The sequence below is a fragment of the Pseudomonas sp. MWU347 genome, assembly GCF_017947305.1.
In the GTDB taxonomy this organism is placed as follows: Bacteria; Pseudomonadota; Gammaproteobacteria; order Pseudomonadales; family Pseudomonadaceae; genus Aquipseudomonas; species Aquipseudomonas putida_A.
Genome location: NZ_JAFGZB010000012.1, coordinates 112,832 through 170,303 on the forward strand (window position 1 = coordinate 112,832; position 57,472 = coordinate 170,303).

Here is a 57,472-nt window from a genome sequence, read left to right on the forward strand (position 1 = left end):
TTCTGAAGATGGGAGCGCAGCCCGCGGGCAATGATTCCCTTCAATTTTCACAGACGCGTGGTTCAGTCACTGAGGGCAGCCATTTCAGGGCGTGCTCTAACAGGATCGCCACGGCAATCGCCCCTGCGGCGATCACGAAGAGCATTGCGTGCTGACCGCCCGTGGCATTGAACAGCGCCGAATAGGCAAATCCGGCCAGCGCCTGAAACGTGGCAAACGATACGGTGGCGCGGCTCCAGGCGATTTGCTGGCGATGGTGATCCGGCACCAGTTCATGCACGCGGGCCAAGGCCAGCGGGACGATGCCGGGCGGGAATGAACCGATGATCACTGCCAGCACGGCCAACGCCATGAAAGAGTGGGAAACCGCCAGCAGTCCCAGCGCAATCGCCTGCACCACCAATACCAGCCGGATGCCCATCCGCGCGCCAAGCCGGTCCGCGAGAAAGCCGTAACTTACCGGGCCGACAATTGCGCCCAGGCCATACATCACCCAAACCAGTGCACCAATCTGCGCCCCGGCACCGAGCCCGCGAGCCACGTAATCCACCAGAAACACCATGGCCGGCACCAGACCTGCGGCCATGAATGCGTATTGGCCGAACAGCAAATAGACGGCGGAGGGCGTTGGCTCAACCGTCGCGCCTGCGTGAGTGGCGGTCGGGTGCGGTAGATCAGCAGGCCAGCCAAACCAGCTGATCGCGGTCAGCAACAACGACAATCCGCCCAGTCCTAACCAGGTGGCGGGCAGGCCCATATTCAACAAGGGCGGGACAAGGGTTCCGGAGGCGGCGATGCCCAGGCCGATACCGAGAAAAATCGCACCGCTGGCCAGCCCTTTGCGGGATGCCGGCACGTGGGGCAGAACAGTCGCCGCCACCAGCACCATAATTGCGCCGCCGGTAATCCCCGACAACAACCGCCAGCCAAAGAACCAGCTCACCGACAATGGAAATGCACAGGCAAAAAACGCTGCGGTGACCAGCAGCATCATCAGTCGCAGGGCGTTTTTATTGCCCAGTTGCCGCGCTATCAGCCGGCCGAGCAGGGCGCCGATCAGATAGCCGACCAGATTGGCTGCGCCGAGGTAGACCACGTCGTTGGCAGAAAACCACTGCGCCTGAATCAGCGAGGGAATAAGCGGTGTGTAGGCAAAACGCGCCAGACCAATGCCGACCAGGCTGGCGCAGAGTCCCGAGAAAATCGGTAACGCTGAGGTGGATGTACGCATGACAGCATTCCTGAGGAAGGTCTATTGCGCTCAGGATATCGGCTATCTTTGCTGCGGTAATGCAGCGATTTGGCTTTATAGTGATGCAAATTCGCATCGGTTGGGGGCAGCATGAACTGGGATGATGCGCGGGTATTTCTCGCAGTATGCAGAGAGTCGACCTTACGCGGCGCAGCGCGGGTTTTGGGGGTGGATCAGGCGACTGTCGGGCGACGGATCACGGCGCTGGAAAAGTCCCTGAGCGCGACCTTGTTCCTGCGCACCTCCGACGGCTACGCACTGACCGCAGTCGGCGAAGCCGCGCTCAAAAGCGTGGAAAAAATGGAGCAGTCGGCGCTGGAACTTGAGCGGCAGATTCAGGGCCTGGATGATCGTCTGACCGGCAACGTACGCGTCAGCACCACCGACTCGCTGGCCATCGACTTTCTGATTCCGGCCATTAGTCGCCTGCACGCGCTGCACCCGGACGTGCGTGTGCAACTGGACGCCTCCACGCAGATCCTCAGCCTGGCCAAGCGCGAGGCCGACATCGCTGTGCGCAATACCCGGCCTGACAATCCCGATCTGATCGCGCGGCGGATTGCGCGCTGGCCCGTGGGATTGTTCGCATCACAGGCGTATATCGACGCCCATGGCATCCCGCCTCAGGGTACCGCGTTCGAAGGCCATGATCTGGTGGTCTACCAACCGTATTTGCAGACGCACAAGGACATGACGCTGGTTTGCGAACCGCTGCATCGCGGGCGGATTGTCGCCAGTCTGAGCTCCAGTCTGCTGGTACGCCGCTCGATTGCGGCTGGCCTGGGCGTAGGAGAAATTCCGGTATACATGGGCGAGCGCGATGGCCTGATCAGGCTTTGGCCGGAGCGCAATCGCCCGCAACCGTATGAGGTCTGGCTGGTGACCCACGCGGACTTGCGCCACACCGCACGGGTCAGGGCGGTGATTGAGCAGATTGTCGAGGCGTTTGCACTGGAGAATGAGTGACGGCTCAAAGCGCTTTGGAGAAGCTACATCGTCTGATGAAACGCCCTACATCCACAGCAGAATCTGCCGGCTTGTGGGCTTGGAGCGCCAGTCCTAAGGTTGATGCAACTCGCAGCGCCAGGAAATCGGTGCGCCAGAGAAGGTATCGCTAACCCAGGGAAGGGGATCGGATTGAAAGCCAGGGAATTCGAGCAATATCAAAGCTTCGACACATTGAGCAAAGGTCGTAACACACAAGCCATGAACGCTATCAGCCGTGAAGAATTCAACGCCAGGATCGAGACCATCGAGGCAAGGATGGATGCTCGGGTAGAGCGAGTGCATGCAGATATCCGAGAGTTCCTTTGCTCCCAGGCAGAGCGAGACAAGGCGAATGAGCGCATTCAGGTCGAACGGGATAAACGCTACGACTCGATGATTCAAGGCATTGCCATCGAGTCCAGAGAGGCGCTCAAAAAAGCGGGTACCGTCAATGCCAACGTCTGGATGGCAACGGCTGTGCATCTGTTTGGTGTGGTCAGCATCGTCGTGGGTGGCTATTTCGCCAGTCAGGCCAACCTGTATGCAGCGATACAAACAACCTTGGCGGCGGTTCAGGCGGGCAAAGATGTCGGTGCTGCCAAGCCTGCCGAGTTGCCATCATCGGTGTTGCCAAAATAAAAAAACGGCCTTCAATCGAAGGCCGTTTTTGTTGGCTTTGAAAACCCTGCCTCATGGCATTTGCGGCAGCTCTTGCGGACGCAGGTCAAACACCAGCACTTCGGCATCCACGCCATTGCTCAGGGTCAGTGCCTGTTCTTCACGAACCCGCACGCCGTCACCTTCCTGCAGCAACTGGCCATTGAGTTCAACACTGCCGCGAGCCACATGTACGTAGGCGTAACGGTTGGCCGACAGTTTCAGGGTGGCGCTTTCCTTGCCGTCGAACAACCCGGCGTAAACCCGAGCATCCTGGCGTACTGTCAGCGAACCATCGCTGCCGTCCGGCGAGATGATCAGTTGCAGGCGACCACGTTTTTTTTGCGCACTGAAGTGCTCCTGTTGATAGCGCGGTTTGGCGCCGCTGATCTCCGGCACAATCCAGATCTGCAAAAAGTGCACGGGCTTGGTGGCCGAATGGTTGAACTCGCTGTGCGCCACGCCGCTGCCGGCGCTCATCAGTTGTACGTCGCCAGGGCGGATCACCGAGCCGGTGCCCAACGTGTCTTTATGTTCCAGCGCACCTTCGAGCACGTAGGAAAAGATCTCCATGTCGCGATGCGGGTGCTGGCCGAAACCTTTGCCGGCGGCAACGCGGTCATCGTTGATCACCAGCAGGTCGGAAAAACCCTGTTCACGCGGGTCGCGGTAGCTGGCAAAGGAAAAGGTGTGGAACGACTTCAACCAGCCATGATTGGCGAGGCCACGATCGGAGGCTTTGCGAAGAGTCAGCATGATGAAATCTCCTGGGGGGACGTGAATTCGTCCGAGTGAGGAGAAGGTTACTGTTTACTCTTCGGGGTAATAAGTAGATGGAAATTGAAATACTGTCCCTTTCTGGTTGACAGTTGTGTGCGCTCGATCACGCATTTTTTTCCGACGACTGTGCCGCAGTTGGCCATAATGCTCAGCCAGTCTTGTCCGTCCATTTTTCATTATCAGTGATGTGTACCCCATGAAAACCGTGGCCATGGTGTTGTTCCCCGACTTTCTGCTGCTCGACATGGCCGGGCCGCTGGAAGTGTTCTCGGTGGCCAATCGCTATTTGAAACCGGAGTCGCACTATCAGCTGACGACCCTTGGCACCGAGCGCGGGCCATTGCGTGCGTCCAACGGTGTGCTGGTACACACCGACCGGCATATCGAACAAGCCCTTGAGCGCTACGATTTGCTGCTGGTGCCAGGAGGGCCGGGGGCTTACAACGAAAAACACCCGGCGTTGCTGGCCTGGCTGAAAGCGGCGGTGCCCTGTGCCGAGCGATATGGTTCGATCTGCACCGGTGCCTTCGTGCTCGGCCATGCCGGGTTGCTCGACGGCTATCGGGTGACCACTCATTGGAACTACACCGAACGCCTGATCAAGGCATTTCCAAAGGCGAGCGTCGCCACCGACCAGATTTTCATTGAGGATCGCAATCTGATCACCTCTGGCGGGGTCACGGCCGGCATCGACCTGGCGCTGGCGCTGGTGGCGCAGGATCACGGCAAGAAGTTGGCCCAGGACGTCGCCAAAGTGCTGCTGGTGGTGATGAAACGTCAAGGCGGACAGGCGCAGTTCAGCCCCTTGATGGCGGCGGTGGCGCCTCAGGAAACACCGATCACCCGAGTACAGAATTACGTCCTGGACCATCTCGACGAAGTGTTCAGTGTCGAGCGCATGGCAGGATTGGCCAACATGAGTGCACGGCACTTCGCGCGGACGTTTGTCCGCGACATCAATATGACGCCGATGGAGTTCCTGCAAAGTGCGCGTATCGACTGCGCACGAAATCTTTTGGAAACCACTGACCTGCCTTTGAAAACCGTGGCCTACAAGAGTGGTTTTGGCAGTGTTCGGCACATGCGTCTGTTGTTCGCGGAAAAACTTGGCCTTACCCCTGTGCAATACCGCGAACAGTTCAGCTAGAGCGGTTCTGTCCGTTGTGCGCACCCGGATGTCCGTGCTGCGCCCTGTGTGAAGGTTGTGCCGTCATCGCAGGCTGCCAAGATAGTTGGCATGAACAGCCTCAACGATTTGCACTCGGCGTCAGTCCTGTATTTCGGCCCTTACGCCTTTCATTTGCGCCAACGGCTGATCCTCGACGGGGATCGGCAACTGCGCATGGGCGGGCGTGCGCTGGATATTCTGCAGGTGCTGGTCGAGCGTGCAGGCCGAGTGGTCAGAAAGGAAGAGTTGATTGCACGGGTCTGGCCCACTTCGGTGGTCGAAGAGATCAATCTTCGCGTCCACATTGCTGCCCTGCGACGGGCGCTCGGTGACGGTGAGAACGGCCAGCGCTACATCGTCAATGTGCCGCAATGTGGCTACAGCTTCGTTGCTCCGGTGCACGGCGACAATTTCGAGCACGTGGCCCTGGAACACCTGCAAGCGCCACAACACAACTTGCCTGTGCGGCTGACGCCGGTGACCGGTCGCGATTCAGTGGTGGGCTCGATGGTGCGGCAATTGCCACTGTGCCGATTGATGACCGTGACGGGGCCTGCGGGTGTCGGCAAAACCACGGTGGCGTTGCGTGCTGCAGAGTTGCTGTTACAGCATTTTCGCGACGGGGTCTGGCTGGTGGACCTGGCGGTAGTCAACGACGCCACGCCACTGCTCGATTATCTGTTGCACACCCTCGAAACCGATCTCGTCACGCTGGCAGCGCGTCACAGCTTGCTGGTGCTGGATAACTGCGAGCATCTGCGTGAAGCCTGCAAGGCTCTGGTTGAACGTTTACTGGAGGCCGCGCCACGGTTGTCGATTCTTGCGACCAGTCGCGAAGCATTGCAGGCCAGTCAGGAGACCGTGCAGATATTGCCGCCACTGGCCATTCCCAAGTCCTCAGCGTTGGGCAGTGTCGAAGAGACCATGAGCTATTCGGCCGTGCAATTGTTTGTCAGTCGTGCCCGAGCCCGGCAGCAGGGTTTTACCCTGCGTGAACAGGATCTCAATGCTGTGCGCGACATCTGTCGGCGGCTCGATGGGCTGCCACTGGCGATTGAACTGGCGGCGGCGCACATTGATGCGCTGGCGTTGGTCGGCTTGCAGTCTCAACTCGACAATTGTTTACAGCTGCTCAGCCATGGTCGGCGTACTGCCGTGCCACGCCATCAAACCCTGAAAGCCGCGCTGGACTGGAGCTATCAGCACCTGAGTGAGCAGGAACAGCGGGTGCTGCAACGCCTGTCGGTCTTCAAAACGGCGTTTGCCATTGATGTGGCGATGGGCGTCATCAGTTGCACGCTATTACCCCCGTCGACGTTGGCCCTGATGATTGATCGGTTGGCGCAGAAGTCTTTGCTGGCGGTGGAGCGGGGCAGTGCCGGGTTGCGCTATCGCATGCTCAACACCACTCGTCGATACGCCCGCGAGCAACTGGAGCGCAGCGGTGAATCCAACGAGTACGAGCGTCGGCATGCGCGCTTCGTCAGCCGCAGTCGTTGGGTGTCAGGCTCGCAGTTGGCGGCCCAACTCGTCGAGTAACCAGCGCACCTTGCGCAGGTCCGGGGTGGCGTAGCCCTCGGTGAAGCGTTGATAGATCGGGTTCAATAACTCCAGTGCTTCGCGGTAGCGGTTCTGCCGTTGCCACAACTGCGCCAGCGAAGTAGCACTGCGCAGTTCCCAGGCCAGGGCGCCCTGGGTTTGCGCGATCGACAGTGCCTGGAGCAAGACCTTTTCGGCTTGCCGGGTGCTGCTGTCGGGGCAAGCCGATTGTTCAAGCAACATGCGATCGGCCCGAGCCCGCAGAATCTCCGCCGTGCTCCAGCCTGCCGCTCCGCTGTGTGCCCGCTCAAGCAACGCATCATCAACAAAGCGGCTGTCCAGGGTCACCATGATTTCCCTGATCAGGCCGCTGTCATCGGTCGCTATCGGCACGGCGGCATCGGCGTCGAGGACCTGCGCGTATTGCCGTGCCCAGCGATAGAACAGCAATACGGAATGCTTCTGCGCCTGCTCCAGCAACAGCTGCAGCAAAGCACGGGCGTTTTGCGGGTCACCGTTGTAATGAGCAATCAGGCAACTGGCCAGCGCCAGGGTGTAGCAGATCGAGGTGCCGTGGTTGATTTGCACGGCGATGTCCAGTGCCTGCCTGGCCGTACGCCAGGCCTGTTCAGGGAAACCTTGCAGCCACAACACCCGGGCCAGCACCGTCAGCGAGGCGACGCTCTGGTCGTACTGCACGCCGAAGCCATGGGTGAAGCGGTTGGGGTTGCCGTTTTGCGCCATGCGCTGAATCACTTGCTCGGCATGCAGGCGTGCCTGCTGCTGGTCGCCGGCGTAATGCAGCGCCAACACCCGCAGGCGATGTGTGCTCAGCGACAGCTGCGGGTCGCCGTGCAGGCCGAGTCGATCGAACTGCTCGCTCTGTTCCAGCGCCGACCGATAGTGGCCACAGCTGAGGTTGACCGCCATGTGCCCGGACACCGCACGCAGTTGGCCAGCCACGTCGTCGTACGCTTGCGCCAGCGCATGGGCATCGACGAATGCGGCGATGGTTTCCGGGGTACCACCCCAGGTGTGGTAGCAGGCGCTGCCGAGCGCCAGTTTCAGCGCGATCTTCACCCGAGGGCAAGGTTCGGCAGCGTTTTCCAGCAGGGCCAGCGCCTGACGCACGTAACCGCCGTATTCCTTGAGCAGCGACAACTCTTGCCACAGGGGCGCCGAGGTCGCGGCCAGATAAATCCCCACATCATTGGGGCCTGCGCCGTTCAGACTCCAGTCGAGCGCCGCGCGCAGGTCTTCCAGACCGCGTGCGTAGCGTTCGATCCACAGGGCGGTTGAGGTCGTTTCCCAATCGGTCTGCGCCTGATACATCAGCGCCAGACAACGTTCAGCGTGGCGTTCGCGGGTTTCGGCGAGTTCGGCGCCTTGCTCGAGTTTTTCCAGGGCATACCTGCGCGTGGTGTCGAGCAACCGATAGAACACTTCCTCGTCACCGACTTCGACGTTGAGCAACGATTTGGCGACCAGTTGGGTGATCGAACCGAACACCTCGCCGGGCTGGATCTGCTGTCCACCGATCACCGCAGCGGCGGACTCCAGCGTGAAGCCACCCCGAAACACGCCGAGCCGGCGCAGGCAGGTCTGTTCGCAATCGGTGAGCAGGTTGAAGCTCCAGTCCAGCGTGGCACGCAGCGTCTGGTGGCGCTCCACGCTGCTCTGATTGCCGGCAGCCGATACCGGCAGACGCCCTTGCAGCTGGCTGAGCAAACCCTGCAGGCCGAGTTCTCCAACCTGCGCCGCCGCCAGCTCCAGCGCCAGCGGAATGCCGTCCAGACGCCGACAGATTTCAAGCGCATCGGGCAACTCGGCGTCGCTCAATTCGAAGCCCTCGTGCGCGGCCAGGGCGCGTTCGGCAAACAGTTGCAGTGCCGAAAAACTCAACGCCTGCGCACGATCAAGCACGGCAATCGGCGGCGGGTAATCGAGGGATTCGAGACGTTGCACATACTCGCCTTCGGCACGCAGGCTCTCGCGGCTGGTGGCCAGAATGTGAACCTGCGGCGCACCGCGCAAAATGCTCTCGCTGAGCAGTGCCATGGCGTCGATCAGGTGTTCGCAATTGTCGATCACCAGCAGCATCTGGCGCTCGCGCAGCGCATTGACGAGGTGGGTCAGCGGATCGTTGTCATGCGGCACCACATCCAGCAGGGCCGCCAGGTGCGAGCAGATCATTCGTGCGTCGTTGATCGGCGACAGATCCAGCAGCCGGATACCGTCCCGATAGTGGCCGATCATCTGCTCGGCAACGCGCAGGGCCACGGTGGTTTTGCCGATGCCGCCGGGGCCGACCAGTGTGATGCAGCGCTGGCGCGGCAACTGCCTGATCAGGCTGTCGACCAGCGGCTGGCGGCCGATCATTCGCGTGCGGCGCAGTGGCAGGTTATGCCGGGTGCCGGTCTCTGCGCAGGTGTGCTGTTCGATCGATTGCAGCCTGATCGGTGCGACAAAGCTGTAGCCGCGCTGCGCCACCGTGACGATGTATCGCTGCCCGCCCTGACCGTCGCCCAGGGCTTTGCGCAACGCCGCCATGTGCACCCGCAGATTGATGTCTTCGACGACGCTGTCCGGCCACACGCCGGCAATCAGTTGCTGCTTGCTCACGACATCGCCGGCATGCGCCAGCAGGATCAGCAGAATATCCATGGCACGTCGGCCCAGGCGTAACGGCTGCTCGCCTTCAAGCAGCAGCCGTTTGCCGGGCTGAATCCGATAGGGGCCGAAACCGAGGGCCTGATTCGGGGGAAGACTCAACAGCTCACTCCTGCGAAATTTTTATAATCCTGCCCACGGCGTGTGAAGCCTCCGTGAAGGGCAGCGCGGATCAGCGTCAGCGGCACGCAAGCCTTCTAATCCGCAGTTTTGCGGACATATTCCGCAGGTTCTGGCGTCAGTGCAACGTGCAGATTGCCGGCAATGCTCGAAAGTGATGCAGCGATCGGCATTTTTGCTCGCTGCAATGTTCAGACCAGCGCTTTGTCTCGCGGACAATTAACAACGATTAACTCGTCTGTGTTCGCTTCAACCCCAAAAATCCGCTGAATCAAGCCTGGCCTCAGGCCAGGACCTGATGGCTGCAATGGAGTGCACCTGAGCGGAGGGCGGCGCAATGAGCAACGTGGTGGTGGTCTATCACAGCGGCTATGGCCACACTCGCGTCATGGCAGAAGCCGTGGCGCAGGGCGTCGAACGGCACTTGGGCAGTACCTGTCGGTTGGTGGCGGTAGAAGAGGTCGAGTTCTATTGGGATGAGTTGCACCGCGCCGACGCGATCATTTTCGGTGCGCCGACTTACATGGGCAGCGCGTCGGCGGGTTTCAAGCATTTCATGGAGGCCAGCGCGGCGTTCTATCTGGCAAAACCATGGCGTAACAAGGTTGCCGCCGGGTTCACCAATTCCGGAAGCCTGTGCGGCGACAAGCTCAATACATTGCTGCAAATGGCGGTGTTCGCCGCGCAGCATTCGATGATCTGGGTGGGGCTCGACCTGCTCCCGGCGCGCTCGGCGGCGGGCTGCTTCGATGGACAGTTGAATCGTCTGGGCAGCGCGCTCGGGGCCATGTCCCAATCCAATGTCGAACAGCCCCCCGAGCAGGCGCCGCCGCTCGAAGACCGGCGTACGGCGGCACACCTGGGCGAGCGGGTGGCGCAAGTAGCGCAGCGCTTGAGGCAGCAATGAAGCGCAGGGAAATGAGCTTGGCGCGCGACAGCGTCTAGACCGCCAGGCGTATGCCGACAGGCGCGGCCGCTGATTGCGGTCTTTCGGGCTTCATGCCCGGCACCTCACGACACCGCCAGGCGAACGGGCTGATCCCTTCGCTGCGGGTGAAGATATGGCAGAAATGTGCCTGATCACAGAAGCCACACTCCAGGCTGATCTGCGTCAGGCTCAAGTGGGTGAGCCGGATCAACTGCTTGGCGCGAGCGATGCGCTGGGTGCGGATCCAGTCCTGTGGCGAGAGTCCGGTACTGCATTTGAACGCCCGGGAAAAATGACTGCGTGACAACGAACAGGCCTCTGCCAGTTCGGTGACTTCCAGGCTTTCACCCAGGCGATCGAGGATCAACTGTTTGGCCCGCCGTTCGCGTTGCGGACTGAGGCCGCCGATGCGCGGTGTGCAAGATTCGCTGGAGGGGGCGAGGGCGACTGTTTGTTGTAAGTGAGCCATGGCCAATGTCCGTGTCGGGGGGCAACGCACGCTCGGCACGTTTCCCTCTGGTCAAAAAAACAATGTTTCGCAGAGGGTTTCATTGTTGGACGGGGCCGGAAGACTGACGAGTTAAACGTTGTTAATTGCGCCGCAAAACGTTGAACTCAGCACATCGCTGCAAGTCGCTGCCCTCGACAAACACTTCCAATGGATACCGGTGGAATACGGCCCATACAAACGCGCGGCCAACGTACCGTTGATCGAGTAAAGTACGGCGCTATCGCACCTGACTGAACACGACTTCTCAAGCAAGGAACACGAGCCCATGAACCGTAACGATCTGCGTCGCGTCGACATGAACCTGTTGGTGATTTTCGAAGCGCTGATGTTCGAAAAGAACCTGACCCGCGTCGCTGAAAAACTGTTCATGGGCCAACCGGCGGTCAGTGCGGCGCTGGGTCGTTTGCGCGACCTGTTCGATGATCCGTTGCTGCTGCGCAACGGTCGCAGCATGGAGCCGACCGCCCGCGCGCTGGCGATTCTGCAGGAGCTGCAACCGGCGATGGATGTGATCTCCGGCGCGGTCAGCCGGGCCAAGGAGTTCGACCCGGCGAGCAGTTGCGACGTGTTCCGCATCGGCCTGTCGGACGACGCCGAGTTCGGTCTGTTTCCGCCGCTGCTGCGACAGCTTCAGCAGGAAGCACCGGGGATTGTCGTGGTGGTGCGCCGTGCCAATTATCTGTTGATGCCGGCGCTGCTGGCGTCCGGGGAAATCTCGGTCGGGGTCAGTTACACCACCGATCTGCCGGCCAACGCCAAGCGCAAGAAACTGCGCGACATTCCCTGCAAAGTGCTACGCGGCGATGATCGTCCGGGGCCGCTGACGCTGGACGAATACTGCGAGCGCCCGCACGCGATGGTGTCGTTCTCCGGTGACCTGAGCGGCAACATCGACCTGGACCTGGCCAAAGTTGGCCGGCGTCGGCGCGTGGTGCTCGGCGTGCCGCAGTTCAGCGGTTTGCGTGCGTTGCTCGCCGGCACTGAAATGATTGCTACCGTGCCGGACTATGCCGCGTGCGCGCTGGTCGAAGGCTGCGCCTTGCGCGCCGAAGATCCACCGTTCCCGATCGACGCCGCACAGCTCTCGATGGCCTGGAGCGGGGTGCACGACAACGACCCGGCCGAGCGCTGGCTGCGTTCGCGGATCAGCCAGTTCATGGCGGCGCCGCTGGATATCCCGCATTCCTGACGCGCCAAATTTCCCTGTGGGAGCGGGCTTGCTCGCGAAAGCGGTGTGTCATTCAACAATGATGCTGGCTGACCGGACGCCACTGTCGGATCGCCGCCCGCACCAGGCTCGCTCGCACAGGAATCCGACTCGCCTGAAAGAGAGCACATCCATTCAATTTTCCCTCGCCCGCACCGAGCATGATTCAACCCGATAAGGATTAAAGGGTAGGGTCATGAGCGCATCACAACACGATGAACAGGCACAGGATGTCGGTCTGCTGTTTCTGCGGGTCAGCGGCGGGCTGTTCCTGCTGTGGGTCCACGGTTTGCCCAAGCTGCTGGACTTCAACGCGCAATTGCAGCAGATCGAAGACCCGTTCCACCTCGGTGCGCACCTCACACTCTGCCTGGCGATTTTCGCTGAAGTCCTCTGCCCGCTACTGATCGTCGCCGGGGTGCTGGCGCGATTGGCCTGCTTGCCTATTCTTTTTGTTCTGCTGGTGGCGCTGCTGGTCGTGCATCCGCAATGGAGTGTGGCCGAGGGGCAATTCGGCTGGTTGCTGTTGATCCTGTTCGCCACTGTGTTTATCGCCGGGCCGGGACGCCTGGCGCTCAATGTTCGTCTGCCCGGAGTGCTGCGTTATGCCTGAAGCCCTGAGTCCAAAAGCACCGGGGGTCGGTGAAACGGTGACCCTGATCGTCAAGCACCGGGTCAAGGCCGGTTTTGAACAGCCTTATGAGGCGTGGTTGCGCAATATCGTCAGGGTCGCCGGGCAGCGCGACGGTCACCTCGGGGTCGACGTGGTGCGCGGCAAACTGGCCGGCCTGGACACCTACACTTGCGTCTTGCGCTTCTGCTCCACCGAGGCCATGCAGCTGTGGCTGGAGTCGCCGCAGCGTCAGGCGCTGGTGGATGAGGCGGCGCCGATGCTCGCCGATGGCGACCAGACCGAAGTCGCACCGGTCAACGAATTCTGGTTCGCGCCGCTGGCCGATGCCGCGAAGCCGCCGCCGCGCTGGAAGCAAGCGGTGATCACCCTGCTGGTGATTCTGCCGCACACGCTGCTGGTGCCGCTGATCTGGGGGCCGCTGCTCAAGCTGCATCCGCTGCTTTCCAACTACGTGGTCGCCACGTTCCTGATCACCCTGACCATCGTCCTGTCGGTGGTGTACGTGTTCATGCCCCGCGTGACCCGGTTGTTCGCGCCGTGGCTGGAAGCCGGTCAGGCCCATGCTCACGTCGAGCCGGCGAAACAGCCGTCACGCTGACACCCATTCATCTACTCGAAAGGAACTGCGATGAACGCCGATCTGATTCTGTTCAATGGCCAATTTCATACCGTAGACCGCAGCAAGCCGCTGGCCAGTGCCGTGGCGATCAAGGACGGCCGCTTTGTCGTCGTTGGCAACGACACCCAGGCCATGGCCCTGCGTGGTGCGGCCACGCAAGTGATCGACATGCACGGACGCTGCGTGATCCCCGGCCTCAACGACTCGCACCTGCACCTGATCCGTGGCGGCCTCAACTACAACCTCGAACTGCGTTGGGAAGGCGTACCGTCGCTGGCCGATGCGTTGCGCATGCTCAAGGAGCAGGCCGACCGTACGCCGACTCCGCAGTGGGTGCGTGTGGTCGGTGGCTGGAACGAATTCCAGTTCGCCGAAAAACGCATGCCGACTCTTGAAGAGCTCAATCAGGCCGCGCCAGACACCCCGGTGTTCGTCCTGCACCTGTACGACCGCGCGCTGCTCAACCGCGCCGCACTGCGCGTCGCCGGTTACACCCGCGACACACCGAACCCACCGGGCGGCGAGATCGTCCGTGATGCCAACGGCAATCCGACCGGGATGCTGGTGGCAAAACCCAACGCGATGATTCTGTACTCGACGCTGGCCAAGGGGCCGAAGCTGCCGCTGGACTATCAGGTCAACTCGACCCGGCAGTTCATGCGCGAACTCAATCGCCTCGGCCTGACCAGCGCGATCGATGCCGGCGGTGGTTTCCAGAACTATCCAGATGACTATCAGGTGATCGAGCAACTGGCCAAGGATGATCAGTTGACCGTGCGCATCGCCTACAACCTGTTCACCCAGAAGCCCAAAGAAGAGCTGACTGATTTCCAGAACTGGACCGGCAGCGTCAAGTTGCATCAGGGCGACGATTACCTGCGGCACAACGGCGCTGGCGAGATGCTGGTGTTCTCCGCCGCCGACTTCGAAGACTTCCTCGAACCGCGTCCGGACCTGCCGCAGACCATGGAACAGGAGCTGGAACCGGTGGTGCGCCATCTGGTCGAGCAGCGCTGGCCGTTCCGTTTGCACGCCACGTACAACGAATCGATCAGCCGCATGCTCGACGTGTTCGAGAAGGTCAATCGTGACATTCCGTTCAACGGTCTGCCGTGGTTCTTCGACCACGCGGAAACCATCACCCCGCAGAACATCGAGCGGGTGAGGGCGCTGGGCGGCGGCATCGCGATTCAGGATCGCATGGCGTTCCAGGGTGAATACTTCGTCGACCGTTACGGCGCGAAAGCCGCCGAAGCCACGCCGCCGATCAAACGCATGCTTGCCGAAGGCATACCGGTCGGCGCCGGCACCGATGCCACCCGGGTATCCAGCTACAACCCGTGGACATCTCTGTACTGGATGGTCAGCGGTCGCACCGTCGGCGGTCTGGCCTTGTACGAAGAAGGTCTGCCGCGCACTACCGCACTGGAACTGTTCACCCACGGCAGCGCCTGGTTCTCGTCGGAGCAGGGCAAGAAGGGCCAGATCAAGGTCGGGCAACTGGCGGATCTGGCGGCGCTGAGCGCGGACTTCTTCCACGTCGAAGAAGAAGCGATCAAGTGGATCGAGTCGGTGCTGACCGTGGTCGGCGGCAAGATCGTTTACGCCGCCGGCGATTTCGAAGACCTCGGCCCACGCTCGATCCCCGTGCTGCCGGACTGGTCGCCGGTGGTCAAGGTGCCGGGCCACTGGCGCCCGAACTCGCCTTTGCAGGCGCAAGTGCACCAGTGCGTCGGTGCTTGCGCAGTGCACGCGCACAGCCATGAAAAAGCCCGACTGTCGAACGCACCGGTCAGCGACTTCGCCGGTTTCTGGGGCGCGTTCGGCTGTTCCTGTTTCGCTTTCTGATCACTACAAAAAAGCGCCGGCCAACCGGTCGGCGCGTCACGCAACAACCATCCACCGAGGAGTTTCCCATGAGCGTTCCCTACAAGCGTCTGAACAAAGATGATGCGGTCGTGCTGCTGGTCGACCACCAGACCGGTCTGATCTCGCTGGTACAGGATTTCACCCCTAACGAGTTCAAGAACAACGTGCTGGCGCTGGGCGACATCGCCAAGTTCTTCAAGCTGCCGACCATCCTCACCACCAGTTTCGATGCCGGCCCGAACGGCCCGATCGTGCCTGAGCTGCGCGAGCAATTCCCCGATGCACCGTTCATTCAGCGCCCTGGCCAGATCAATGCCTGGGACAACGAAGATTTCGTCAAGGCGATCAAGGCCACCGGCCGCAAGCAACTGATCATCGCCGGTGTGGTGACGGACGTCTGCGTAGCATTCCCGACCCTGTCGGCCATTGCTGAAGGTTACGAAGTGTTCGTGGTCACCGATTCTTCCGGCACCTTCAACACCACCGTGCAACAAGCCGCGTGGGCGCGCATGTCGGCCGCCGGTGCACACCTGCTGAACTGGTTCTCGGTGGCGTGCGAGCTGCAAGGTGACTGGCGCAACGACATGGAAGGCCTGGCGCATCTGCTGTCCGAACGCCTGCCGAACTATCGCAACCTGATCAACAGCTACACCAAGTTCACGGCCAAGTGATGCCTGAAGCCCCTCACCCTAGCCCTCTCCCAGAGGGAGAGGGGACTGACCGAGGGGTTTGTTCGCGATACGCCGACCTGCAATACCGAGCCGATCTGCGAAATTGAAGTACACGGAGATCGGCTCCCTTTCCCCCTCGCCCCCTTGGGGGAGAGGGTTGGGGTGAGGGGGCTCTTGATCTTGCTCTCGCATCAGCGCTTTTGCAGCCAACCCAACAAACCACCCTTGCGCACTGCCACCGGTTTGGCCATCAACGCCAGCCGGCTGTTCTGCTGTCGCACCGCCTGCAATTTGTTCAGCGCCTGGCCGACTTCGCTGCGCTGCTCCATGCATTGGCGGGTCAGCGCTTTGTCGAGGCGATAGATGATGCTCGACGTCAGCGCGGTGAACGTGGCTTGCGACGGGGTATCGGCGAGGATGCTCTGTTCGCCCATGACCTCACTCGGCCCCATGCGTCCGGCCTCGGTCTGGCCGTTGCCGTCGGGCACGGTTGCACTGACCACACCAGTGGCGATGACAAACAGACTGTCGGGCACTTCATCCAGCCCCAGCACCACCTGACCGGCCGCGTATTGCTGCGCGACCATCGATTCGGCGAGGCGATCACGTTCTTCATGGCTCAGCGAGCGGAAAACTTTCACTTCATCGAGCAACGCCCGGGCGCGGGTCGAGGGCTCGATCACGCCATCGGGATGCCGGGAAATTCCTGCGGCTTCGAGATGTCGATGGGCGAGGTCGAACAGTTGATTGCGCACTTCGCCTTTCTTGCTCAGCTCACTGATGAAGCCGCTGGCGACGTACTCCGACATCTCCTCGCCGGCCTCTTTCAACACGGCTTTGGGCGGCGGATTGAGCAGCAGACTGCTGCTGCCCTGCAGCGTGCGGTCGAGGGCGTCGAGCACCCGCCGCGGGCGAATGTGATTCGGCACCTTGATGCTGATCGACACCCCGTGCAGGTTGGTCGGGCGACTGAGATTGACGATCTTCGCCTTGGCCGCCACCGAGTTCGGCACCACCGCCAGGGTGCCGCTGCTGGTCAACAGATGCGTGGCGCGCCAGTCGATGTCGAGCACCTTGCCCTCGACACCGTCGATCACCACGAAATCGTCGACCTGATACGGCTTGGTGGTGTTGAGCACGATTCCCGAGAACACGTCGCTCAAGGTGCTTTGCAACGCCAGACCAACGACGATTGCCACTACGCCGGAGGTCGCCAGCAAGCCCTTGACTGGCAGTTCCAGCACATAGCCGGCGGCCGCGACGATCGCCGCCAGAAACACCAGCGCACCGATCACGTCCTGCAACAGCCGACCGCTGTGGCCGATGCGCCGCATCAGTGCCAGACCGATCACCTCGGTGAGCACCCGCGCGGCGTACAGCCACCAGACAATCCCCAACGCCGTTGCGCCCAATTGCATCACCCGGTCATCGGCGAACAGCGGCGCCTGCAACGGGCTGATCTCGGCGTTGATGATCAATGCGCTGAACGCCAGAAACAGCGCCAGGCGAATGCCGACTCTCGGTGCCCGATGCTGGAACGGAGCGAGGTGCCAGAGCAACGCGTCGAGGAGCAGCAGGGCGGCGCTCCAGGACAGTGGGTGAGTGAGAAGGATGGACATGGCGATCTCCGGAACTGCATGAACGTTGGTGTAGAAGAGGCTTTTGTGGTGAGGGGATTCATCCCCGATGGACTGCGCAGCAGTCCCCTGCCTTTCTGGTTAGCGGCGGGGTCGCTTCGCAACCCATCGGGGATGAATCCCCTCACCACAAGGGTTCCTGCAGACAAAAAACTCGCCACACCGTCAGGTGTGGCGAGTGAGGGGGGCTCAGTTCAGATGTGTTTTCAGCTCAGCCGCGGCCTGCCGCACGGCCGCTTTCACTTCGGGAATCTGACTCAGCGGATTGAGCAGGCCAAAGTCATGAATCATCCCGTTGTAACGCACCGACGTCACCGGCACACCGGCCGCATCCAGATGCCGCGCATAGCCTTCGCCTTCATCACGCAACACGTCGAACTCGGCGGTCTGCACCAGCGCGGCGGGCAGGCCCTTGAGCTGTTCGCTGCTGGCGTTCAGTGGCGAGGCGTGGATCTGTGCGCGCTCGGCCGGGTTGGTGGTGTAGTTGTCCCAGAACCATTGCATCATGCCCTTGGTGAGGAAGTGGCCCTCGGCGAATTGCTGGTACGAGCCGTCGTCGAACTGTGCGTTGGTCACCGGCCACATCAGCAGCTGGAAGCGCAGGGCCGGGCTCTGCTTTTCTTTGGCCATCAGCGCCACGACCGCCGCCATGTTGCCGCCGACGCTGTTGCCGGCCACCGCCAGACGCTTGCCGTCGACGCCAATGTCCTTGCCATGCTCAGCCACCCATTTGGTCGCCGCATAGGCCTGATTGATCGCTGTCGGGTACTGCGCTTCCGGCGACGGCGTGTAATCGACGTACACCGCGACCGCTCCAGAACCGACCACCAGATCGCGAATCAGGCGTTGGTGGGTCGGGTAATCACCCAACACCCAACCGCCACCGTGGAAGAACATGAACACCGGCAATTCGCCTTTGACCTTGGCCGGACGCACCACTTTGAGGTTGATCGTCTGGCCATCGACCTTGATTGCCTTGTCACTGACTTCAACTCCGGACAGGTCAACCTTTACCGAGGCCTGAGCGCCGGTCAGCACTGCACGGGCATCCTTCGGGCTGAGTTGCTCCAGCGGTTTGCCGCCGCCGGCGGCGAGGGCTTCGAGAAACGCCTGGGTGTTGTGTTCGACACCCGGGCTACCGGCAGCGAACGCGTTGCCGATGGACAGGGCGAGGAGGGATGCGGTCAGGGTTTTTTTGATGTTCATGCTCAATTCCATTTTCGAAAGTTATTGGTGTTGTGTCGGGCTGTTTTCAAACCGTGAGCACAGATTAATGAGCTGTCGAAAAGTGAAAAAGCGGCTATAAAGCGTTTGACTGTCTACCAGAGAGTGACAATGAACCCGTTCGAAGACATGCGTATTTTTTGCCAGGTCATGGACTCCGGCAGTTTCACTGCTGCGGCCGATCAGTTGGGCCTGTCCAAGCAGTTCGTCAGCCGCCGTTTGATGCAGCTCGAAGAGCGCCTCGGTGTGCGGCTGTTGAACCGTTCCACCCGACGCCTCGACGTCACGCCACTGGGTCAGAGCTACTACGAATCGGCGCTGCGTCTGCTGGGCGAAGTGGAACAGGTCGAGCAGGGCATCGCCGGGCAGACCGCCGAGCCGCGCGGGACCATTCGCGTCAGTGCGCCGCTGTCGTTTGCCGTCGCGCATCTGGGGTGTCTGCTGCCGCTGTTCCTGCAGCGCTATCGCGATGTCACCGTGGAGGTGGATTTGAGCGACCGCCCGGTGGACCTGCTTGGCGAAGGTTATGACCTGGCGCTGCGCATTGGTGTGCTGGAAGACTCGACGTTGATTGCGCGGCGCATCGCCGCCATCGAACGGGTGTACTGCGCCAGCCCGGCATATCTGGCCGAACGCGGCACGCCGCTCAATCCCGAAGACCTGCACAGCCACGACTGCCTGCCGTACGGCCACGGTCGTTCGGTGCAGTGGCGCTTCAACGCGGGGCAGGGCAAGCCGCTGCTGGTCAACGTCACCGGACGCATGCGGGTGAACAATGGCGAGCTGCTGAGGGACGCGGCGGTGCAGGGGATGGGGATTACTTATCTGCCGACGTTCATCGTCGGCGCGGCGCTGAAGGACGGGCGGCTGATGCCAGTGCTCGACGACTACCGCCCCGAACCGCTGACCCTGTCGGCGGTGTATCCGCAGCACCGCCAGGCTTCGCGCCCGGTGCAGGCACTGGTCGAATTCCTGCGCGAACGCCTCAACCAGATGTGACCACGCCAAAAGTGTGGGAGCGGGCTTGCTCGCGAAGAGGTCGTGTCAGTCGATGAAGATGTTGGCCGAACCGACGTCTTCGCGAGCAAGCCCGCTCCCACAGGTTTTGTGACGTGTGCAAATCTTGCGTTCTATCTGAAATCTTGTGGGAGCTTTTTGCAGCGATGAGGTCCGGTCGCAAAAATCTCTACGAAGCCGCCGCATTACCCCCTGTGGGAGCGGGCTTGCTCGCGAAAGCGGTGGTTCAGGCAATGAAGATGTTGGCTGGGCCGACGCCTTCGCGAGCAAGCTCGCTCCCACAGTGGAACGGCGGTGTGGCTTACAAAGTCGCAACAACCGTATTGATCGGGCTGTTCTAGACTCGGGTCCGCTCAATCACGAGCATCGCCCGGAGTGCGCCATGGAAGTGCCCAACAATAAAACCGCCATCGACAGCAATCGACAGGCGTGGAACGATTCTGCTCGTCATCACCGTGAGTCGGCGGAATGGCAAGCGCTGTTGAACGAGGTGTCAAAGGCTGATTTTTCTTGCCTCGACGACACCTTGCGTGGCGTGCTGGAACAGGTCGGCGTCGATGGCAAAGCGCTGATTCAACTCGGTTGCAACAACGGCCGCGAAAGCCTGTCGCTGTTCGCCCTCGGTGCGCGTAGTGTGGTCGGCGTCGATCAATCGGAGGCGTTTCTCGAACAGGCCCGTGAGTTGAACCTGCGCTCGCCGTACAACGCCGAATTCATCGAAAGCGATATCCATCACCTGCCGGCTGCGCTGCACAGCCGCTTCGACGTGGCGCTGATCACCATCGGCGTGCTGAACTGGATGCCCGACATCGGCGAGTTCTTTCGCCATGTCGCGCTGACTCTCAAACCGGGCGGCAAACTGGTGATCTACGAAACCCATCCGTTTCTGGAAATGGTCGACCCCGACGCCGAAGACCCGTACCGCCTCGCCAGCTCCTACTTCCGCGCCGAGCCATTCGTGCAGGAAGAACCGATTGTCTACGTCGGCAAGGTCGAGCAGCAGGCTGCCAAGTCCTACTGGTTCGTACACACCCTCGGCGCGATCTTCAGCGGCGCCATCGCGGCCGGGCTGAACATCGCGCACTTCAAGGAGTATGCGCACTCGAATCGAGAGGAGGTGTATGACCAGTATCTGAATCGCGAGGCGCAGATGCCGTTGTGCTTCACCTTGGTCGCTCGCAAAACCTGAGAATTTGTTGCTCCATCTGGCCTCATCGTGAGCAGGCTTACTCCTACACTTGATCGGTGTCGTACACAAATCCACTGTAGGAGCGAGCCTGCTCGCGATGGCGGCCGAATGGCCGCCATGCCTTTTACAACCGAATCAAGCCTGCGCCGCCGCACTCACCGCCGGCCGCTCCGGTTTGCGCAGGGGTTCCAGGCGTGAGCCGTCGTAGCGGCTTTCGCGGTAGAAGCGCCAGCGGCCGAACAGGCCGTAAACGTGGGTGATGCGCCCTTGCTCGTGGTAGCCCATGCGGATATGCAGTTTCATTGCCGGAATGTTGCGCGTTTCGCAGGTGTCCACGACGGTATGACAGCCCTGGGCGGCCATGGCTTCCCAGAGGGCGACTTGCACGTCCACCGACAGGCTGGTGCCGAAATACGGGCGGGCCATTTCGCCGCCGAATTCGAAGAACTCGCCGGGTTTGACCGGGAACCAGCAGCCGTAATAGTGGCGATCGTGGTAGTCACGAATGCTGCCCCAGATGAATGCCACCGCGTGGCCGTCAGCATCGAGGTACATGTGCCCGGTGTGGCCTTCGGCGGCGAGTTCGGCCATGGTTTCCACGCGGTCACCGAAATGCTTGGCGAACGCCCCGGTGTTGTGCGGTGTGATATCGACTTTGCGCACTCCCTCGTATGGCCGCAGCTTGTGTGGCGGCACCGGGGTCACCAGATCGCGCTCCATCCACAGCAGCTCCCAGTGGAAGAACACGTAGCGCTTCCACAGACTGGCGAAGAAGTTACGAAAGCCTTTTTGACGAATCCGGTCACGCAGTTTTCCGATGACGTTCATGTTGCCCTCCGTGGCCGAAGCCCGGTGTGGTGGATGTTGCTGTTGTGGGGATGAATCAATCGAGTGCCGCGGCACCGCGTAAAAAATCCTTGTGCAGATCGGCATAGGACACCCGTGGCACACCCGGCAGCCGCTGCTCCAGCACGTGGCTCAGGGATTCTCCGGGATTGAGGTAGGCATCACCGAAATCGCTGCCCAGCTGATTCGGGTGGGCAACGACTTCCAGCACGCCGTCGCTCGGCGCGGGGTCGTTACGCAGATCCACCGGCGTGCACACATAGTCCGCCGTGGCTCCGGCCAGACTCTGCAAGCGCCAGTTGAGCAAACCTTTGAATATGCGTTTCGGCAGACTGAGGTTCTGCCCCAGGTTGCGCGCCAGGCGAATCGGCACGCCTTGATGGGCAGCAAAGCGCGCGACGATTTCGCCGATCGGCCAGATGTTGTGCACGTGCTGATGCGAGTCGATATGGCTAGGTCGCACGCCATGTTCGACACAGCGCTGCCACTGCGCCTGCAACTCTTCCCGCACCGCGTCGCGATCTTCGCGACTGAGCCAAAAGCTGTGCCGTGGCAGGCTCAGATCGAACACGCCGTGGCCGTCGCAGAAGGTGCGACTGCGCAGGATTGAGGTACTCAGCGGCCGCCCGTAGGTCAGGTTGAAATGCAATCCGACCCGACCTTGCAGCGACGGATGCCGGGCCATTGCGCAGGCCGCTTCGAAGGCCGGCATGTTGGCCATGGCCGTGGCCGAGCTGATGACCCCGGCCTGAAACGCGGCGAAGATCGTCGCGTTTTCGTTCGGGCTCAACCCGAAATCGTCAGCGTTGACTATGACTTGGCGAGGCATGATCGCCCTCCGTGGTGATGACGACAGGTGGGGTGGGCAATGCCGGTTTGGCTGCACGCCGCGCTCGCCATTGCTGCACCGTCGGTTTCAATCGATGCCAGAGCCGCAATCCCAGCCCCAGCAACATCCCGCTGGGGCGCCAGGAATAGAAACTCCAGCGCCAGTGTTCCAGTTGTCCGGTCATGCGTTCGTGCAGTTGGTGGCTGGAGTTTTCCAGACTGACCCGCGAGGCATCGATCCAGCGCCAATGCTCATCCAGTCCCCAGCGAATCCATTCCTCCAGCAGCACCCGGCCGCTGCCCAGATCGGCGTATTGCGGCAGGAACGCGAGGTTGTAATCGTAGAGTCGGCCCTGCTCCAGCAAGCCGAGGCGATAGCTGATGCAACGCCCGTTGAGTTCCAGCGTCACCACCCGCACCAGGCCCTGGCCGGCGAGGGCGGTGAAGGCGCGTTCGATCCATTGCCGACTGCGCTCGCTGGCAAAGATCCCCACGCCTTCGTCACCTTTCCAGCTCACCGCTTCGACTTCGCTGATCGCCCGCAACAGCGGACCCATGCTCAGCGCGTCGGGGCAGATGCGTCGCACCTGGGCGCCACACGCGGCAATCCGTTTGCGCGCCCGCCGCAGCTTGTAGCGCGGGTCGCCGGAGACCTCTTGGTGATCCGCGTCGCTGATCAGATGCACCGGCACCCGGCAACTGAGGCGGCGTTCGCCCGCAGAACTGTGGGCCATCCATTCGGTCAGGGCGCTTTCCTCACCCGCCGGCTCGGACAATTCGTTGAGTTGCAGCAGGGCGTGCGGCAGCTGTCGGCGGATCAGGTGCAAGGCTTCGCGCATGTCTTCGCCCTTGAGCAATGACAGCAGCGCCAGCCGGTCCGCCAGCGGATAGCCCAAGTGGTGCAGTACACGAAACGGCACGCCGGCAAAGCGCTCACGGCCCGCTACCAGCGGCAGGCACAGGCGCAATTCGTCCGCTTCCCAACCGAGCAGGATGTGCAGGCGCTCACCCGCGCCCAGTGCCTGCTCCGCCGCGCACAACCAGCCCAGGTGGTTGAACGGCGTGTGATCCGTCACCTGCAGGCGCAGCGCTTCATAGGCGGCTGCCGGGAAGTCGGCGGCGCACAGTGAAGTGCGCCATTCGAATCGCGCCGTCATAGGCTCAGACCGCCGTGGCTGTGACAGGTGGACGGGACGGTTTGCGCAGCGCATCCAGTCGCGAACCGCTGTAGCGGGTTTCGCGGTAGAAGTGCCAGCGACCGAACAGGGTGTAGACGTTCATGATCCGGCCTTGCTCGGTGTAACCCATGCGCAGATGCAGTTTCAGCGCCGGGACGTTGTGGAATTCGCAGACGTCCACCACCTTGTCGCAGCCCTGGGCCGCCATGGCTTTCCACAGTTCCAGTTGCAGGTCCACCGAGAGTTCGCTGCCCCAGTAGGCACGGGTCAGCTCGCCACCGAATTCGAAGAACTCGCCGGGTTTCACCGGGAACAGGCAGCCGTAGTAATGCCGGTCGAAGTAGTCCCGTGCGCTGCCCCAGATGAACGCCACGGCATCGCCCTGATCGTCCAGGTGCATGTGTCCGGTGTGGCCTTCGTTGGCCAGCTCGGCCATGGTCCCGACGCGGTCGCCGAAGTAGCGGGCAAAGGCGCTGGCGTTGTCGGCGGTGATCTTCACTACCCGCAGCGGCGGATACGGTTTGAGGCTGTGCGGTGGCACCGGACTGACCAGATCGCGTTCCATCCACAGCAATTCCTGATGAAAAAACACGTAGTGCTTCCACGCCTTGGCGAGGGTGGCGCGCAGGCCTTTTTGTTTGATGTGCTGGCTGAGTTTGCTGACGGTACCCATGTTCTGTACTCCTGAACTCTTTGGCACGGCGAACCCTTGTGGTGAGGGAATTCCTGTGGCGAGGGGATTCATCCCCGATGGGCTGCGAAGCGGCCCCAGTTTTTCAAGATGAAAAGCGGCGATTGCTGCGCAATCGATCGGGGATAAATCCCCTCGCTACAGGTTGTGTTCGCCTTGCGTTTTGCAATATTCGGGATTGGGTTCATGACGCGCTCCAGCTCAACGCGAACAGGGTTTCCCCTGGCAAGTCGAAGCTGACGCGTCCATCGCGGCAGGCAAACGGCGCGTCGCGGCTGCGGTTGTCCGCGCCGAAGTAACGCAACGCACCGTTGTTCAGCGGGCACTTGGCGCCACTCAGATCAACGCGCTGCAAACGCGTGCCTTTGTTCACACCGAGCAGGCCCCGCTGCTCGTCGCCGGCCATCGCCAGCACATCGACTTCAAAGCCATCGTTCTCCAGCCACAGCACCTGGTGCAGCCAATGCTGCGCGATGAACTGCTGGGCCAGACCCACCGGTTTCAGCTCAAAACGCTCATCGCCCAAAACCCGGATCATGCCCTTGGGGTACTGCGGTTCATCAGCGGCCTGAAACCAGTTGAGCATGCTCAGCAAACCGTCTTGCGAAGCGTTGATCACCACCGACGCCCACCACAGCGAGGCGTAGTGCGTCTCCTGATCGTACGGGCTGAGGCTGGAACCGCTGGACATATTGGTCTGATCCAGCAGCAAGGCTTTGCGCGGCTGACCGTGGGCGTCGAGGCCGACCAGTTCGGCGGCGCGGCGCACGCTGTCGCGGTAGACCCGGGTGGCGAGCAGGTCGCGGATCATCCATTCGTGCCACGCCAGCGCGTCGATCTGCTCGGCGGACTCGCCGAGCAAGCGCCGCGCCCAGTCGATGCCGCGCTTGTCGGCCGCGTTGTCGGCGAACGGCCCGTTGACCAGCCGTGAACTGGCCGGCATGGCGATGCGCACGCCGGCCTTGGCATTCGCCGGATCGCTGCGCACCTGCCTGGCCATGCTGGTGAAAATCGCCCGGTATTGCTCGAAGCTCGAATAGTTGAGGTTCGGCTCATCAGCAAAACCGATGTAGTGCGTGCCTTTGCCGCCCAAGGCGCGGGTGCCGGCCAGCCATGCATCGAGGCCGCCATTGCTTTGCACGTCGGCGCGCAGATCGGCCTGACGCAGGCTGCCGGCGAGCAAGGTGATGTCCTGACGGATGCCGAAGCGCTCCTGATAAGCCTGGCGGAACGCGTCTTCGAAGTGCGGATTCTTCGCCGTGACATCGACAAAACTGTAGTAGCTGGCGGCGGTCGCTTTCAGCGCATCCAGCACCGCGTGACTACTGGCGGGTGGCATCACGTAGGGCAGGGCGATGCCCAGATCCGGCGTGCGCCCGAGGATTTTGTCGTGCAGGGTCAGGTGGATCTGGCCGGTCTCTTCGCGCACGGGTTTGAGTTGCTGCGGAGTCTGCGCAAACCGATTGGCCGTGCCGTCGAGCCAGAACGCCGCTTTGCCGCTGCCTTGCAGGCGCAGGCGCCAGACCTGTTCGCGCTCGCTGACCGGCAACGCCAGTTGATCGAACTGCCAATAGGCGCGATAGGGTTTCAGTGTCAGTGTCAGTGTCAGCGTCAGTGACTGATCATCGCCCACCCGCTGCGTCTGCAACGCATTGACCCCGCCATGGAACTTGCCGGCGAGCACCGCGTGTTCCCCCGGCGCGACCTTGAAATACAACTCGTCGCCGTTCTGCGTCTGCGCGCTGAAATGCACCTTGGCCGGTTCGAACAGCGCCACGGTGTGCTCGTCGTGTTCGACCCGGTAATTGCGGAAGCTGTAGCCGGGAATTTCCAGGCGATAACTGGCGGCACCCGGCAGCAACGCCCAGTTCTGGGTGCCGCGGGTTTCGCTGGCCTTGATCACGCGCTCGCCCTGCAATTTGCCCTGGCCGTCGAGCAGGTACAGATGCTCTTCGTTGGCCTCGGCCTGCCACGCGGGTGTCCAGCGCACGGTCACGGTGTCCGGACGGTCGGTTTGCAGGTACAGGCTGCCGTCGCGGATCTCGCCCCAGCGCATCGACGCGGCAAAGGCGTCCAGCGACAGGCCGAGACCGAGCAGCAGGACCAGGCCTTTCATGCGGCCTTCCGGTGCAACATCTGCCACATCGGCGCGATGTCACTGGGCAGGATGATCAAAGTTTGCCAGAACGCCACGCCGCTCAAACGGCAGTACAACACCAGCATCGCCACGGTGACGGCCAGATAGGCAATCGATGAAGCCGCCGCTGCGCCAACGATGCCGTAGGCCGGAATCAACACCAGGTTCAGCGCCAGATTGAGCAGGGCGCCGAGGCCCATCAGCAGCGACACCGTGCCGGGGCGGTTTTTCCCCAGCAGGTCCAGACGCAGGATGCTCGCGTAGCATAGGCCGAGCAGCCCCGGCAGCAAGGCGAGCAGCGCCGGATACGCCGGTTGGTAGGCGATGCCGAACAGGGTGACGATCAGCCAGTTGCCGATCACTGCCATGCTCAGGCACGCGCCGAGCATCACCGTGGCGGTCAGGCGCAGGGCCAGCGGAGTGACCTTGTCCATGCCTTCGTCCTGTTGCAGCAGGCGCTTCATCAGCGGCGTGGTCACCGCTTCCGGGACGATCAGCAGCAGTTCGGCGGCGGCGCTGGCCATCGCGTAATGACCCAGCGCGGTGCTGCCGAGCAGGGCGCCGATGAACAGGTAATCCGAGCGCAGAATCACTTGCTGGAACAGCAGGTCCGGATGGCTGCGCGCGCTGTAGCGCAGCAGTTCGTTCTGGCTGGCGCGATCCCATTGCAACTGCAGCGGTTGCGCGCGTTTGAGCCAGACCCAACCGGCCAGCACCACCAGGCTGATCCCGGCCAGCCAGCTGATCAGCGCCGCTTCCAGCGCCGCGCTTTTCCACATCCAGAACAGCGCGAGAAACAGCAGCAACGGCGCCAGCGATTCGGTCAGACGCAAGGCGTTGAACGCGACCACGCCACCGGAGGCGTTGTGCAGGGTCAGCAGGCCACTTTTCAGCACGGTCAGCGGCACCGCCAGCAGCAACAGCCAGGCCAGCAGACCAAGCTGCACGGTGACATCCAGTTCACTGCCGAACTCACGGACCAGCGCCACTACCAGCAGGGTCAGCAGACCCGCGAGCAAGCAACCGAACACCAGCACCTGACTCAGCAGCAGGCCCATCGGCCGTTGTTTGGCGGCCTGATAACCCACGGCGGAATTCAACCCGCCACTGGTGGCAGCGCTGATCAGGTCGGGCAAGGTGCTGAGCAACGCGAACAACCCGCGTTCACTCGGCCCGAGGATCCGCGCCAGTAACACGTTGCGCAGCAGGCGCAGGGCGATCATCGCCAGTTTGGTGCCCATGCTCAGCGCCAAGTGTTTGAGATAGTGGCTGCGGCTCATGGGCGGTTGCCACGAAAGATGCGCCACGACAGCAACTCCGGGTTGCGCGCAGTACGCTGGCTGACACCGAAACGCGGCAGGTTCAGCGGATCGCCTTCACCGCGATAGATGCCGGTGCCGGTGCCCAGGGCGAACGGGTAATCGTGGGCAGCAATCTGCTTGCGCACGCGATCGTCGTTGTTGCCGTTGGGGTAGCAATACACCGGCAACGGCCGGTTGCAGCCATTGTTCAGGGCGTCGCGGCTGCGGCTGATTTCTTCGCTCAGGCGCACATCGTCCAGTTCAGTGAGGATCGCGTGGCTGGCGCCGTGCGGGCCGAAACGCACCAGCCCCGAAGCCTCCAGCGCGCGTACCTGATGCCAGTCCAGCGCTTGCGGCTGCGCTTCGGGCGGGCATTCGTCGGTCAGGCGTTCGAGCATCGCCGGTTCAAGGGTTTTCAGGCTTTGCAGGTAATGCAGCAGCGACAGGCTGCGGCGATCAACGTCGATGTCGTCGACCAGCACCGGCACCGGGTGGTGGATTACGTGCAGGCATTCGATCAAGTGCATGCGGGCCTTTTCGCCGTGGCTGCCCCACAGGGTTTCGCCAAGGCTTTCCCACCAGAAGCGCTGACGGCTGCCGATGAAATCGGTGGAGAGGAAAATGCTCGCCGGCACCTGGTGTTTTTGCAGCAACGGGAACGCATTGACCGCGTTGTCGCGCCAGCCATCGTCGAAGGTCAGCGCCACCCGTGGGCGTTCGCTGCGCAATGCGGTGGGCGTGAGGATGTCCATCAGCGGCACGCAATCGAAGTGCCGGCGCAGCCACACCAGCAGGTGCTCGAACGCCTTGGGCCCGACACACAGCTCATTGCGGTGCGGCAAGTCGGCGGCGCGGTCGTTGGCCAGCACCCGATGCAGCATCAGAATCACCCCGGCGCCGTGCAACTGGTTTCGTCCCACGGGCGAGTTGAGGTAAAGCCAGCCACTGGTGCGTTTTATTAATTGTTTGATCGCCATGGCTTCGGTCCTCTCAACGGTTTTGTTCAGGGTTCCACTGGGCATATCGGTGGCCGCGCAGGAACTGCCACAGGCCGAGACTCATCCCGGCGAGGGTGACCAGCAGGAACGCGGCCAGACGAAACGGTTTGGGCAAGCGATGTTGCGAATCCAGCAGTCCGGCCAGCGCAATGGCGTAGCCGAACAGTTGGGCGATCAGGGCCAGTCGATAGAAACCGTGGTCGTCCCACAGCCAGAAGTTGCTCAGCAGCAGCGGCAGCAGGAGGATCGGTGCCAGGCGCCGAATCAGTTTGTGGCTGATCAGCGCCAGCGAATACAGGCCATGTTTGAGCGGGTTGAGCAGCTCACTGCGCTGGGCGAGGCTTTGCAGGCCACCGACGGTGACGCGTTGACGGCGGCGGAACTGTTTGTCCGCTTCGTCGACACCGTGGTCGATCACTTGCGCCTCGGGCACGTACACAATGCGCTTGAAGGCCACCGGTGCACAGGTGCTGAGAAAGAAGTCGTCGTTGACCTCCGCCGGCACGCTCTGGAACAGCTCGCGGCGCAGGGCGAGCAGGGCGCCGTCGGCCGAGACCATGCAGCCGGTGCGATTCTCCACCCGACGCAGCCAGCCCTCGTAATGCCGGTACAGACTGTCGCCGACGCTGAGGCCGCCGCCGGTCACTGGAATCACCATGTGCCCGGCGCAGGCGCCGACATTCGGGTCACTCAGCGGTGCGAGCAGGTAGCCGAGGGTTTCCCGCGACCATTGGTTGTCGGCGTCGGTGAACACCAGAATATCGCCAGTCGCCAGGGCTACGCCGGCATTCAGCGTCGCGGCTTTGCCCTGGCGCGGCAGGTCGAGCACAGTGATGCGCGAATCAACCACTTTGTGCGCGCAAGCCACGGTGTCGTCGGTCGAGCCATCGCTGGCGAGAATGATCTGCAGCGTGGCCGGCTGGTAGTCCTGCGCCAGTAGCGTGCGCAACTTGTGCTCGATGTGCCGCGCCTCATTGTGCGCGGCAATCACGATGCTGATGTTCAGCGGCGGCGCCGGGCTGTGGCGCCAGGCCGGGAACAGCGGCGCCAGTACAGTCAGCAGCAGCGGGTAGCCAAGGTAGGCGTATACCGGCAGCAGCAGGCACATCCAGAAAATGAATTCAGCCACGGGCAGGCCTCCTGGCGTTCCAATGACACAGACTGAGAATCAACGCCGCCCCGGCCAGGTGCAGCCGCACCCAGTGCAGGCCCCACAGTTGCAGGGTCAGGCCCACATCATGATGGCGTGAACTCTGGCGAATGCTCAGCACCAGCGCCGGTATCGTGGTCAGCATCACCATGACGGCCGCGTGGTGCGGAAAACCGTTGAGCAGTGCGGAAATCGCCAGCAAGTCGAGCAGCCACGCGCCAAGCGAGAGCAGCGGAAAGCGCAGCAGGCGCAGGCTGAAACCGTGAGTGCGCAGCAGTTGCAGATGACTGCCCTGACGCCACATTTCCTTGCCCATCCACTCGCGCCAGTTCATCTCGTAGCCCCAATGCAGGGCCACGCTGCTGTTCACCGACAGCAGCCGCGCGCCCTGTTCGTGCAGGCGCAGGGTAAATTCCTTGTCTTCGCCGGTACGCAGGTGTTCGTTGAAGCCGCCGACCTTGTCGAACCAGCGCCGGCGCATCAGCAGGTTGGAACTGGGCAGCCAGTCCACCGGGTGCGATGCCTGACTCGACGGGCGCAGCGTGCGCCGTTGCCAGGCGGCGGCGTACCACGGCGCAGTGGCGGGGGTGTGCAGGTCGAGACCGAAGACGTCGGCCTGACCCTCGGCTTGCAGCTCGAACAAGGGCTTGAGCCAGTCTTCGGGCATTTCGACGTCGGCATCAATGAACGCGATCCACTCGCCGCTTGCCAGCAGCGCACCGCGATTGCGCAGCGCACCGATCAGCAGGCCCGGCAGCACCAGCACCTGTGCACCGAACTGACGGGCGATGTGCGGGCCGTCGTCGCTCGAACCGTTGTCGACCACAATCAACTCGCACTCGACATCGGCCGCATGTGCGGCTTTTTGCGCTGCCAGCAGCGTGCGGCCGATGTGCCGGGCCTCGTTGTACATCGGGATGATGATGCTGATCCGGCTCATGTCCTGGCCTCGGTCAGTGGCGCCTGTTCGGCCTTGAGGCGCAGGACGCTGGTCAGCGCGAGCATGATCCACAGGTATTTCTGGTTCGGTGCGCTGAGGAACATCAGGAACAGGGTCAGCGACAGAAAGCTCACCCCGAGGTGAGTCATCAGGTCCGCCTGCTGCCAGTCGCGTCGCAGCATCCACGCGGCGCGGGCGCGGATCAGGTTGTACAGGCCCAGGCCGAGCATGCCGACAAACAGCAGGCCGGCGGGAATCCCCAGTTCACTGAAAATTTCCAGGTAGGTGTTGTGGGCACGGCGATACAGGTCGCCGATCTTGCGGTTGGCGGAAAACGCTTTGGCGTAACCGGTGGTCGCGTAGTGCAGCGGGAAGGTGCCGGGACCGGAGCCGAGCAGCGGGTTCTCGCGGATCATCTGCCCGCCGACCACGATGTACGAGGCGCGCCGGCCGAGGGATTCGTCGTCGTGGCCCTTGGCGCCGGCGCTCAACACGCTCAGGGACTGAATGCGCGCGAGGTAACCGGCGGGCATCGCGTAGATCGCCAGCGGAATCACGATGGCTGCGCCGAGCATGGCGAAACCCAGGTGCCGTGGGCGAATGCGGGTCAGTTGCGCGCGGTAGTGCCAGCAGCCGATCAACAGACTCAACGCCACCACCACCAGCCCGGAGCGCGATTCGGTCTTGGTCATGCCACCGAGCAGCAGCAGGCAGCAAGAACCCCAGAACAACCGATGCAGCAGATTCGGCCCACGAATCACCAGCAGCAGCGCCAGCGGAATGGCGAAGGCGATCAGCAGGGCGAAGGCGTTGGGGTCTTCCAGCAGACCGGCAGCGCGGCCCTGATCCTGGAATTTGACTGAAAACATCGCCATGGCACAGGTGGCGCTGACACTCAGGGTCACCAGTCGGGCGAACAGGTCGAGGTTCAGTTCACGGCCGATCAGCAGGGTGATGACAAACAGGATCAGCCCGACGCTGAGTTCGCGCAGATGCCCCAGCGACATGCCCAGGTCATCGGTGTTGAACAGGCTGAGGAAATACAGCGCCAGAAACCACAGCAGAAACCGCCAGATATTGCTGCGCAGGCGCTCGGAAGGAATCTGGTGCATGGCCAGTTGCAGCATCAGGATCACCGCCAGCGAAGCGCCGATCAGTTTGCTTCCGGACAATGCGCTGTCCTTGAAGAAACCTTCGAACGGCACCAGCGCGGCAATGCCCAGCAGGCCCCAGGCCGGCTTGCGATACAACACTGTGAAACCCACCAGGCCAATGACCGCGCCGGGTGCGAGAAACGGATAAGGGCTGGCGAGCAAACCGATGCACACCATCCCGAGCAGCGTGACGATCGAGAGCGGGAAAATCATGCGCGTGCCTCCCGTGCCGTGCGGATGTACAGCTGCGACCAGCGTTCGGCCAGGGCCTTGAGGTCGTAGCGATCCTGTTGCGTACGCTTTGCGTTGTCGCACAAATGCCGGGCCAGTTTCGGCTCGCTCAGCAGGTTGTCGAGCTGACGGGCGAGGTCGGCGCTGTCGGCAGGTGTCGCCAGCAGACCGTTATGCCGGTGCTCGAGCACATCGGGAATGCCGCCGACGGCGAACGCCACCACCGGCACGCCGCTCTGCATCGCTTCGAGCAGAATCATCGGCGTGCCTTCGGTGCGCGAGCTGATCACCAGCGCATCCAGGCGCTGCCACCACGGTTGCATGGCGGTCTGGTAGCCGGGCAGACGAATCCGTTGCTGCAAACCTGCGGCGTCGATCCGCTCCTGCAGCGCCTCGCGTTCCGGGCCGTCGCCGAGCATCACCGCGTCCAGTTGCGGATGCTGGTGACACAGCGGAATCAGCGCATCGAGAAACAGGTCCGGACCTTTCTCGCTGCTCAGGCGCCCGACGTAACCGGCGAGCCAGCGCTGGCGGTCAACGGTGCTGACCAGCGCGTCGGCGGCGGGCAATCCGTTGGGGATCACCTGGAGTTTTTCCGCCTGCACGCTGGCCTGACGATGCAGCACGGCAATGCTCTCGGCCACGCACACCACCCGATCCACCGACGCCGTGCGGCACAACTGCAGACTCAGCCAGGTGTAGAACTTCTGCTTGCGGCTGCGCGGGGTGAAGCCGTGTTGGGTGATGACCAGCGGCAAACGCAACAGCGTTGCGCCGACCCAGCCGAACAACAGCCCTTTGAAGTTGTGGGTGTTGATCAGCGGCCGTTCGCTGCGCCGGGCCCGCAGGTGGCGCAACAGCTCACCCAGCCCGGCACAGCCACGGCAGTCCACCCCGGCCTCGCGAAAGCGCGCGATCAACGCCGGCGGTGCATCGAGGAAAAGCACCTGGTGCTGCCCCGGTGTCGCCAGGCAGTGATCGAGCAGCATGCGCTCGGCCCCATAGAAGCCGCCGCTGCTGAGCAAATGAATGATCGGCAGCGCGGCGTTCGGGGTGGACAGCGTGTTCAATTGCGCACCCAGTGCACGAAGCTTGGCACGGTCCAGTTCTTGTGCGGATTGCTCGGCAGCACGTTCTCGTCGTTGATCACCAGCAACACCGGCAGGCCCAGTTCGTGGGTGATTTGCGCAGGGTGTTTGAAACGGTGATCGAAGAACTCACGCACATAGACCAGGGCTATCGCCAGCAGCAGACCGGTGAACAGCCCGAACGGAATGATCAGCAGCGGTTTGGGGAACGCTGGCTCGGTCGGCTCGAACGGCGGGCTGAGCACCTTGGCGTTCGACAGGTCGTCGTTGAGCGAACCGGCGGTGCTGCTTTCGGCAAAGCGTTGCGCGTAGGTCGAGAACGCCGTGTGCAGCGCGTCGATTTCCGTGTCCATCTGCCGCAGCTTGCTCTGGGTCTGCTGCAAGGTGTGGATGCGGTTCTTGAACTCGGCGATGCGCGCGGTTTTCTGATCGATCACCTGTTGCACCACGGCCAGATCGTTGGTGCGCTCCTGAATGCGGTTGCTCACCACTTTGAGGAACTGCTGGCGGGTGCGGGCGATCTGTTCGCGGGTCAGCAGCATCGGCTCGCTGCCGGGCTGGAACACCGCGAGGTCATTCATGTAGCGGCTGACCTGAGTGGTCAGTTGCTCGCCCAACTGTTTGATTTCCCGATCCTCGAACGCCACGTTATCGACGGTGGTGGTGAAGGTGAAGGGGAACGTGTAGTCGTTGAGCTTGTTGCTGCTGGCGGCCGTCAGCGCGGTTTTCAGGTATTCGAGCCAGCGCTGGCTCTGTAGCAGACGATCCTGGTACAGGTTCAGGGCTTGCTCTTCGGTGTTGATCGCGTTCAGGCGGAAGGTGATTTCTTCCTTCGGATCGGACGATGCAACACTTTCCAGCAGCGCCTGCCGATTACCTTCCAGCCCGTCGAGACGCACCTGATACAGGTGCTTCTTGGTTTCGTAGAAGGATTGCGGCAGGTCGATCGATTGCAGCGCCTGACGGCTGCCCAGATAGTTCTGCAGCAGAGTGGCGACGAACGTCGTGCCCTGATGCGGATCGGGGAAGCTGTAGACGATCGAGATCACGTTGGAGCCGGGCAGGGTCTCGATTTTCAGGCTGTTGATCGCATCTTGCGTCAGGCCGTCGAGCACGGTGTCACGCACCGGATCGGTTTGCAGCCCGAGCATGTTGCGCAGCGGATTGATCACGTACTCACGCAGCGGCGAAGAGACATAGCGGCGGAACGGGTCGCTCACCAGTTTGGCGAAGATGCCCACCGGCGGGTTGTACTCGCCCTTGTCGCGCAGCTCGCTGATGGTCTGGCGGATCAGCGCCGGGGACCGCAGGATGTTGCTTTCGGTTTCCATGTCCGCCAGCGACGGCGGAATGAAGGTGGCGTTATCGACCGTCAGTGACGTGGTGGCGTCACCCTGGGAGAGTTTTTTCGACTGCACGATCACCTGAGCGGTGATATCGAAGCTCTGTTTGAGCACCAGCGGCAGTACCAACGCGATGACTGCAAAGATCAGGAAGACCCGTTTCACCAGTTGCTTGTTGGCGAAGAAGATCCTGAAGAACTCATGCAGGTAGTTTTCCTTTGGATTCATGATCGGTCACCTGAGAGTCAGTTACTGCTGCTGCTTTTGTTGTCGACGCGGTAGCCGAAGCTGAAGCCCACGCCCTGGAACAACACCACGTCGGCCAGTTGCCGGGCGAGATCGCCGGCACTCGCCAGTTTGGTTTTTGGTACGAACAGCATGTCGTCCGGTTGCAGGTAGGCGATCTGCGACGCATCGCCCGACAGGGCTTTTTCCACGTCGTAGTGCACGGCCTGCACCTGGTTGCCGTTGCGCCGCATGATCACCACCGAGTCCAGGCGCGCCTTGACGTTGGTACCGCGCGCCAGGGTCAGCGCTTCAAGCACCGAGACCGGACGGCGGATCGGATAGGAACCCGGTTGGCCGACTTCGCCGAGCACGTAGATCTCGTTGCCGGCGGTGGACTTGAGCATCACATCGACGCTCATCCGCCCAGGCAATTGCGCGTACTTCTGGTTAAGGAAGGTTTCCAGTTGGTTGATGGTCATGCCTTGCAGCGGCACGGCGCCGATTTCCGGAAAGCTCGCATAACCGTCATTGCCCACGGTGATCTCGCGGCTCATGCCGGTGGCCGGGTGATTCAGTGCGCTTTTCAGGTTTTGCTCATTGGTCAGCGGGCTGATGACCTGCACGGTCAGCTGATTGCGGTTGGGCTGGAACAGCTGTTTGCGCTGGTAAGCACGCTGGATTTCATCGCGCGCCTCGTCGGCGGTCAAGCCGGCGATTTTCACCGAGGTGTTGGCGCCGGGCAGGTTGATGGTGCCGTCGGGCAGCACCAACTGGTTGCCATTGAGCTGGCTGGCGGCGGTGAAGTTCAGGCCGATCTGGTCACCCGACTGCACGCGGTAAGCGTCCGAACCGCTGGTGCTGATGTGGAAGATCACATCCAGCACGTCTTGCGGGCGCAGGGTCTGTTCGACCTTGGGCATATCGGTGGCCTGGGCATTGGCCGGGGTGGCGGTGAGAATGTTCACCGGCATGTTCTGGGTTTCGGAAGTGCTGGAGCAGCCTGCAAGCGGCAGCATCAGCAGAACAAGTATCTTGGCGTTCATGGCGTCATCCTTCGCGTTTGCTTACAGGTTTTTGTAGAGCCACTTGGGCATGTAGTACTTGCGCCGGTTGAACACGCTGCCGACCACTTTTGCCCCGGCCTGGGTCAGACGTTGCACGGCGGCCTGGGCGACTTCCCAGCGGGTGTCCTCAGCGCGGACCACGAACACCACGCCATCGACCTGAGTGGCGAGCACCAGCGTGTCGGCGGCGGAATACACCGCGTCGCCGTCGATCACCACGAAGCGGTACTGGGTGCCCAGGCGGTCGAGCAGCGGGCTCAGGCGCTCGGCGGTCAGGTGTTCGAGGGTGCGGATCGGCCGGCCATTGGGCAGCACATGGAAAGGCAGGCTCGAGACCTGCACCACGCAGTCCTGCAACAGCGGCGGGTTGTCCGGGTTGAACAGCAGGTCGCGCAGGCCGCGCTCCTTGCCCAGGTTCAATTGCTGCGTGAGGTTGCCTGCCGACTGACTGGCATCGACCAGCAACACCTGGCCGCTGCTCATCTGCGCCAGTTGGCTGGCCAGTGCCAGGGCACTGGTGGTGGTGCCCGCGCCGGGGTTGGCGGCGGTCAGGAACAGGATCCGCAGATCCAGATCCAGCACGGTCGAAATCAGGTTCGATTCGCTGGGGTTGGCTATGCTCAGGCTTTTGTTGGTTGAACCGTCCATTAGCTTGCTCCGTGGCCGCTGAATACTTTGAAGGGGGTTTTCAACAAGATCTTCAGATCAAGCAAAAGGCTTTGCTCGGCGATATAGCTGAGGTCCAACTCAACGCGCTGGTCGAAGTCAATATTGCTGCGCCCGGAGATCTGCCACAGGCCGGTCATGCCGGGGTAGATGCTCAGACGCGCAAGGTGGTTGTCCTTGTAGCGGTAGGCGTTGAACGAAGTCGGCCGCGGGCCGACCAGGCGCATGTCACCGCTGACCACGTTGAACAGGTTGGGCAGTTCATCGAGGCTGGTACGCCGCAGGAAACCGCCGATGCCGGTGATGCGTGGATCCTTGTCGATCTTGAAGTCGATGGCGTCGACCCCGTGCTTGTTGAGGTGGCGCAGCGATTCCTTGAGTTCTTCGGCGTTGCAGACCATGGTGCGGAACTTGTACATGCCGAAGGTGCGGCCGCGATAACCGGTGCGTTTCTGCACGAACATCACCGGTCCCGGGCTGGTGAATTTGATGGCCAGCGCCAGGCCCAGCAGCAGCGGCGAAAACATCACCAGAATCAGCAGCGCACCGAAGCAGGCCAATACCCGGTTGGTGCGTGACAGCGTCCATGGCCGGCCACCGTCGCGGCCGGTCAACCAGCCACGGCCCTGCATGTGGATGGCGGAATCGAGGCGCATTCGGTGCTCGGGATCCATGCGCTTGTCACGGCGCATCTGATTGATCGGTACACCTTGTTCATGTCCAGTCATGGGGTCCTCCGCTGATGTTCAGCCGCGAGCGGCGCGTGGGCGATAGGCAGTGGGGTAGTAGTCGCGAAACCAGGCGATGAAACGCCCCAGTCCTTCATCCAGCTCGATCCGGGGCTGGAACCCGGTGGCCTGGGCCAGATCATCGGTCTCGGCACAGGTGTTGAGCACATCGCCCGGTTGCAGGGGCAAGAGCTCGACAATGGCTTTCTGGCCGAGGTGTTTTTCCATCAGCGCCAGATAGGTTTTCAGCTCCACCGGGTGGTGGCCGCCGATGTTGAACAGGCACCACGGCGCCATGCTGCTGCCCGCGTCGGGATGTTCACGATCCCACTCCGGGTGGTTGTGCGGCGGATGGTCGGTGAGGCGCGCGATGCTTTCGACGATGTCGTCTATATAAGTGAAATCGCGCTGGTGCTCGCCGTAGTTGAACAGCTTCAGCGGCGTGCCTTCGGTGATCGCCCGAGCGAACTGGATCGGCGACATGTCGGGCCGACCCCATGGCCCGTACACGGTGAAAAAGCGCAGACCGGTGCAGGGAATGCCGAACAGGTGGCTATAACTGTGGGCCATCAGCTCGTTGGCTTTTTTGGTCGCGGCGTACAGCGACAGCGGATGATTCACCCCGTCATGCACCGAATACGGCGTGTGCTGGTTGGCGCCATACACCGAGCTCGACGAGGCGTAGATCAGATGCTCGACCGGATGATGCCGGCAGCCTTCGAGAATGTTCAGGAAACCGCTGAGGTTGCTGTCGAGGTAGGCCTTCGGATTTTCCAGCGAGTAGCGCACCCCGGCCTGCGCCGCGAGGTGGATCACCACTTGCGGTTGCTCGCGGACAAACAGCGCTTCAATCGCCGCGGCATCGGCCAGATCGATCCGCGCCAGCGGGAAATGCCCGACCTGATCGCGCACCCATTGCACCCGATCGTGTTTCAGTTGCGGGTCGTAATAGCCGTTGAAGTTATCCAGGCCGACCACCGCATGCCCGTCGCGCATCAGCCGCAACACGCAATGGGCGCCAATGAAGCCGGCTGCGCCGGTGACCAGGATTTTCATGGGCGCAGTCCTTCCGGAGCGATGTGGCGCAGGCCGATGCCGCTGTAATGCAGACCGGCGGCGGCCACGTGTTCCGGGTTGTAGAGGTTGCGACCGTCGACAATCACTTTCGAGCGCAGCTTGCTCGCCAGCAACTCGAAATCCACTACGCGAAAATTCTTCCACTCGGTGCAGATCACCAGCGCATCGGCATCTTCCAGGGTGTCGTCGCGGGTGGCGCACAGGTGCAGGTCGTTGCGATAGCCGTACAGGCGCCGGCATTCGGACATGGCTTCCGGATCGTAGGCCTGCACGCTGGCGCCTTCGGCCCACAGCGCGTCCATCAGGTAGCGGCTGGGGGCTTCGCGCATGTCATCGGTATTGGGTTTGAACGCCAGGCCCCAAATCGCAATCGACTTGCCGGCCAGGCCTTGCGGAAACTGCGCCTTGAGTTTGCCGAAGAGGATGTGCCGCTGGCTGTCGTTGACGTCGGTGACGCTGCGCAGCAATTTCAGCGGCATGCCGTTGTGTTCGGCGGTGTGCAGCAGGGCGCGCAGATCCTTGGGGAAGCATGAACCGCCGAAGCCGCAACCGGGGTAAATGAAGTGGTAGCCGATGCGCGGGTCGGAGCCGATGCCTTTGCGCACCGCTTCGATGTCGGCGCCGAGCAGTTCGGTGAGGTTGGCCAGTTCGTTCATGAAGCTGATGCGCGTGGCGAGCATCGCGTTGGCTGCGTACTTGGTCAGCTCGGCGCTGCGGTTGTCCATGAACATCAGTTTTTCGTGGTTGCGGCAGAACGGCGCGTACAGCTCGCTCATCTGCTCGCGGGCTTCGTCATCGCGGGTGCCGACGATGATCCGGTCCGGGCGCATGCAATCGGCGAGGGCGCTGCCTTCCTTGAGGAATTCGGGGTTGGACACCACGCGGACCTTGAGGGCACTTTTGCCGCGACGCAGCAACTCTTCGCTGGCTTTGGCGGCGACCTGGTCAGCCGTGCCGACCGGCACCGTGGACTTGATGATCAGGGTGCGATCGGCCTCCATGTGCGAGGCGATCTCCCGGGCGACGTTGAGCACGTGGGTCAGGTCGGCGGAACCGTCTTCATCGGCCGGCGTGCCCACGGCGATGAAAATCAGCTCGGCATGCTCCACCGCGTCGCTGGCCTGAGTGCTAAAGAGCAAGCGGCCGGCCTTGATGTTTTCTTCGAGGGTGCTGGAAAGACCTGGCTCACTAATAGGTGGCACAGCTTGTTGCAGTTGCTTGATCTTGTTGGGGTCAATATCGACACATAAAACCCGATGCCCTACATCTGCAAGTGCGGCGGCTTGAATTAATCCGACATAGCCGGTGCCAAATACGCTCACGTCCATCTGCGCACCCTCGATAGAGCGAAAAGAAGAAGTTCGGAAGAAGACTGTAAAAGGGGTATAGCGCAGGGTTTGGAAAGCGTGTCAGCAAAATGACATGTTGCACCTGTATAACACTTGAGCGCTTTTTGGCGATTGGCCATCAAGTCATTGCTGCGATTGGATTTGTTGTTTTTTTGCAGATTTGTTCAGATTTCAAATAAGCGATAAACGGTTGTAAGTCTTTAATTTAAAGGCTTCTAGCGTTTTGTGTGTGTCAGATTTGAGTCACCGGTTTTTTGACGCTTTCTAAAGAAAACAGTCAATTCTTGCGCTTTGATGGCTGGGTGCTAGTGTCAGGTTCTGACCGACAAACCTTTGACTCCCTGCCGTTTTGCACGAGCGGTATCGCCATGTTCAGATATGCCAAAGAAGTACTTTTAATTGTTTATTTGCTGCTTTATTCCGAATATTACGTTGATCGGTTAAATGCTATCGGCGTCGGTTTTGCTGTACTTCTTTTTGGCGCGATGTTTTTGGCGCTTACTTTAGCGTTATATCTAACGGCTTATATTCGTCAGGCTCTCATTCGCCACTTGTTCGCAATAACACTGTTTGTCTCGGCGGTGTTTTTCGATGTCTATACCCGAGTCACCGCGGATTACCTGAGCTACAGCAGTTTTGTCTCGCTGGTGTACTCCGGCGGCTTCATTCAGGAGGCCGCCTACCAGTATCGCGACGCGATCATTCATGGCGCGCTCAGTGGTCTGCTGTTGCTGTTCGGCATCGGTCTGAAACCGCGCCATGCACTGGTGGTGCCCAACGCGTTGCGTGTGGCGGCGCCGGTGTGTGGTGTGCTGCTGTTGAGCGCGGTGTTGTTCCTGCGGGCGGGCGAGGGCGCGCGCGGTTTGCCGATCATGTACACGCCGCTGGCCTATCTGAACCTGTTCGCTTATGAAGCGCTGCACAACACGGTCGGCCCGCGCGAGCCGGTGACGCTGGCGCGCAACGCAGTGGCGATCAATCACGACATCGTGCTGATCATCGACGAAAGCATTTCCGGCAATTACCTGGACATCAACGCGCCGTTCGGAGTGCACAGCAACCTTAATCAGGCGCATCCGGGCGTCGACATTTTCAACTACGGCTACGCCGCATCCATCGCCAATTGCAGCGCCGACACCAACGTCACGTTGCGCTACGGCGGCACCCGCGACGATTACATGCGCATCAACAGCACGCTGCCGTCGATCTGGCAGTACGCGAAAAAGGCCGGGTTGCGCACGGTGTACATCGACGCTCAGCGCACTGCCGGCAATCTGCAGAACCTGATGACCGACACCGAGAAAAAAGACATCGATGAATTCGTCCAGTTTGACCAGACCAGCGTGCGTGACCGCGACATGGCTGCCGCCGCCAAGCTGATCGAATTGCTCAACGATGATCAGCCGGAGTTGGTGGTGATCAACAAGGTCGGCGCGCATTTCCCGGTGCACGACAAATACCCCGACGCCTTCATGGCCTACCGTCCGACCTTGCCGCGCGGGCAATTCACCGAAGTGGCGGATACCGGTAAGCGCGACGGTTTCAACGGCCAGCCGGATGATTGGGTGCTGTACCGCAACGCCTACAAGAACACCGTGCTGTGGAATGTCGGCGAATTCTTCGCCCGGGTATTTGCCCAGGCCAATTTGCACAATGCGCTGCTGATCTACACCTCCGATCACGGCCAGGACCTGCATGAACGCGGCAACCCCGGGCTCAATACCCACTGCGGTGGCGATCCGGTGGAGGAAGAAGGGCTGGTGCCACTGGTGGTGATTCAGGGCGATCAACTGCACGGGCCGGACTGGGCGCAAGCGTTGCCGGCGAACAAGGATCGCTCCAGTCACTACAACATTTTTCCGACGCTGCTGCAGTTGATGGGTTATGACCTGGCGGGAGTCGAGGCGCTGTACGGCAAACCGTTGACGCTGCCGACAGCGGACGACTTCACCTTCAACTACCGCTTCAATGCGCGGCTGGGGGCCAAGCCTGAGTGGAAGCATATTGATCTGAAGACCATCGTCACGCCGGGTGCGGCGGCGACCAGTGTGGCGACCGGGGAGTGAGATTTGTGTCGGGCCAACGGGCCTCATCGCTGGCAAGCCAGCTCCCACAGGGATTGAGGTTGTTCACAAATACTGAATACACCCAAAAACACTGTGGGAGCTGGCTTGCCAGCGATGAGGCCAGTGCAAACACCACTGATCTGAAGAGACCGCAATCCGCTATCCTTGCCCCACACTGACCCAACGGATGGCGGCATGCTTCAGGTTCAAGGCGTGTTCAAAAGTTACCTCACCCCCCAAGGCCCGTTACCGGTGCTGCAAGGCATCGACCTGACCCTCGAGCCCGGCAGCAGTCTGGCGCTGATGGGCGAATCCGGCAGCGGCAAAAGCACCTTGCTGCACCTGATCGCCGGCCTCGACAAGGTTGATCGCGGCAGCATCCGCAGCGGCGAGCATCGGCTGGAAAGCATGAACGAAGCGCAATTGGCCGACTGGCGGCGCACTGAAATCGGTCTGGTGTTCCAGCAGTTCAACCTGATCGGCAGCCTGCGGGTCGAGGACAATCTGGCGTTTCAGGCGCGTCTGGCCGGGCGCCATGAGCCGCGCTGGCAGGCGCATCTGGTGCAGCGTCTGGGGTTGGGCGAGTTGCTCAAGCGTTACCCCGAACAGCTTTCTGGCGGCCAGCAGCAGCGGGTGGCTTTGGCCCGAGCCTTGGCGTCGCGGCCAAAACTGTTGCTGGCCGACGAACCGACCGGCAGCCTCGACGAAGCCACCAGCGATGAAGTGCTGCGCCTGTTGCTCGAGCTGCTCGACGACACGCCGACCACGCTGTTGATGGTCACGCACAGCCCACGCGTGGCGGCGCGGTTGGCGCAGCGGGTGGTGTTGTCCAGTGGCCGGCTGACGTGAACGTTTTCTGGCAAACCCTGCGCGCGCTACTCAGCCATTGGCGGCGGCATCCGGTGCAGTTCTTCAGTGTGCTGACCGGGTTGTGGCTGGCGACCAGCCTGCTGACCGGGGTCGAGGCGCTGAACAGTCAGGCCCGCGACAGTTACGCCCGGGCCAGCCAGATGATCGGCGGCGAACCTCAGGCCAGTCTGGCCACACCGAGCGGTGCGACGTTCACCCAGCAGTGGTTCATCGATCTGCGCCGCGCAGGCTGGCCGGTGTCGCCGCTGCTGCAAGGCCGGCTGATGCTCAAGGATCATCCGGATCAGCGGCTGCAACTGATGGGCATCGAACCGGTGTCGCTGCCGACGGACGCTGCGGTGGCCGGGCAGGCGATGCCGATCGAGCGCATCGTCGCGTTCTTCTCGCCGCCGGGCAGCACGTGGATTTCACCGGAAACCCTGCACGCCTTGGGCCTGACCGAAGGCGCCACGCCGCAAACCGCCAGCGGCCAGACGCTGCCGCCGCTGCACGCGCAAAAGGACATGGCACCGGGCATGTTGCTGGTCGACATCGGCGTCGCGCAAACCGTGCTCGAACAGCCCGGGCAACTGTCACGCTTGTTACTGCCTAAGGATTTTCATGGCGAGCTGCCGGCCGCGTTCAATGGCCGGCTGCAGCTCAAAAGCAGCGCCGAGGAAAACAATCTTTCGCGCCTGACCGAGAGCTTTCACCTCAACCTGGATGCCTTGGGCTTTCTCTCGTTTCTGGTCGGACTGTTCATCGTGCACGCGGCGATCGGTCTGGCACTGGAACAACGTCGCGGCCTGCTGCGTACGTTGCGCGCCTGCGGGGTCAGTGCGCGGATGTTGATCGGCTGTCTGGTCGTCGAGCTCGGTGTGTTGGCGTTGGCTGGCGGGGTGTTCGGAGTCATCAGCGGTTACTGGCTGGCGAGCGTGTTGCTGCCGGATGTCGCCGCCAGCCTGCGCGGCCTTTATGGCGCGGAAGTGGCGGGGCAGTTGCGCCTGAGTCCGTGGTGGTGGTTCAGCGGTATTGGTTTGAGCCTGTTCGGCGCGTTGCTGGCCGGTGCCAACAGTCTGCTGCGTGCGGCACGCTTGCCGCTGTTGGCGGTGGCGGATCCGCAGGCCTGGCATCAGCAACATGCGCGCTGGTTGCGCCGTCAGGGTTGGCTGGCGGCGGTGCTGGGACTGATCGCGCTGCTGGCGTTGCTATTCGGTGACAGCCTTGGCAGTGGATTTGTGTTGATGGCCGGGTTGCTGCTCGGCGCTGCGCTGGCGTTGCCGGTGGTGCTCAGCGCAGTGCTCAATCCGTTGCTCGGGCTTAGTCGCTCGGTACTCGGTCAGTGGTTTCTCGCCGATTGCCGCCAGCAACTGCCGGCACTCAGTCTGGCGCTGATGGCGCTGCTGCTGGCGCTGTCGGCCAATATCGGCGCCGGCAGCATGACCGCCGGTTTTCGCCAGACCTTCGACGACTGGCTCGAACAGCGCCTCAGTGCCGAGCTGTACCTCAACCCGGTCAATCCGGCGCAATCGCGCGAGATGTACGCCTGGCTCAAGCAACAGCCGAACGTCAGCGCGGTGCTGCCCAACTGGCAAGTCGCGGTGACCCTGCAAGGCTGGCCGGCGGATGTCTTCGGGGTGATCGATCATCCTTATTATCGCCAGCACTGGCCGTTGCTCGAGGCGATTGCCGGAGATCCGTGGGCGCATCTGGCGAACGACGATTCAGTGATGCTCAGCGAACAACTGGCACGACGGCTGAAGGTGCGCGCGGGGGATCATCTGAGCGTGCCGACGCCGGGCGGGGCGTGGTCGCCGCGGATCGTCGGGATCTACGCCGACTACGGCAATCCCAAGGGGCACGCGCTGGTCAACAGCAATCATTTGCTGCGGTTGTGGCCGTCACTGACGCCGAACCGTTTCAACCTGCGCATCGCGCCGCCCGATATCCCGCCGTTTTTGCGCGCACTGCAAACGCGCTTTCAGCTTGATGACAGCCGCATCGTCGATCAGGCGCGACTCAAGGGTTGGTCGGTGCAGATTTTCGAACGCACTTTCGCCGCCACCGCCGCGCTCAACAGCCTGACTTTGGCGGTGGCCGGTGTCGCGCTGTTCATCAGCCTGCTGACTCAGAGCCAGAGCCGCCTAGGGCAACTGGCGCCGCTGTGGGCCTTGGGCGTGACGCGCCGCCAGTTGATGCTGCTCAACCTCGGCCAGACCTGGCTGCTGGCGGTGTTGACGCTGGTGCTGGCGTTGCCATTGGGGATCGCGTTGGCGTGGTGTCTGGACGCGGTGATCAATGTGCAGGCATTCGGCTGGCGTTTGCCGTTGCGGATCTTTCCGCTGCAACTGCTGCAGTTGCTAGGGCTGGCGTTGCTGGCGACGCTGTTGGCCTCGGCGTGGCCGCTGTATTCGTTGTACCGCACGCAACCTGCGGATCTGCTGAGGACGTTTGCCCATGAGGATTAGCCTCGTTGCGCTGTGTCTGGCGCTGCTGCTGGTTGGCTGTGATCAACCGCAACCTGATCAAAAGGGCTTCGCCGGGCTTGGCGATCAGGCTGCGCAGTTCACCGCTGTGGTGCCGGGGCGGGTATTCAGCTTTCCGGCGGATCACGGCGCGCATGACGGTTTTCGTATCGAGTGGTGGTACGTCACCGCCAATCTCAAGGACCGGCAGGGTCACGATTTCGGTGTGCAATGGACTCTGTTTCGCAGTGCGTTAAAGCCTGCGGCAGAGCAACCGGGCTGGGCCAACCAGACGATCTGGCTCGGGCATGCCGCAGTGACTTCGGCCACCGTGCATCATGCCGCCGAGCGCTATGCCCGAGGCGGAGTGGGGCAGGCCGGGGTGAACGTGGCGCCATTCGAGGCGTGGATCGATGATTGGCGCTTCGCCAGTCAGGCGCAGGATCCGCTGACCGATCTGCAACTCAGTGCCAGCGACAAAGCTTTCAGCTATCAATTGCACCTCACCTCCAGTCGTCCACTGGTGTTGCAAGGTGACAACGGTTTCAGCCGAAAATCCGAACAGGGTCAGGCTTCGTACTACTACAGTCAGCCGTTTTTTCAGGCCAGCGGCACCCTGCAAATCGACGGCCAGACTTACACCGTCAGCGGCCCGGCGTGGCTGGATCGTGAATGGAGCAGTCAGCCGCTGGCAGCCAATCAGACCGGGTGGGACTGGTTTTCCCTGCACCTGGACAGTGGTGAGTCGCTGATGCTGTTTCGCACCCGGCAAACCGACGGCGCGCCGTATCTGACCGGCACCTGGATCAACGCCGACGGCCAGACCGAAACCCTGCACGGCGCGCAGATCAGACTCACACCCAAGGACACCGCAAAAGTTGCCGGCCGCCAGATGCCGGTGCGCTGGTCGATCAGCATTCCCGACAAACACCTCGACATCAGCCTCGACGCGCTCAATCCCGACGCCTGGATGAACCTGCGCATCCCTTACTGGGAAGGGCCGGTGCGGATCAGCGGTAGCCATGGCGGGCGCGGCTATCTGGAAATGACCGGGTACTGAGTTTCGTACACAAACCCCTGTGGGAGCGGGCTTGCCCGCGAAGGCGCCGGTACAGTCACCCACAGAGCAATTGCCTGGAACTCCGCCCCGTCTACCACCCTCTACCGATCAATCCCGGCCCATTTCCGAGACCCGGCGAGGAGCCCGCCCATGAGCGACGACCTGCAACCCCCAGACCTCACCACCTGGCAGCGCCTGTTCGACGATCAGACCTACTGGCAGCAATCCCCCGACGCTCACTATTTCGACCTGCAACGCATTGCCGACGATCTGCTCGGCCAGGGCGCGATCGATCTGGAGCAGTGGCAGATCCTGCGCGCCAAGGCCGATGACCTGCATAAGAATTCGCCAGCCGTGAACGTTACCAATGAACTGGATGACCCTGACGCCTGAGGAGAACCACCATGAAACCCGTATCCCCCAGCGAACACCCCGACGAACCCCGGCCACCGGGAGAAACCGAGCGCGACAACGACGCGCTGCGCCCGACCGACCCCAAACAGCGCGAGGACAGCGGCAAGGGCACCACCAGTGGCGAGTCCACCGCGCAGGAGACCGCCGCGTCAGAAACGAAAGCCAAGCCCTGAACAGCGTCTATGCTCAGTGGCACATTCGGCGCCAAACAGACGTTGGCGCCGGTTGCTGCCATTCATTACAGGGAAAGTACCGCTTATGAAGCTCCACGCTCTGGCCAAGGCCATCACCCTCGCAACCGTCCTGTCCGCCACCAGCTTCGGCGCCATGGCGGCCGATATTCCGCTGTCCGCCACCGTCGAGGCCGATCAGGTCACCACCAAAGTGCTGGCCGTCGATGCAGCCAACCATCAGGTGGTGCTGGAAGGCGCCGAAGGTCGTCAAGTTCACGTTCAGCTCAGCGACAAGGCGAAAAACCTCGCCAATCTTCAGGTCGGCGATCTGGTAAAAGTCGAAGTACAACGCTCGGTGGCGGCTTACCTCGATACCGATGTAGATAAAGGTCTGCCTGGCACCGTCGAGCGGAGCGGCGAGCTGCGCAAGGCGCCGGGCAGCGAAAACCCGGGCGGCGAGGCTTATCGCCAGATTCAGGTGCAATTGAAAATCACCAAAATTGATTTGAAGCAAAATCAGGTGACCCTGGAAAACCCTCAAGGTCAGTCGAAAATCCTCGACGTCAAAAAGCCTGAAATTCAGGCCAAGCTGAAAGATCTGAAAGTCGGGCAGAGCGTAGTTGTCACTTATACCGATGTATTAAAAGTGACCAGTCAGCATGAAAGCTGAGTATTAACTCTACAAGATGATTGTTCTTGTACAGATTATTGTATGAGAACAATCATCTGAAATGAGCTGAACCGTGCTTTGAAAGTTTCACGAAAGGATTTCGTCGATAAATATCTATTAACTTTTTCGTACATAAAATTTACCTTTGTGTATGACGACATATCTGCCAACTTCTATTAAAATCCTTCCCGTTCGCCCAGTGTCAGGGCTCTTTACCGGTGCATGGATTGCCAGGCCATTACACTGGGCGAACACCTCTTCGGAGCGGATGTATACAATTTCAGATAAAAAAAGGGCGACTTTGCAGTCGCCCTTTTTTGTGTTCGCGATTATGCCGATGCCTGCCCCTCAAATCGTTTGAGGGTGGCTTCATACATCTTGGTGCGGCGGTGGTTTTTGCCGTACGTGCCGGCGGCGGCGACGGTTCCTGCCTGGATGTGATCCAGATAGCGGAAAATCTTGCGTGGTGACAGCAGTTTGATGCCATAGCCCAGACCGACCATTCGATCCTGCAGGGTATAACCGGGCACTCGGTCATCCATGCAAAAGTGCAGTCCATGGGACTTCATCAACTTGGCGTTCCACAAAGTGCAGAAACTCTTGAGGTGAGTTTCCCGATAAGGTTTCGGCTCTTTACTGCGCAAACCCAACGCAGTTTTCGCCCGGCGAATATAGTGTTTGCAAAATCGCGAAGTTAACCGCCAGGTGTCTCTCACGATCCCACGATTGATTTGTTCGACACACCCGACTGCGGCGATATCCGAAGTCCTAGTGCACTCGCGCAACATCATCGCGAAGACTTCCTTGTCGTAGACAAAGGTGTCGGTGTGCAGCAGAAACAGATAGTCGGTTTCAACTTTTTCCAGCGCCAGATCCAGCGCCTTGCCATGCGCAATATGTCCCGCTTCTTTGCCGGGGGAGGGACGTTCGATCAGATTGATCCAGTCCAGCGAACGCAAGTAATCCAGGCTGGCATCCGCCGAATCATTGTCCACCACCCAAACCGGAATGCGCTGCGCCCGGACGTGCTCGCGCAACAACTCCAGGCACATCCGGGTGATGTCCGGGGTTTTGTAATTTACCAATACAAGACTGAAATTCGACTGCGTAACGGCTGGTAAATCAAACTGGCTCATTCGGGAAGCTCATCCGCGGTTGATCGGCGACAGGTGTCTCTCGGGCCGGGATGCTAGCGACGCAAGCTTAGTTGAAGCTTAATTTTCTGTTCAGCAAGCCATTCGAAGTGTGTCGAGCCACGGCATCTCGCGCACGACGCAAGCCGGCCCACAGGCTAAACTGCGCGCCCCTCAGATGCTTCAAGGACAAAACGGCACCTGCCGTCGCCTCACGGATGAAACCACTTTCCCTCTACCACCCGGCCCTGTACTGGCTGCGCGTGTGGCAAAAAAGACTATTCCGCCAGATCGCCTGGCACTGCTCCAGCAAACGCTACGCACGCCTTGTGGCCGGCGCTGACCGTCTGCCATTCCGCTACCTGAAACACACCTCGAAACTCATCCGCAAATTGGGCAACTCCGACCTCGCCCTGCAACACAACAAAGTCATCAACCTGAAACTCGCCGTCGCCGCCATCGACGGCCTCATCATCGCCCCCGGCGAACACTTCTCCTTCTGCCGCCTCGTCGGCCGCCCAACCCGCAAACGCGGCTACGTCGAAGGCATGGAACTCTCCTTCGGCGAAGCGCGACGCGGTATCGGCGGCGGAATCTGCCAACTGAGTAACCTGATCCACTGGATGGCGATCCACTCACCGCTGATAGTCGTTGAACGCTCCAACCACAGCTTCGACCCATTCCCGGACGAGGGGCGAGTACTGCCATTCGGTTCCGGCGCGGCGATTTTCTACAACTACGTTGACCTGGTACTGCACAACCCGACGGATCGGAGTTTTCAGTTGAAGTTGAACGTGGGGGACACGCAGCTGGAGGGGGAGTTGTTGTGCGATCAGGTGCGGGAGTATCGGTATCACGTGTTTCAGGAAGGTCACCGGTTTGTGCGGGAGGGGGAGCGGGTGTATCGGGAGAATGAGATCTGGCGGGAAGTGCGGGAGAAGGGGCAGGTGGGGGAATTGGTGGAGCGGGTGAGGTTGTATCGGAATCGGGTGGTGGTTAAGTATGAGGTTGCAGATCAGATGATTGAAGCGACCTAGTGTTTTCCACCGATTTTCTTGGATTTTTTAAGCGACAAGGAAGTAACAAATGAGCAACAGTTTCAAAACTATCGGTGCAGCGGGTACTGCCCTCTTTTCTATGTTCATCGCATGTAATACATGGGCACAAGAACCACGTGAGCTCTACGACGGGATGAAGGCAGGGAAGTGCGTACCGAATTCGGAACATCTGCAAGAGCAAGCGGTTGCAGGTGATCTCGAAGCGCAGACGCAGTTTGGCAAAGCCATTCAGGAGAATCTTTGCGGGGTGGTAGAGCAGTGGTCGCCTGGCATGCCGGAACAGTGGTTTCGCAAGGCAGCAGAGCAAGGAAATGCCGAGGCGCAAGTCGGACTTGCTGAGGAGCTTAGTTGGGATCGAAGTGTTGAGGGTGAAGATGCAGGTGTTTATTGGGATCTGAAAGCGGCGGAGCAGGGTAACGCCAAAGCACAGTTCAGCCTGGCGCAGATCTACCATCGCGGCGGCCAATCAATCAAAAATCTCAAGGATATGGACAAAGCGTTGGCGTATTACAACCAGTCGGCGGAGGGCGGTTATGTCATGGCCTATATGTTACTGGCCCACATCTACGAAGAGGGTGACGAAGTTCCACAGAGCGATGTAACCGCGGCAAAGTGGTTTCTTAAGGCCGCTGAGGCAGGGGACGCATCTGGTCAAAACAATTTTGCCGAAATGCTGGCCACCGGGCGCGGTGTGGAAAAGGACGAAAAGCTCGCTGTCGCGTGGTATCGCAAATCGGCTTTGCAAGGTAACAAGTACTCGCAATATGAATTGGCACAGATGCTGGAGCAGGGCCGTGGAACTGAACGCAATGAACGCGAAGCTGCAAAACTTTACCGCCAGTCAGCGGACGCAGACTTTGGCAATGCTCAGTTGGCCTTAGGAAAGATGTATGCGCAAGGGCGAGGTGGACTGCCCAAGAGCCGATCCAAGGCAGAGTTCTGGATGCTCAAGGCAGTGGGTCGCTATGCGCCTGGAGCAAAGGAAGAACTGGAAAAGCTCTGAGATACAACCAGAAGGAGGCGATTGAAGTCGCCTCTTTCTGACTGAATGAATCAGACTTCTTGATTCCACGCCGAGAGCGTGATGACCGTTCCCTCGTCTTCCCTATTACTTATTTCGATTTTGTAAGTACCTCCACCGATGTAACCCTCGACCAGCGCTTTTCGTTGATTACCGCTGATTTCGGCATCCTTCGCATGCTGCTGATAGAAATTGATGACATCTGCATAATCAGTAAAGGTACGAAGAATGACCTCGAACTCATGCTGAGGACGTCCGGCAATCTTGTCCCAATCACCCTCAATCGGTGAACCCTCCATCCCCGGCGTGGTGAATACGCCGTGAGCACCCGCACCGATCAGATGCGCCCGTTGCGGCAGCATCGCCAGCATTGCTTCAGGGAAATCGGAAGGTAACTGACCCACCGTCCAGGCACCCTGACTCGGGTTAGTGGCAGCGTATTCAATGGTCGCAATTTTTTGCGCTGCGGCTCGTCGCTCAGGATTATCGCTTTCCGCCCACATGGCCAACAGCGGCGGCAGCTGCTTGCTCCAGCCAATCAAAGGCTCTGCGTCAGCTTTTTTTGCGCCTTGCGGCTGGAAGATCGTCAGCACCGTGTCCGGCGCATCATTACAGGTCAAAGCCTCGTCACGAGACTTCACCGTGCAATGACCATTCACCAAGCCGACAGCGATCAATTGTCCTTTGTCGTCCAGCAACAAAGCCCCGCGGTCGAACCCGTTGTTGCCGTCATCCATGGCGGTGATCATTTTTCTGCCGGCAGGCACACCCTGTTCAAACATGGACATTTCCGAATCGAGCGCATCCAGGACTTGTTGCACGATCATCGTTTTGTCGTTGGTGTAGCTACCCGTTTGGTAACCAAAGAAATCAACTAACGCCGAACGAATGGCTGGATCCTTGTTGAGCTTTGGCGCTCTGTCCGGCGCTGGGTCATTGGTGAGTAGCAGGGCCGTCGTTCCGTCCGGGCGTTGTTCGGAGCGAAGGGATAATGCGGTAGCGCTGAGTGAGAAGGTAAGCGCGAGAAGAAGGGTTAGAGGGCGAGTCAGGTGTTTCAAGGGGACAGTCCTTTGAGTGTGTAATCCGATTGCTGTAATGGCGGTGGGAAAAAGGGCACGGATTTATTTTCTGAAAAAACTGGGCTAGGAAAAGGTGCAAGCCGGAAAATAAATCTATCCCTTTGGTCTTGTCCCCTTTGGTCGCTAGAGTGCATGTTGCACCATTCAGCAGCATTATTTGTATAGGCGTTTTTGGAAAAATTGGGCGAACGCCATTTATAACAATACTCCCAGTTTTTTCGTCAATTTTTTTCTTTGTATTTTTTTAGGCAGTTTAGAAGAACTGACATGAATTGGCGCTTATCAGCTGGTTCCTCAGCAAGATATGCGGTGATATCCGAGAATACTCGGTTAGATTTTTCATTTTTATTTAGATAAAAGGTGAGTGTGTCGATATACCACTGCTGTTCACTCGCTATACGGCATTTGAATTCTGGCTCAATGAGCGCGTCAAATAGTTTGACTAGTTCATCTTTACTGTTTGTGTCTATGTTCGCTATAAATGTTGCTGTGGTGTCATCTTGCTCGCTGTTTACGTCAATAGGAAATAACAGTGAAGGTAGTATGTCGAGGCTGGGTTCAAGTTTCATTTTTCATACTTTTGGAATGATGTTCTTGGTAGGCCGTTAGTGTCCATAATTGTAACGGCTTTAGTTTGTTGTTTGTACTTTGTTCCGCCCTTTTTGTATCACTCTCCGATTATGCCCCCCATGCTCATGGGACGCTCAGCCAATGCCTTGTTTCCAGTGTTTTTATATATTCGCATTACACGTTTTATAGCTGTCAGCTGCGCTTTGTGACTGGTGTATCTTGTTGAGTTTGGAGTGATTGTCTTACCGTTTGGATATGTTTCTACTACGCCGGTGGTCGGGTTTTTTCCAGTAGCAGCACGTTCCATCTGCGACTGAGTGGTAGTTTGCGCACCATGTTTTTCAAGGCGCTTTTAGTAGGGTTATTAACATCTTCAGTTGATGTCCCTCCGTTACTACCTGGACACCCGTTCAGCCCCAGCGGATCCACCCATCCGGTAGGGTTAGGCACATACTGGTAGTTATTCAACCCCCCAGCAAGCTTGATCGGATCCGGCGTCAAAAACCGTCCAGTCCCCGGATTGTAGTAGCGATGCCGGTTGTAGTGTAGGCCCGTCTCGGAATCGAAATACTGACCCTGGAAGCGCAGCGGGTTGTCAATCTCACTGACGTCCAGCGCAGCGAGGTTACCGTAGGCGCGGTACTTCGCTGACCACATGATCTCGCCACTGTAGTCGGTGAGTTCCTGCGGTGTGCCCAAATGGTCGAGTTGGTAGTAAAACGGCGTGGCCTTACGTGGGCCTTCGCCATCGAGCATCGCCAGTGGACGGAAGCTACCGGGTTCGTAGATGTAGCTGCGGTAGCGGTTTTCCGCGCTTTCGGCGATCAGTCGTTCACCTTGCCACAGAAACTCGGTGATCTGGCCGTCGACGGTCTTCTCGATGCGTCGACCGAAGGCGTCGTATTTGTAGGACGCGGTGCTGCCACCTGGCAGGCTTACGCCGATCAGGCGGTGCTGGCAGTCGTAGCGGTATTCGGTAACGAGTTTCTGGCCGGTACCACGGCGTTCGCGGATCAGGTTGCCGTAGGCATCGTAGTCGTAGTGGCGGTCGCCTTGCATCAGCAGACGGTTGCCTTTGACGTTGGCGAGGTTGGCCGTGCCTTCGTTGTTCTGACCGAGCAGGTTACCCGCCGGGTCGTGGGCAAAGCTTTCCGGCGTAGCGCCGCGCACGCTGATCAGCCGATCAAGGGGGTCGTAGTGATAGCTGAGAAAAAAGGGGACGGATTTATTTCTGAAAAGGGGGCTAAGAAAGGCTGTCTTCAAAAAAAATTTTGAATCAAAAAAAGGGGGCAAGCCGGAAAATAAATCTGTCCCTTTTTTGCAAGCGAAATAAATCTGTAAACTTTTTTTGCCTGTTTTTGTCCTTTGATTTGTCTATAAAAATGCTATCCATCAGTTACGGTTCTTGTTGTGTGTGCTGCAACTATTTATACATTCAGGTTTTCGTGAGGATACCTCTGGTTGAAACTTTGAGCAAAAGCTCCTGAATAATCTCTTCCATATGGCCCCGGTCCGTTACTTTTCTATAATTTGTATACTCGATAGCCTGCGTCAAAGTCGCTTATCATATGAGAATTGCTAAAGTTAGTATCGAATACTCCCTGGATTTCAGGTTGGGAGCGATTTGCTTGTGAGTTCAATATTTCTACTGATTTCTGAAGTTCTTCGTATGTGGGTATATAGGTGTGGTTTGAAGCGCTGAAGTCGAGGGTTACTTTTTTTGGTGAAATTATTGCGAGGTTAATTAATAATTCAGGAGTTGAAAACGATCTTCCGCCGATGTCGTATATTTTATCTTTGTTCTCTAGTTTTGGGCCGTAAGACTCGTGCGTCAAGTAGCCACTTTCCTCGTTCAATAGGCGTATTAATTTTTCGTGACCTTTTATTTTTTCAAATGTGATAATAGCTTTCTTGATGACCAGGAATCCGTCCTCGTCCATCTTTTCTAGAAAATTTGGATTCTGGTTTTCTATTGAAGAAATTACCGGTTTGTCTATTAAGTTAAGTACAAAATTAAATAATCCGAGTCGAAATTTATTTTGAATGTTTTCGTTCGGGGGAATATTTATATGTGAAATAACTCCGCCGGCATTATCGAAATCGATAGCGCCAAAGGATTCTGTAATGTCAACTGAGAAATTCATTTTGCTCTCTCGATTACAAACTGATCAAGTTGTTTTGATTCGATTTGGTTGCCGTCAATTGTTTTAAAGCCTTTTGGGTCGACTTTGGTTTGTGAAACTGTTCTTAGCCCTAATTCATCTATTCTTTTTAGTGATTTCTTTATGTATTTGTTTGCGAATGCGCTGCCTGTAATAGTGATTTTTCCATTTTCGGATAATACCCTTAATATTTCTGGGTTTAAAGGGTCGTAGCCGTAAGGGTTATCCATGTTGATATGACTTTGTGATCCTGATTTTATACCCGACAAATCCGTTGCATTCCCAGCGTGTACTCCCGGAGCTTTAGGATCAATATCGATATTGTAATAACCCTCTATCGGATTTGTACCGGCATCAATGTTTAAAGAACCATCAGCTTCTGCGGGTTTGTCTAAATATCTGCCGCTCCCCGGACACTGATTAAGCCCAAGAGGATCCACTCAGCCTGTGGGGTTTGATACATACAGGTAATTATTCAACCCGCCCGCAAGCTTGATCGGATCCGGCGTCAAAAACCGTCCCGTCCCAGGATTGTAGTAGCGGTGCCGGTTGTAATGTAACCCCGTCTCGGCATCGAAGTACTGACCTTGGAAGCGCAGCGGGTTATCTACCTCGCTGACATCCAGCGCTGCGAGGTTACCGTAGGCGCGTTACTTCGCCGACCATATGATCTCGCCGCCGTAATCAGTGAGCTCCTGCGGTGTGCCGAGGTGGTCGAGTTGGTAGTAAAACGGCGTGGCCTTGCGTGTGCCCTCGCCGTCGAGCATTGCCAGTGGGCGGAAGCTGCCCGGCTCGTAAATGTAGCTTCGATAGCGATTGTCTGAACTTTCGGCAATCAGGCGTTCGCCTTGCCACAGAAACTCGGTAGTGTGGCCGTCGACGGTTTTCTCGATACGGCGACCAAAGGCGTCGTATTTGTAGATGACCGTACTCCCTGCCTTGCGGTTTGACGCAGATGAGTCGATGCTCACAGTTGTAATATTTAGTGGCTAGACCATGAAAATCATATGTCGACTTTTTTGCACTTAAACTGCGCCGTCATTGTTGTAAGCTTTGATGTTAGCTATAAAAATACCGCTGGCTATGCATGTGAAATTGCAGAGAGCATTAACTGTGGCTTTTATCTCGTGCTCATTATTGTTTTTTTTGATTTCTAACTTTAGCTTGCCATAGAGGTTGAAGTTTCTGATCTCTACAGTTTTTACATCGTTGATAATTAGATCAAAGGAATACTCGTTATATTCGTTCTTTATCCATTTATCCGGATAGCTGTCACCTTTAAGGTGGCTAAATAATTTTAAGGTTATTGCGTTGTCTCTAAAAATGGCGTGAGAGATATGTAGGTCCGCTGGTTCATAGTTATTCCCAAAAATGGCTAGCCATTGTTTTTTGTCTGAAATGTAGTCTATCCACATTTTATTTGTCACTCGAAAACATAGTGGTTGGAAACACTTTTAAGATGGAAAGTTCTAGTGCGGTCAGCGTTGCCACTACTAGGATCATACTCTCTCACATTGAAATGCGGTTTGTGCGAAGCATGGTCGCTTGGGAAATCTTCATGTCCATATGAATGCTCTTGAATGACTACGCGCTCATTGTCAATGTTTTTATAGTGGTATTCTCTAGTGTAGACAATGTTGCCATCTGCATCGAGAACGTTTTGTTTTCCTATGCCATGCTCACCCGTTTTCGTAAGGGCAACTTGGTTGACTTCCATTGGTTCGGCTGATTTAGGTATTCTCGCATCACGTTTTGCGTCTTGAAATGCAGCTCTGCGAGAACCATAAAATTTATCATTTCTCGTAAATTTTTTCTGTCCCGGACACCCATTCAACCCCAATGGATCCACCCACCCCGTAGGGTTAGGCACGTACTGGTAGTTATTCAATCCGCCAGCAAGCTTGATCGGATCCGGTGTCAAAAACCTTCCAGTCCCAGGATTGTAGTAGCGGTGCCGGTTGTAATGTAACCCCGTCTCGGGATCGAAATACTGTCCTTGGAAACGCAGCGGGTTATCGATCTCGCTGACGTCCAGCGCCGCGAGGTTACCGTAGGCGCGGTACTTGGCCGACCACATGATCTCGCCACTGTAGTCGGTGAGTTCCTGCGGTGTGCCGAGGTGGTCGAGTTGGTAGTAAAACGGCGTGGCTTTGCGCGGGCCTTCGCCATCGAGCATCGCCAGTGGGCGGAAGCTGCCGGGCTCATAGATGTAGCTGCGGTAGCGGTTTTCGGCGCTTTCAGCGATCAGACGTTCGCCTTGCCACAGGAATTCCGTGGTGTGGCCGTCGATGGTTTTTTCGACGCGGCGACCAAAGGCGTCGTATTTGTAGGACGCGGTGCTACCGCCCGGCAGGCTGACGCCAATGAGACGGTGCTGGCAGTCGTATCTGTATTCAGTGACGAGTTTCTGGCCGGTGCCACGACGTTCGCGGATCAGATTGCCATAGGCGTCATAGTCGTAATGACGGTCGCCTTGCATCAGCAGACGGTTGCCTTTGACGTTAGCGAGGTTGGCCGTGCCTTCGTTGTTCTGACCCAGCAGGTTGCCCGCCGGGTCGTGGGCGAAGCTCTCCGGTGTAGCGCCGCGCACGCTGATGAGTCGGTCGAGCGGGTCGTAATGGTAGCTGCGATTGCCCTTGCGGCTGTCGTCGATGCCGGCGAGGTTGCCGTTGGCGTCGTAGTTGTAGCGACGCTGGAACAGGTTTTTATCACGCTGGCCGACGGTGTGTGCTTGCAGTCGGCCTTGTTCGTCGTACTGGTATTGACTGAGCAACAGGCCTTGCTGGCGCTGTTGTTCACGACCGGCGCTGAACTGATGGCTGGTCAGGCGTGAGCCGTTGAGGTCGATGCTGCTCAGGCGCCCGCCGGGCAGGTGGCGGTAATCGAGCGTACTGCCATCTGGCAGGCGGCAGTGGCTCAATTGGCCGACGCTGTCGTATTCGTAACGAGTGGTGCCCCAGCCTTGGTGTTCAGTGATCAGGCGATCCTGCACATCGTATTCGTAGGCGAGCGGCCAGTGGCCGTCGTCGACGTTTACCAGGCGACCGAGGGCGTCGTAGCTGTAGTGAACTTCTTC

At 59.9% G+C, this 57,472-nt stretch carries 51 protein-coding genes and 3 pseudogenes (1 of these 54 only partly in view); 21 read left to right on the top strand and 33 right to left on the bottom strand.

Features of this window, described 5'->3' with window-relative positions; all coding sequences use genetic code 11:
- Nucleotides 1-40: 40 nt before the first annotated feature.
- On the bottom strand, nt 41-1,231 hold the full coding sequence (locus tag KCG87_RS23970; protein ID WP_098964605.1) for a YbfB/YjiJ family MFS transporter: 1,191 nt from the start codon (nt 1,229-1,231) through the stop codon (nt 41-43).
- Nucleotides 1,232-1,342: 111 nt separating this feature from the next.
- Between KCG87_RS23970 and KCG87_RS23975 the strand changes: the two genes are divergently transcribed.
- Nucleotides 1,343-2,218 carry a LysR family transcriptional regulator gene (locus KCG87_RS23975; RefSeq protein ID WP_202370329.1) on the top strand — a complete coding sequence of 292 codons (876 nt, stop codon included), beginning with the start codon at nt 1,343-1,345 and terminating at the stop codon, nt 2,216-2,218.
- Nucleotides 2,219-2,389: 171 nt separating this feature from the next.
- A complete protein-coding gene (locus KCG87_RS23980) occupies nt 2,390-2,878 on the top strand; it encodes a hypothetical protein (protein ID WP_227698838.1) in 489 nt (162 codons plus the stop codon).
- A 51-nt stretch (nt 2,879-2,929) separates the two neighbouring features.
- Here KCG87_RS23980 and KCG87_RS23985 read toward each other — a convergent pair whose 3' ends face one another.
- A complete protein-coding gene (locus KCG87_RS23985) occupies nt 2,930-3,652 on the bottom strand; it encodes a pirin family protein (RefSeq protein ID WP_095136690.1) in 723 nt (240 codons plus the stop codon).
- Nucleotides 3,653-3,872: 220 nt separating this feature from the next.
- Here KCG87_RS23985 and KCG87_RS23990 point away from each other — a divergent pair, with 220 nt between their 5' ends.
- Both KCG87_RS23990 and KCG87_RS23995 read left to right on the top strand, forming a co-directional pair.
- Nucleotides 3,873-4,823: a GlxA family transcriptional regulator gene (locus KCG87_RS23990; RefSeq protein ID WP_134786797.1), complete on the top strand. Its 951-nt coding sequence runs from the start codon at nt 3,873-3,875 to the stop codon at nt 4,821-4,823.
- 90 nt (nt 4,824-4,913) lie between these two features.
- Nucleotides 4,914-6,383 carry a winged helix-turn-helix domain-containing protein gene (locus tag KCG87_RS23995; RefSeq protein ID WP_210558981.1) on the top strand — a complete coding sequence of 490 codons (1,470 nt, stop codon included), beginning with the start codon at nt 4,914-4,916 and terminating at the stop codon, nt 6,381-6,383.
- On the opposite strand, the gene KCG87_RS24000 is transcribed toward KCG87_RS23995, so the two are convergent.
- Entirely contained in the window at nt 6,348-9,155 is a 2,808-nt protein-coding gene (locus KCG87_RS24000; RefSeq protein WP_210558980.1) for a winged helix-turn-helix domain-containing protein, read from the bottom strand. The two genes, KCG87_RS23995 and KCG87_RS24000, sit on opposite strands and share 36 nt — an antisense overlap.
- A 355-nt stretch (nt 9,156-9,510) precedes the next feature.
- On the opposite strand from KCG87_RS24000, the gene KCG87_RS24005 reads away from it, so the two are divergent.
- Nucleotides 9,511-10,080 carry a flavodoxin family protein gene (locus KCG87_RS24005; protein ID WP_096796193.1) on the top strand — a complete coding sequence of 190 codons (570 nt, stop codon included), beginning with the start codon at nt 9,511-9,513 and terminating at the stop codon, nt 10,078-10,080.
- A gap of 34 nt (nt 10,081-10,114) precedes the next feature.
- On the opposite strand, the gene KCG87_RS24010 is transcribed toward KCG87_RS24005, so the two are convergent.
- Nucleotides 10,115-10,570: an AraC family transcriptional regulator gene (locus tag KCG87_RS24010; protein WP_210558979.1), complete on the bottom strand. Its 456-nt coding sequence runs from the start codon at nt 10,568-10,570 to the stop codon at nt 10,115-10,117.
- A 307-nt stretch (nt 10,571-10,877) separates the two neighbouring features.
- On the opposite strand from KCG87_RS24010, the gene KCG87_RS24015 reads away from it, so the two are divergent.
- From KCG87_RS24015 to ycaC, 5 genes are all read left to right on the top strand, one after another.
- Nucleotides 10,878-11,801: a LysR family transcriptional regulator gene (locus tag KCG87_RS24015; RefSeq protein ID WP_027611588.1), complete on the top strand. Its 924-nt coding sequence runs from the start codon at nt 10,878-10,880 to the stop codon at nt 11,799-11,801.
- 214 nt (nt 11,802-12,015) lie between these two features.
- Nucleotides 12,016-12,432, top strand: coding sequence for a DoxX family protein (locus tag KCG87_RS24020; RefSeq protein WP_098964597.1), 417 nt, complete (start codon nt 12,016-12,018; stop codon nt 12,430-12,432).
- Nucleotides 12,425-13,051, top strand: a complete 627-nt coding sequence (locus KCG87_RS24025) for an antibiotic biosynthesis monooxygenase (protein ID WP_123588413.1) — start codon at nt 12,425-12,427, stop codon at nt 13,049-13,051. The genes KCG87_RS24020 and KCG87_RS24025 overlap by 8 nt, the downstream gene beginning before the upstream one ends.
- A gap of 30 nt (nt 13,052-13,081) precedes the next feature.
- Nucleotides 13,082-14,920, top strand: coding sequence for an amidohydrolase (locus KCG87_RS24030; RefSeq protein ID WP_123588412.1), 1,839 nt, complete (start codon nt 13,082-13,084; stop codon nt 14,918-14,920).
- A gap of 68 nt (nt 14,921-14,988) precedes the next feature.
- The gene (gene ycaC / locus KCG87_RS24035; protein WP_003226320.1) at nt 14,989-15,612 is read left to right on the top strand and encodes an isochorismate family cysteine hydrolase YcaC; all 624 of its coding nucleotides are present in this window, start codon (nt 14,989-14,991) and stop codon (nt 15,610-15,612) included.
- A gap of 191 nt (nt 15,613-15,803) precedes the next feature.
- Here the strand turns inward: ycaC and KCG87_RS24040 are convergent, their stop codons facing one another.
- Together KCG87_RS24040 and KCG87_RS24045 are read right to left on the bottom strand one after the other, a co-directional pair.
- Nucleotides 15,804-17,231, bottom strand: a complete 1,428-nt coding sequence (locus KCG87_RS24040) for a mechanosensitive ion channel family protein (RefSeq protein ID WP_210558978.1) — start codon at nt 17,229-17,231, stop codon at nt 15,804-15,806.
- 207 nt (nt 17,232-17,438) lie between these two features.
- Nucleotides 17,439-18,455 (bottom strand): alpha/beta hydrolase, encoded by a 1,017-nt coding sequence (locus tag KCG87_RS24045; protein ID WP_097088731.1) that lies wholly within the window; start codon nt 18,453-18,455, stop codon nt 17,439-17,441.
- 129 nt (nt 18,456-18,584) lie between these two features.
- On the opposite strand from KCG87_RS24045, the gene KCG87_RS24050 reads away from it, so the two are divergent.
- On the top strand, nt 18,585-19,472 hold the full coding sequence (locus KCG87_RS24050) for a LysR family transcriptional regulator (RefSeq protein WP_096796201.1): 888 nt from the start codon (nt 18,585-18,587) through the stop codon (nt 19,470-19,472).
- Between the two features lie 210 nt (nt 19,473-19,682).
- On the opposite strand, the pseudogene KCG87_RS27525 reads toward KCG87_RS24050, so the two are convergent.
- Nucleotides 19,683-19,797 (bottom strand): annotated as a pseudogene (locus KCG87_RS27525) (metal ABC transporter ATP-binding protein); the annotation flags it as partial.
- Between the two features lie 75 nt (nt 19,798-19,872).
- Between KCG87_RS27525 and KCG87_RS24055 the strand changes: the two are divergent.
- The gene (locus KCG87_RS24055) at nt 19,873-20,679 is read left to right on the top strand and encodes a class I SAM-dependent methyltransferase (protein WP_210558977.1); all 807 of its coding nucleotides are present in this window, start codon (nt 19,873-19,875) and stop codon (nt 20,677-20,679) included.
- Nucleotides 20,680-20,814: 135 nt separating this feature from the next.
- On the opposite strand, the gene KCG87_RS24060 is transcribed toward KCG87_RS24055, so the two are convergent.
- The 17 genes from KCG87_RS24060 to KCG87_RS24140 form a co-directional block, all read right to left on the bottom strand.
- Entirely contained in the window at nt 20,815-21,507 is a 693-nt protein-coding gene (locus KCG87_RS24060) for an N-acetyltransferase (RefSeq protein ID WP_210558976.1), read from the bottom strand.
- Between the two features lie 55 nt (nt 21,508-21,562).
- Nucleotides 21,563-22,354, bottom strand: a complete 792-nt coding sequence (locus KCG87_RS24065) for a ChbG/HpnK family deacetylase (protein WP_210558975.1) — start codon at nt 22,352-22,354, stop codon at nt 21,563-21,565.
- A complete protein-coding gene (locus KCG87_RS24070) occupies nt 22,326-23,510 on the bottom strand; it encodes a GNAT family N-acetyltransferase (RefSeq protein ID WP_210558974.1) in 1,185 nt (394 codons plus the stop codon). The genes KCG87_RS24065 and KCG87_RS24070 overlap by 29 nt, the downstream gene beginning before the upstream one ends.
- A gap of 4 nt (nt 23,511-23,514) precedes the next feature.
- Entirely contained in the window at nt 23,515-24,204 is a 690-nt protein-coding gene (locus tag KCG87_RS24075; RefSeq protein ID WP_134786787.1) for an N-acetyltransferase, read from the bottom strand.
- Nucleotides 24,205-24,406: 202 nt separating this feature from the next.
- Nucleotides 24,407-26,338: a hypothetical protein gene (locus KCG87_RS24080; protein WP_210558973.1), complete on the bottom strand. Its 1,932-nt coding sequence runs from the start codon at nt 26,336-26,338 to the stop codon at nt 24,407-24,409.
- On the bottom strand, nt 26,335-27,639 hold the full coding sequence (locus KCG87_RS24085; RefSeq protein WP_135296944.1) for an oligosaccharide flippase family protein: 1,305 nt from the start codon (nt 27,637-27,639) through the stop codon (nt 26,335-26,337). Before KCG87_RS24085 ends, KCG87_RS24080 begins: the two co-directional genes overlap by 4 nt.
- Nucleotides 27,636-28,637 carry a polysaccharide deacetylase family protein gene (locus tag KCG87_RS24090; protein WP_135296170.1) on the bottom strand — a complete coding sequence of 334 codons (1,002 nt, stop codon included), beginning with the start codon at nt 28,635-28,637 and terminating at the stop codon, nt 27,636-27,638. The genes KCG87_RS24085 and KCG87_RS24090 overlap by 4 nt, the downstream gene beginning before the upstream one ends.
- 13 nt (nt 28,638-28,650) lie before the next feature.
- Complete coding sequence (locus KCG87_RS24095) at nt 28,651-29,787, bottom strand: glycosyltransferase family 2 protein (protein ID WP_134786786.1); 1,137 nt, start codon at nt 29,785-29,787, stop codon at nt 28,651-28,653.
- Nucleotides 29,780-30,748, bottom strand: coding sequence for a glycosyltransferase (locus KCG87_RS24100; RefSeq protein WP_098964579.1), 969 nt, complete (start codon nt 30,746-30,748; stop codon nt 29,780-29,782). Before KCG87_RS24100 ends, KCG87_RS24095 begins: the two co-directional genes overlap by 8 nt.
- On the bottom strand, nt 30,745-32,115 hold the full coding sequence (locus KCG87_RS24105; RefSeq protein WP_210558972.1) for an O-antigen ligase family protein: 1,371 nt from the start codon (nt 32,113-32,115) through the stop codon (nt 30,745-30,747). Before KCG87_RS24105 ends, KCG87_RS24100 begins: the two co-directional genes overlap by 4 nt.
- Nucleotides 32,112-33,203, bottom strand: coding sequence for a glycosyltransferase family 4 protein (locus KCG87_RS24110; protein WP_210558971.1), 1,092 nt, complete (start codon nt 33,201-33,203; stop codon nt 32,112-32,114). Before KCG87_RS24110 ends, KCG87_RS24105 begins: the two co-directional genes overlap by 4 nt.
- Entirely contained in the window at nt 33,200-34,792 is a 1,593-nt protein-coding gene (locus KCG87_RS24115; RefSeq protein WP_098964574.1) for a Wzz/FepE/Etk N-terminal domain-containing protein, read from the bottom strand. The genes KCG87_RS24110 and KCG87_RS24115 overlap by 4 nt, the downstream gene beginning before the upstream one ends.
- Nucleotides 34,793-34,809: 17 nt before the next feature.
- Nucleotides 34,810-35,835 (bottom strand): polysaccharide biosynthesis/export family protein, encoded by a 1,026-nt coding sequence (locus KCG87_RS24120; RefSeq protein ID WP_098964572.1) that lies wholly within the window; start codon nt 35,833-35,835, stop codon nt 34,810-34,812.
- Nucleotides 35,836-35,856: 21 nt separating this feature from the next.
- Nucleotides 35,857-36,504 (bottom strand): CpsD/CapB family tyrosine-protein kinase, encoded by a 648-nt coding sequence (locus tag KCG87_RS24125; protein ID WP_007961335.1) that lies wholly within the window; start codon nt 36,502-36,504, stop codon nt 35,857-35,859.
- Nucleotides 36,504-37,250 carry a sugar transferase gene (locus tag KCG87_RS24130; protein WP_210558970.1) on the bottom strand — a complete coding sequence of 249 codons (747 nt, stop codon included), beginning with the start codon at nt 37,248-37,250 and terminating at the stop codon, nt 36,504-36,506. Before KCG87_RS24130 ends, KCG87_RS24125 begins: the two co-directional genes overlap by 1 nt.
- An 18-nt stretch (nt 37,251-37,268) precedes the next feature.
- Nucleotides 37,269-38,306: an NAD-dependent epimerase gene (locus tag KCG87_RS24135; protein WP_098964571.1), complete on the bottom strand. Its 1,038-nt coding sequence runs from the start codon at nt 38,304-38,306 to the stop codon at nt 37,269-37,271.
- Entirely contained in the window at nt 38,303-39,655 is a 1,353-nt protein-coding gene (locus tag KCG87_RS24140; RefSeq protein ID WP_096796216.1) for a UDP-glucose/GDP-mannose dehydrogenase family protein, read from the bottom strand. The genes KCG87_RS24135 and KCG87_RS24140 overlap by 4 nt, the downstream gene beginning before the upstream one ends.
- A gap of 389 nt (nt 39,656-40,044) precedes the next feature.
- Here KCG87_RS24140 and KCG87_RS24145 point away from each other — a divergent pair, with 389 nt between their 5' ends.
- From KCG87_RS24145 to KCG87_RS24175, 7 genes are all read left to right on the top strand, one after another.
- Nucleotides 40,045-41,742, top strand: a complete 1,698-nt coding sequence (locus KCG87_RS24145) for a sulfatase-like hydrolase/transferase (RefSeq protein WP_210558969.1) — start codon at nt 40,045-40,047, stop codon at nt 41,740-41,742.
- Between the two features lie 195 nt (nt 41,743-41,937).
- Complete coding sequence (locus KCG87_RS24150; protein ID WP_083368660.1) at nt 41,938-42,591, top strand: ABC transporter ATP-binding protein; 654 nt, start codon at nt 41,938-41,940, stop codon at nt 42,589-42,591.
- Nucleotides 42,588-45,059, top strand: coding sequence for an ABC transporter permease (locus tag KCG87_RS24155; RefSeq protein WP_210558968.1), 2,472 nt, complete (start codon nt 42,588-42,590; stop codon nt 45,057-45,059). The genes KCG87_RS24150 and KCG87_RS24155 overlap by 4 nt, the downstream gene beginning before the upstream one ends.
- Nucleotides 45,049-46,116: a lipocalin-like domain-containing protein gene (locus KCG87_RS24160; protein ID WP_210558967.1), complete on the top strand. Its 1,068-nt coding sequence runs from the start codon at nt 45,049-45,051 to the stop codon at nt 46,114-46,116. The genes KCG87_RS24155 and KCG87_RS24160 overlap by 11 nt, the downstream gene beginning before the upstream one ends.
- 150 nt (nt 46,117-46,266) lie before the next feature.
- Nucleotides 46,267-46,509 carry a hypothetical protein gene (locus tag KCG87_RS24165; RefSeq protein ID WP_098964563.1) on the top strand — a complete coding sequence of 81 codons (243 nt, stop codon included), beginning with the start codon at nt 46,267-46,269 and terminating at the stop codon, nt 46,507-46,509.
- Between the two features lie 11 nt (nt 46,510-46,520).
- Complete coding sequence (locus KCG87_RS24170; RefSeq protein ID WP_134786777.1) at nt 46,521-46,703, top strand: hypothetical protein; 183 nt, start codon at nt 46,521-46,523, stop codon at nt 46,701-46,703.
- Nucleotides 46,704-46,788: 85 nt separating this feature from the next.
- Entirely contained in the window at nt 46,789-47,373 is a 585-nt protein-coding gene (locus KCG87_RS24175) for a hypothetical protein (protein WP_098964562.1), read from the top strand.
- 329 nt (nt 47,374-47,702) lie between these two features.
- Here KCG87_RS24175 and KCG87_RS24180 read toward each other — a convergent pair whose 3' ends face one another.
- Nucleotides 47,703-48,509: a glycosyltransferase gene (locus KCG87_RS24180; protein WP_098964560.1), complete on the bottom strand. Its 807-nt coding sequence runs from the start codon at nt 48,507-48,509 to the stop codon at nt 47,703-47,705.
- Between the two features lie 215 nt (nt 48,510-48,724).
- On the opposite strand from KCG87_RS24180, the gene KCG87_RS24185 reads away from it, so the two are divergent.
- Nucleotides 48,725-49,543: a VanW family protein gene (locus KCG87_RS24185; protein WP_210558966.1), complete on the top strand. Its 819-nt coding sequence runs from the start codon at nt 48,725-48,727 to the stop codon at nt 49,541-49,543.
- 49 nt (nt 49,544-49,592) lie between these two features.
- Entirely contained in the window at nt 49,593-50,567 is a 975-nt protein-coding gene (locus KCG87_RS24190) for a tetratricopeptide repeat protein (RefSeq protein WP_210558965.1), read from the top strand.
- 50 nt (nt 50,568-50,617) lie between these two features.
- On the opposite strand, the gene KCG87_RS24195 is transcribed toward KCG87_RS24190, so the two are convergent.
- The 8 genes and pseudogenes from KCG87_RS24195 to KCG87_RS24230 all read right to left on the bottom strand — a co-directional run.
- Entirely contained in the window at nt 50,618-51,643 is a 1,026-nt protein-coding gene (locus tag KCG87_RS24195; protein ID WP_210558964.1) for a hypothetical protein, read from the bottom strand.
- Between the two features lie 242 nt (nt 51,644-51,885).
- Nucleotides 51,886-52,233 carry a hypothetical protein gene (locus KCG87_RS24200; protein WP_210558963.1) on the bottom strand — a complete coding sequence of 116 codons (348 nt, stop codon included), beginning with the start codon at nt 52,231-52,233 and terminating at the stop codon, nt 51,886-51,888.
- Between the two features lie 409 nt (nt 52,234-52,642).
- Nucleotides 52,643-53,440: pseudogene (locus tag KCG87_RS24205) on the bottom strand (RHS repeat-associated core domain-containing protein); the annotation flags it as partial.
- A gap of 317 nt (nt 53,441-53,757) precedes the next feature.
- Entirely contained in the window at nt 53,758-54,378 is a 621-nt protein-coding gene (locus tag KCG87_RS24210; protein WP_210558962.1) for a hypothetical protein, read from the bottom strand.
- Nucleotides 54,375-54,836: a hypothetical protein gene (locus tag KCG87_RS24215; RefSeq protein ID WP_210558961.1), complete on the bottom strand. Its 462-nt coding sequence runs from the start codon at nt 54,834-54,836 to the stop codon at nt 54,375-54,377. The genes KCG87_RS24210 and KCG87_RS24215 overlap by 4 nt, the downstream gene beginning before the upstream one ends.
- Before the next feature lie 3 nt (nt 54,837-54,839).
- Nucleotides 54,840-55,389: pseudogene (locus KCG87_RS24220) on the bottom strand (RHS repeat-associated core domain-containing protein); the annotation flags it as partial.
- A 32-nt stretch (nt 55,390-55,421) separates the two neighbouring features.
- Complete coding sequence (locus tag KCG87_RS24225) at nt 55,422-55,811, bottom strand: Imm50 family immunity protein (protein WP_210558960.1); 390 nt, start codon at nt 55,809-55,811, stop codon at nt 55,422-55,424.
- Between the two features lie 8 nt (nt 55,812-55,819).
- A protein-coding gene (locus tag KCG87_RS24230) for an RHS repeat-associated core domain-containing protein (protein ID WP_210558959.1) crosses the window boundary here: on the bottom strand, nt 55,820-57,472 show its final stretch. The gene runs 3,129 nt beyond the window's last position; the window shows 1,653 of its 4,782 coding nt (coding positions 3,130-4,782); its start codon lies off the right edge, out of view — the gene reads right to left on this strand; the stop codon is at nt 55,820-55,822.

Coding starts and splice junctions, on each gene's coding strand:
- KCG87_RS23970 (WP_098964605.1), bottom strand. CDS start 1,231: ATGCGTACATCCACCTCAGCGTTACCGATTTTCTCGGGACTCTGCGCC.
- KCG87_RS23975 (WP_202370329.1), top strand. CDS start 1,343: ATGAACTGGGATGATGCGCGGGTATTTCTCGCAGTATGCAGAGAGTCG.
- KCG87_RS23985 (WP_095136690.1), bottom strand. CDS start 3,652: ATGCTGACTCTTCGCAAAGCCTCCGATCGTGGCCTCGCCAATCATGGC.
- KCG87_RS23990 (WP_134786797.1), top strand. CDS start 3,873: ATGAAAACCGTGGCCATGGTGTTGTTCCCCGACTTTCTGCTGCTCGAC.
- KCG87_RS23995 (WP_210558981.1), top strand. CDS start 4,914: ATGAACAGCCTCAACGATTTGCACTCGGCGTCAGTCCTGTATTTCGGC.
- KCG87_RS24005 (WP_096796193.1), top strand. CDS start 9,511: ATGAGCAACGTGGTGGTGGTCTATCACAGCGGCTATGGCCACACTCGC.
- KCG87_RS24010 (WP_210558979.1), bottom strand. CDS start 10,570: ATGGCTCACTTACAACAAACAGTCGCCCTCGCCCCCTCCAGCGAATCT.
- KCG87_RS24015 (WP_027611588.1), top strand. CDS start 10,878: ATGAACCGTAACGATCTGCGTCGCGTCGACATGAACCTGTTGGTGATT.
- KCG87_RS24020 (WP_098964597.1), top strand. CDS start 12,016: ATGAGCGCATCACAACACGATGAACAGGCACAGGATGTCGGTCTGCTG.
- KCG87_RS24025 (WP_123588413.1), top strand. CDS start 12,425: ATGCCTGAAGCCCTGAGTCCAAAAGCACCGGGGGTCGGTGAAACGGTG.
- KCG87_RS24030 (WP_123588412.1), top strand. CDS start 13,082: ATGAACGCCGATCTGATTCTGTTCAATGGCCAATTTCATACCGTAGAC.
- ycaC (WP_003226320.1), top strand. CDS start 14,989: ATGAGCGTTCCCTACAAGCGTCTGAACAAAGATGATGCGGTCGTGCTG.
- KCG87_RS24040 (WP_210558978.1), bottom strand. CDS start 17,231: ATGTCCATCCTTCTCACTCACCCACTGTCCTGGAGCGCCGCCCTGCTG.
- KCG87_RS24045 (WP_097088731.1), bottom strand. CDS start 18,455: ATGAACATCAAAAAAACCCTGACCGCATCCCTCCTCGCCCTGTCCATC.
- KCG87_RS24050 (WP_096796201.1), top strand. CDS start 18,585: ATGAACCCGTTCGAAGACATGCGTATTTTTTGCCAGGTCATGGACTCC.
- KCG87_RS24055 (WP_210558977.1), top strand. CDS start 19,873: ATGGAAGTGCCCAACAATAAAACCGCCATCGACAGCAATCGACAGGCG.
- KCG87_RS24060 (WP_210558976.1), bottom strand. CDS start 21,507: ATGAACGTCATCGGAAAACTGCGTGACCGGATTCGTCAAAAAGGCTTT.
- KCG87_RS24065 (WP_210558975.1), bottom strand. CDS start 22,354: ATGCCTCGCCAAGTCATAGTCAACGCTGACGATTTCGGGTTGAGCCCG.
- KCG87_RS24070 (WP_210558974.1), bottom strand. CDS start 23,510: ATGACGGCGCGATTCGAATGGCGCACTTCACTGTGCGCCGCCGACTTC.
- KCG87_RS24075 (WP_134786787.1), bottom strand. CDS start 24,204: ATGGGTACCGTCAGCAAACTCAGCCAGCACATCAAACAAAAAGGCCTG.
- KCG87_RS24080 (WP_210558973.1), bottom strand. CDS start 26,338: ATGAAAGGCCTGGTCCTGCTGCTCGGTCTCGGCCTGTCGCTGGACGCC.
- KCG87_RS24085 (WP_135296944.1), bottom strand. CDS start 27,639: ATGAGCCGCAGCCACTATCTCAAACACTTGGCGCTGAGCATGGGCACC.
- KCG87_RS24090 (WP_135296170.1), bottom strand. CDS start 28,637: ATGGCGATCAAACAATTAATAAAACGCACCAGTGGCTGGCTTTACCTC.
- KCG87_RS24100 (WP_098964579.1), bottom strand. CDS start 30,748: ATGAGCCGGATCAGCATCATCATCCCGATGTACAACGAGGCCCGGCAC.
- KCG87_RS24105 (WP_210558972.1), bottom strand. CDS start 32,115: ATGATTTTCCCGCTCTCGATCGTCACGCTGCTCGGGATGGTGTGCATC.
- KCG87_RS24115 (WP_098964574.1), bottom strand. CDS start 34,792: ATGAATCCAAAGGAAAACTACCTGCATGAGTTCTTCAGGATCTTCTTC.
- KCG87_RS24120 (WP_098964572.1), bottom strand. CDS start 35,835: ATGAACGCCAAGATACTTGTTCTGCTGATGCTGCCGCTTGCAGGCTGC.
- KCG87_RS24125 (WP_007961335.1), bottom strand. CDS start 36,504: ATGGACGGTTCAACCAACAAAAGCCTGAGCATAGCCAACCCCAGCGAA.
- KCG87_RS24130 (WP_210558970.1), bottom strand. CDS start 37,250: ATGACTGGACATGAACAAGGTGTACCGATCAATCAGATGCGCCGTGAC.
- KCG87_RS24135 (WP_098964571.1), bottom strand. CDS start 38,306: ATGAAAATCCTGGTCACCGGCGCAGCCGGCTTCATTGGCGCCCATTGC.
- KCG87_RS24140 (WP_096796216.1), bottom strand. CDS start 39,655: ATGGACGTGAGCGTATTTGGCACCGGCTATGTCGGATTAATTCAAGCC.
- KCG87_RS24145 (WP_210558969.1), top strand. CDS start 40,045: ATGTTCAGATATGCCAAAGAAGTACTTTTAATTGTTTATTTGCTGCTT.
- KCG87_RS24150 (WP_083368660.1), top strand. CDS start 41,938: ATGCTTCAGGTTCAAGGCGTGTTCAAAAGTTACCTCACCCCCCAAGGC.
- KCG87_RS24160 (WP_210558967.1), top strand. CDS start 45,049: ATGAGGATTAGCCTCGTTGCGCTGTGTCTGGCGCTGCTGCTGGTTGGC.
- KCG87_RS24165 (WP_098964563.1), top strand. CDS start 46,267: ATGAGCGACGACCTGCAACCCCCAGACCTCACCACCTGGCAGCGCCTG.
- KCG87_RS24170 (WP_134786777.1), top strand. CDS start 46,521: ATGAAACCCGTATCCCCCAGCGAACACCCCGACGAACCCCGGCCACCG.
- KCG87_RS24175 (WP_098964562.1), top strand. CDS start 46,789: ATGAAGCTCCACGCTCTGGCCAAGGCCATCACCCTCGCAACCGTCCTG.
- KCG87_RS24180 (WP_098964560.1), bottom strand. CDS start 48,509: ATGAGCCAGTTTGATTTACCAGCCGTTACGCAGTCGAATTTCAGTCTT.
- KCG87_RS24185 (WP_210558966.1), top strand. CDS start 48,725: ATGAAACCACTTTCCCTCTACCACCCGGCCCTGTACTGGCTGCGCGTG.
- KCG87_RS24190 (WP_210558965.1), top strand. CDS start 49,593: ATGAGCAACAGTTTCAAAACTATCGGTGCAGCGGGTACTGCCCTCTTT.
- KCG87_RS24200 (WP_210558963.1), bottom strand. CDS start 52,233: ATGAAACTTGAACCCAGCCTCGACATACTACCTTCACTGTTATTTCCT.
- KCG87_RS24210 (WP_210558962.1), bottom strand. CDS start 54,378: ATGAATTTCTCAGTTGACATTACAGAATCCTTTGGCGCTATCGATTTC.
- KCG87_RS24225 (WP_210558960.1), bottom strand. CDS start 55,811: ATGTGGATAGACTACATTTCAGACAAAAAACAATGGCTAGCCATTTTT.